The organism is Streptomyces sp. NPDC059371 (genome assembly GCF_042751995.1).
GTDB lineage: Bacteria > Actinomycetota > Actinomycetes > Streptomycetales > Streptomycetaceae > Streptomyces.
The window spans coordinates 1-55,320 of the sequence record NZ_JBHYXD010000021.1; the positions used below are offsets into that span (position 1 = coordinate 1).

The window sequence follows — 55,320 nt, forward strand, 5'->3', positions numbered from 1 at the left end:
CGGTCTCGCCCGGAAGCTCGAAACCACTCCCGACCGACGATGCGACCGAGCCCCGCCCCCCGGGCGCCCCCGGGTCCCCCAGCGCGCGGGCGCGCGCGGGGTGGGGCCCGGGCTGGGGCCCGCGGGCGGGCGCGGGGGGGGGGTTGGGCGGCCTACCACCAGGGCCCGCCCCCCCCACGGAGCCGGCGAGGGCGGTGACGGCCGCCCGTGGATCCTGGGTGTACGTCACCGGAGGTTCTCCCGCAGGTCCCAGAGCCTGCGCCACAGCGCGGAGCCGTCCTCGGCGCGGCGGCGCACCGGACCGTCCCAGTAGCCGAGCAGACGCGCGTGGTCGGCGGGGTCGTCCTTGCGGACGACGCCCAGCAGATGACCGGGGACCAGATCGAGGGAGTCGGCGCCGGGAAGGTACGCGGCGGCCACCCCGAGGGAGACCGCGACCTGCACCGCCTCGGCCGTCGACATGACCGTGCCGGGCCGCTCCACGTCCCAGCCCTCCGCCGACCGTCCGGCCCGGAGGTCGCGGAACACGGTGACCAGCACGTCCAGGACCGCGTCGTCGACGCCGAAGGCGGCGCCCGCCCGCTCGACGGCCGCGACGGCCTGACGGCGTACGAGCGCGGTCTCGGCGTCGACGTCGGCGATCGGGTGCACGGTCTCGAAGTTGAAGCGGCGCTTGAGCGCGGCGGACATCTCCGAGACACCGCGGTCGCGCAGGTTGGCGGTGGCGATGACGGTGAATCCGGGGGCGGCCGCGACCTGCGCGTCGTCGGTCCCGGCCAGTTCGGGCACGCTCATCCGTCGGTCGGACAGGATCGACACCAGCGCGTCCTGCACCTCCGGCAGACAGCGGGTGATCTCCTCGACGCGGGCCACCCGCCCGCCGCGCATGGCGGCCAGCACCGGCGAGTCGACCAGTGCCGTCGGCGTCGGGCCCTGGGCGAGCAGCAGCGCGTAGTTCCATCCGTAGCGCAGGGCGTCCTCGGTGGTGCCCGCGGTGCCCTGGACGGTCAGCGCGCTGGTGCCGGAGACGGCGGCGGACAGCAGCTCGGAGAGCATGGACTTGGCCGTGCCCGGCTCACCGACCAGCAGGAGGCCGCGTTCTCCGGCGAGGGTGACGACACACCGCTCCACCAGGGCGCGCTCGCCGACGAACTTGGGGGCGATGACGAGCTTGTCGGGCAGCGAGTCGTGGCGCTCGGGCAGGGCGAGGGGCTCGCCGCCGCTGCCGGACACGAAGGTGATGACGGCGCGCGGCGTCAGCCGCCAGCCGGGCGGGCGGGGGCCCGTGTCGTGGGCGGCGAGGAAGGCGAGTTCGGTGGCGTGGCGTTCCTCGGCGGGCAGGGTCTGCCGGTCCGGAAGGGCGGTCGCCGTGTCGGTCGGGGTCATGCGCGTTCCTTGTTCGATGGGTATGTGCACGGTGAGTTGCAGAAGGTGGCTGGAGCCTTCAGGGGCCGGCTGAGTCGTGAGGTGCAAAAGGAGGCCGGGACGTTCGATATGGCTGGGTGAGTGTCGGAAGGTGCCGGGGCCCGTGCCGGAGGTCGCCAGGGCCCCGGCGGTGTGTCAGCGGCGGCGGCCGGGTCGCATCGCGAACTCCTCGAACCGGGGCCCGCCGCCCTCCAGGACCTGCCGCCAGACCCTTCGGTAAAGGTCCGCGACCGGTTCCGTCGGCACGATCACGGCGAGCAGGGCTTCCTCGTTCCACAGCAGGTCGTCATACAGCGGCCGCTTCCACTGCTCCAGCGGAACGCGCGGAGCCTTCGGCACCACCCAGCCGCCGGGCAGGAACAGCGAACGCCCGGCCCTGGTTCGGCTGGCCTCCACCACCAGGTCGGTGGCCGCCAGTTCGGCACGGGCCGCCTTGAGACGGGCCGGCTTCCATCCCGTCCAGCGGGCCGTCATCCGGTCCGTCGGGTCGGGCATGGCGAGCAGCATGAGGTAGAGCGCGGCGGAGTCCTCACCGAGGCCGTACTCCTTAGCGGCCTCCGTCACCAGATCCGGAACCGAGCGGGTCGGGTCCTGCGGCCACCAGGTGCCGTCCTCGGCGCGCTCGCCCGCCTGCGGGTCGCCCGGATCGGCGAGCAGCGCCTCGAAGCGGGCGGAACGGGCCAGCCGCAGGGCCACCTCCACCTGGTAGGGACGCTGGCCGTCGACGCGCAGCGCGGGCAGGTACGGGTCCTGGCCCGCCTCGTCGAGCAGGGAGACCCGCAGCGCGGGGGAGGGCTGGTCGTCGTGCGTGGCGAGGACGACGGCACCGTAGCGTTCGAAACCCTTGCCGACCTCGGTCGGAGCGCCCGCCGTCTTCCGGAAGGCGGTGATGCTGACGTACTGGTTGAGGTCGAGCATCAGCCCGGGGTGGGACAGCCGGTCGCGGACGGCGCCGAGCGCGGCGGGCAGCGCGGCGCGGATCGGATCGCCCGCGGGCAGCCGGTGGGCGAGCCAGGCGGCGAGCCCGACGAAGCCCATCAGGACCGGCCCGCCGAATCCGGCCCCGTCCCCGTCGACGCACTTGACCCGGTCACCGTCGACCGCCCACTCCAGGTCACGGGTGAGCCGGGGCTCACCGGCCGGGTCCAGCAGTGCGGGCAGCGCCTGGCGGACGTTCCACTGCCCGTGCTTGAAGGCGCGGATCGCGTCGCTGAGCAACTCCTCGGGCACGGCGGCCCGTCGGCCCACCCTGCTGTTCCAGACCTCGGCGGCGCCGGCCCAGTCCGGACCCTCGGTCCACAGGCGGGCGGGCTCGGCGGGCAGCAGCGCGGCCACGACCGCGGCACGGATCGCCGGATCCACCTGGTGCAGCTCCTCCTTGGCGACGGCCGCCGCGGCGGCCTTCACCCCGATGACCGCGCACGCCTGCGCGGTCAGGAACGACCGTTCGTAGACGTCGACCTGGGGCAGACCGGCCACAATCAGCCGGGCCATGGTGTCGGTGACGCCCGTCAGGCGCGCGAACTCCTCCGCCGCTTGCGGGAACCAGGGAGCCGGGCCGCGTGCGGACAGCTCCGCGAGGAACGCGCCGAGGCGGCCCGCGTACGGGTCCCCGCCCAGCGGAGCCGATGTCCGGAGCTCATAGGGCTTCGGGGTCTCGAAGCGCCCGGCAGGATCGTGGAAGAAGCCGGTGAAGACGCAGCCGTCCTCGCCCTGCGACACGCGTCCCACCACGGCGATGAAGGAACCGCCGCCGAGAGGCAGCACCCCGTTCCATGCGCCCTCGCGCCACTCGCCCGACGGGGTGCGCAGCACGCCCGCCCCCAGGTGCAGTTCCACCGCGCGCCAGCGCGAGGACTCGGCGGCCGACGCCAGGTCCAGGGCGTCGCATTCGGTCAGCAGCGCCCGCAGGGCCGCACGGTGGTCGTCGGGGGTGGTGCAGGCCGCTGTCCGGAAGGCCAGGGCGGGCATGCGGTCGAGCAGCGTCTCCAGATGCGGCTGGCCGACGGGAATCCGCCGTCCGTCGAGGTGGAGGAGCGCCGCCGGTCCCTCGGTGGCGGGAGTGCCGGAGAGCCCGGCCGCCCGCCTCATCTCGCGGAGGGCACGGAAGACGGTGTCGGCCTCGTCGTCCCGGTTCCACCAGGAACGGGCCGTTCCGCACAGGCCGTTCGTGGCGTCGAGGAGAACGGTGTCCGGCGGTCCGGCCGGGCCCTCCTCCTGCGGGCCGCCGTCGAGGGCGCGGGTGAGCCGGGCCGCCACCGCGTCCAGGACGGCCTGCTGACCGCCCGCGTGCCGGACGACACCGGCGATCCCCGCGACCAGCGCGTCGTGGGTGACCGGGAGATGGGAACGGATCGCCTCGAGGAGGACGTCCTTGTCCTCTGCGCCCGCGGCGGACAGCAGGGCCGCCGCGGTGTCGCGCTCGATGTGCCGTAGTGCCGCGGAGCCCTCGGGATCGCGGGCTGTCAGACACTCCCAGTACTGCACCGGCGGCAACAGCAGCGAGCCCTCGCCGAAGGCTCCGGGCGCGCGGTCGGTCTTGGCCACCGAGGTGACGACGCCGTCCGCGTCCACGATGGCGAGGCTCCAGCTCTCGCGGACGATCGCCCTCGCCTCCTCCGCGCCGGGGAAGACCACCAGCGTCGAGGGACGGCCGGCGTCCGCGGGCAGGGTGACGGTGTGTCCGGCCAGATCCTGGGCGCGCACGGAGCCGTCCGGCAGCTTCACCATGCGCAGGCCGACCAGACCGCCCACGGGAGCGGAGGCGGGCGTGGCGCCGGCGGTCGGTGACGGGCTCAGCCGGCCCCCGCCGAACGTGCTGCCCTCGGGGGCGTCCCGGAGGGCGTCGGTGAAGAAGGCGGGCCGGCTCACGCGCCCGTGCTCACCCGTCGCCGGGTCGTACTCGTGCCAGTCGTGCGTGCCGCCGTCCGAGCACCACACCCAGTACGAGACGCCGTCGCAGAGCAGTTGCCGTTCCTCGGGCAGGGTGGTGTCCCCGGCGTGCAGGACGCCGCCGCCGGTCGTGCGGCCCCCGCCGGGCAGCGGGAGGGTGATCGGTCCGTGGCCCTGGTACCAGTCCATCCGGATGCCGCGGGTGTTCCGTGCGCCTTCCAGGGACACCGGGCGGTCGGGACGGGGGTGCCAGTAGCCGCGCAGGCCGTCGTTGCGGTCGTTCCAGTAGACGAGAAGCTCTCCGTCCACGTGGTGGAAGCCCGGATCGCCCCAGTTGCCGTTCCCCGGGAGCCGCAGGTCATGGGTGAGCAGCGTGCCTTCGGCACCGATCACCCGCGCCTGGGCGGCCCCGGCCACGATGAGGTGCGGCCAGGCGTCGGCGACGACCACGTCCTCGATGTCGGCCTTGGGGACGAGGGAGGCGATCGCGTCCTCCCAGGCGGGCCAGCCGAGTTCGTCGAAGAGCCCCGCCCGCAGGGTGCGCGCCAGGACCGGTGCGAGGTCGGTGCCGGCGGCGGCCCGCACCTCGTCCTCGGTTAGCGCCAGCGCCTCGGCGGGCAGCCACTTCAACCGGGCCAGCGCATCCGGCAGTTGAGGCAGGCCGACCGCGGTGAAGCGCCGTACGACCGTACGCACCCAGTCCGCGAGCAGCGGACTGCCGCCCGGGGACGACGCCAGGAGAGCGATCGCCCGCAGCGACTGGTCGTCGTTGCCGAACCGGTCCGCGCCCCGCCCGAAGGCGCCGTGGAAGCGGCTGTCGGCGGCCACCGACACCAGGTCGCGGCGCCCCTCTCCGAGGGCCCACTGCGTCAGCAGCAGCGCGTCGCCCTTCCGCGGAGCGGCCACCGGAACGTCCAGCGACAGCAGCAGATCGATCAGATCGAGATCGTGGACGACCTTCAACGCGGCACCGGAGGCGGCGAGTTCGGTCCGCAACTGGTCCGCCGCCCGTTCCACCAGCGGATACAGCTCGGCCATGCGACTGGGGTCACGCCAGGACCGGGCCCGCTCGCGGTAGTTCAGGAACCGCTCCAGCCAGCCCGCGGCACCGTCCTGCGGCCGCTGCTCCTCGGGCAGGGAGGCATCCCACAGACCGGCGGTGGCGCCGGAGGCCTCCAGCAGCTCCAGCCACATCGCGGGCATGTCGCTGTCGTGAGCGGCGGGCATCAGATCGAGCAAGGCGCCCCGCACACGCGGCTCGCGCGCGGCCAGGGCGACCAGCGCCGTGCGGTGTCCCTTCCACCAGCCGGCCGCCGCGCGCAGGGTGGCCGGCAGCGTGAGGAGCTCGGAGACGTACTCCTGCTCGGCGAGGTTCGCGTCCCGGCCGGCCGCGCGGGCCAGCTTGCGCAGGTCGTTCGCCATCTGCGCCGACGGCGGCAGCCCGCCGGCCGTCCGGCGCAGGCACAGCCGGGTGAAGCGCCGCAGCGCGTCCTCGGCCGGCACGCGCGCCGCCAACTCCCTGGCGTATGCCGACAGCACCTTGACCGGGAGGGCCCCGGCGAGCGCGAACTCCAGGAACACGGCGTCCAGCCGCTCCTCCTGCACCGCCAGACCGTGCTCCGCCTCGGCCTTGCGGGCCCGGGTGAAGAGCTGGGCCGCATAGGTCGCGTTCTCCTCCGCGAGGAACACACGTCCGGCCTGTTCGTAGAACGTCGGCAGGAAGTGCGGCACCGAGGCCGCCAGCCGCTCCCCGAGTTCCACGAAGGCGTCGAGGGCGGCCTTCGGACGGGACTTGGCCTGGCGCCCGGCCCGCTCCAGGTCCGGGACCACGCGCAGCGCGTGGTGGCCGTCCTTCGGGTGGTGCACCAGCACCCATTCGGGAAAGCCCAGCGACTGGCGCGGTCCGAACCCGACGACGACGGGTTCGGCGTCCGGCTCCAGGCCGAGGAACCCGGCGGCCAGGTCCTCCGCGGCCCCCAGCTCGCCCGCGACCAGCCGGACCACCACCCGGTCGTCCAGGCCCGGGTGACGGTACGTCCGCGCCGTCAGCGGCACCCCCAGTTCGCCGGCCCCCTCCGTTCCGGGCGGCAGCACCGCGCCCGCCGTCAGCAGTTCCTCGTACGACACCTGCGTCCCCCCGCTCATGCGTTCTTGCCCTCCTCGATGACGCGGCCCGCGTACAGCGCCGCGGCCATGCGCATCCCCTCCGACCAGGCGACCGGTCCCACCTCGCCGAGCGGCAGGGCACGGCCGTCCTGGTCCCGCCAGGTGAGCGATCCGGTCTCGACCTCGCTGTCCCAGTACGGCTCCCCGATCCACACCGAGGATTCGAGGGTGCGTCCGCCGTCCCGCACCCGGGCGGTCGCGTACCCCCCGGACACGCGGTAGCCGAGCGAACTGGCCCGCGCGGCGAGCGCGAAGCGGGAGCGGAACGAGCCCCCCGCAAAGTCCCTCACCTCGGTGGCCTTGGCGCGGAGGTCCTCGGGCTGCCGCCAGGTGGCCCGGTGGATCTGCTCGACGCGCTGGACGATGCCGAGTTCGGCCGCGAAGTCGCGCAGATCATCGAGGTCCGGGAGGAGAACGGGGTGCGGCAGCGTCACCGTGCGCGGGGCTATCCGGACCGTCTCGCCGTCCAGGTCCACCAGCATCAGTTCGCCGGCGTCGGTGGCGCCGCGCAGGAAGCCCACGTCGTCGGGGTCGTCGCCGACCACCACCAGATCGCGCAGCGCGGACTGCCAGGCCTCGTCCAGCCACACCCGGGCCAGCAGCCCGGTGGGCACCGGCAGCGACGACACCATCCACGCGTCGACCTGTGCCACACACGCCGTGGCATGCCGGTCCAGCCACTCGGCGAAGCGCCGCAGCCGGTCCACCTCCGGGTGGTCCTTCAGCGCGCGCGGGAGCGATTTGAGCTGCCGTCCCGCCGACCGGCCCGAGGTGGCACGCGCCGCCACCCGCCCCTCCACAAGGGCGACTTCATACCCGTCACCCGCCGACACCCACCCCACGAGCCACAGCCTTCCGCGTCAAGAACACCAGATGAGAGCACAGTTCACCCAGGTCAGTCCGTCCCGGGTGGAGTGCGACTATGCAGCGAACGCTAGCGGCGGCCACTGACAATCGGCCCCGCAGCCCCACAGATCCCGGCCGCCGCACCCGGCCCGCGCCGATATCGTGCCGGAGGTGAGCAACTCGTATGCGGGACTTGACGATGCCGCGGTCGCGACAGCCGCGGCCTGTGCCGGGGCTGACGTGGTGCGGGCCCTGTACGGGCGGCGCCTCGCGCGGATCGACAAGGGCGGCGGAGACTTCGCGACCACTGCCGATGTGGAGGTCGAGAAGACGATCCTCGGCATACTTCGCGAGGCCCGGCCCGACGACGCCGTGCTCGGCGAGGAGAGCGGGCCGGGGGGTGCGGCGGGGGCCGCGCGTCAGTGGCTGGTTGACCCCCTGTGCGGCACGCTGAACTACGCGGTCGGCACCATGCTGGTGGCCGTCAACGTGGCGCTGTGCGGCGGTGCCGCCGCGGTGGCCGACCCGTTCGGCGGCGAGGTCTTCTTCACCGACGGCGAGACCGCGTGGGTACGGCGCGACGGTGCCGATGCCCGGCTGGTGCCCTCGTCCGCCACCGGGCTCGTGGACGTCAACCTGGACCCGCCGTTCCCGGGCGCGCCCGGATTTCGCGCCGTGGACCTGCTGGCTCGGCCCGCCTTCGTGGAACGCTTCCGGCCCCGGGTCGGGTCCACCACGCTGGCCCTGAGCTGGGTCGCCGCCGGCAAGCGGGCCGCGTACGTGACGGACGGCGGCGACCTGTCCGGGAGCGTGCACTTCGCCGCCGGCATCGCGCTGTGCAAGGCGGCGGGCTGCGTCGTCACCGGGATCGACGGTGCCCCGATCGGGCCGACGGGCCGGGGACTCGTGGCGGCCGCCGACTCCGAGACCCACGACCTGCTGATGTCGATGATCGGGACGCCACGGCCGCGGGTGTGAACGACGCCGTGGAACGGGCCCAGGACGTTGACATGAAATACGAGGTGCCCATTCCTGGCTCGCCGCCCACTGTCGAGCCATGAACGCGTACTTCCGGCAATCGCTCAGCGGAACCTGACGTCCGCGCACGGGATTCGGCGGCTCGGCCACCGGCTTTCGCCCCGGGCGGTCCGGCCGTCCACCGGCCTTCGCTCGGGCGGTCCGGGATCGTTCGTGACGACTCCTGGACAGCCGGACTCCGCCGTGCTGTCATGTCCGCGGCGTCATTTCCAACGTTGTAGAAGTCGGACAACGTTGTCGCACTGCGAGCGGACCCCTTTCGGAAGGCAGGTCACCTGCATGTCAGTGAGCAGACGGAGAGTCCTCGCCCTGGGCTCCGGAGCGTTGGGCGCCGCGGCGCTCGGCAGCCCGTTCGCCGGGTCCGCGGTCGCGGCGCCCCAGCCGCGAGCGGAAACGGCGCCGGTGGACGTGTTCCAGAAGCTGCCGCCGGGAAGTGTGGTCGCCCGCGGGTGGCTCGCCGGCCAACTCCGGCTGCAGCTCGCCGGTTTGTGCGGCACGTACGAGAATCTCTCGCACTTCCTCGACTTCTCCTCGACCGGCTGGGTGCATCCCGAACACGACGCCTGGGAAGAGGTGCCGTACTGGCTGCGCGGCTACATCCCGCTGGCCATCGCCACCGGCGACCAGCACGCGCTCACGCGGTCGCGTGAGTGGGTGGACGGGATCCTCGCGACCCAGCAGAGCGACGGCTTCTTCGGGCCCCGCGGCTTACGCACGGCACTCAACGGCGGACCGGACTTCTGGCCCTTCCTGCCGCTCCTGCAAGCACTGCGGACGCACGAGGAGTACACCCACGACACGCGGATCGTGCCGTTCCTCGTCCGCTTCCTCCGCTACATGAACGTCCAGGGGCCGGGATCTTTCAACACAAGCTGGGTGTCCTACCGTTGGGGCGACGGCCTGGACATCGCCGTATGGCTCCACCGCCGGACCGGCGAGGCCTTCCTGCTCGATCTCGCCGCCAAGATGCACGGTTACGGCGCCGACTGGACCGGGGCCACCCCGAGCCGGCACAACGTGAATATCGCCCAGGGCTTCCGGGAGCCCGCCCAGTACGGGCACCTGACCGGCTCCGCCGATCTCGTGAGCGCCACGTACCGGGCCTATGACACCGTGATGGGCTCCTACGGGCGGTTCCCCGGCGGCGGGTTGGCCGGGGACGAGAACTACCGACCCGGATTCGCCGACCCACGGCAGGGGTTCGAGACCTGCGGCATCGTCGAATTCATGCCCAGCCACGAGCTGTTGACCAGGATCACCGGGGACCCGGTCTGGGCGGACCGCTGTGAGGACCTGGCCTTCAACATGCTTCCGGCCTCCCTCGATCCCGACGGCAAGTCCGTCCACTACATCACCAGCGCCAACAGCGTCGACCTCGACAACCGCCCCAAGACCCAAGGGCAGTTCCAGAACGGCTTCGCCATGCAGGCCTTCCAGGCCGGCGTCGACCAGTACCGCTGCTGCCCCCACAACTACGGCATGGGCTGGCCCTACTTCACCGAGGAACTCTGGCTCACCGGTGCCGACGGCGGCCTGGTCGCCGCGCTCTACGCCCCGAGCCGCGTCAAGGCCGTGGTCGCCGGGGGAACGACGGTCACCGTCACCGAGGAAACGGGCTACCCCTTCCAGGACACGATCACCCTCACCGTGTCCACACCCCGTCCGGTGCGCTTCCCCCTGCGACTGCGCGTGCCCGGCTGGTGCGCAGGTCCCCAACTGCAGGTCAACGGAACGGCGGTCACCGCCTCGGACGGCCCGTCCTGGGCACGGATCGACCGCACCTGGCGCGACGGCGACATCGTGCGCCTGCGGCTGCCTCAGAAGGCCCGACTGCGATCATGGCCCGGCCAGCACGGCGCGGTCAGCGTCGAACGAGGCCCCCTCACCTACTCGTTGAAGATCGGCGAACGCTACGACCGTTACGCGGGAGACGACGCGTTCCCCGCGTACGAGGTCCACGCGACCACGAGATGGAACTACGGCCTCCTGCCGGAAACCTCACTCACTCCGGCGCAGACCGGCACCGTTGTCCCGGACCAGCCCTTCACGCCCGGCACCACGCCCGTGTCCCTCTCGGCGCAGGCCCGGAAGATCCCGGAGTGGGTCACGGACGACGAACAGGTCGTGGCGCCGCTGCAGGACTCTCCGGCCCGCAGCGACGCGCCGGTCGAGACGGTCACCCTCATCCCGATGGGCGCGGCGCGACTTCGTGTCACGTCCTTTCCCACGGCGGCTCCGGACGGCCGGCCCTGGACCCCGGAACCACCTTTCCGCAGACTCGCCAACAAGAACAGCGGCAAGGTCCTGGCCGTCGACGGCATGTCGACGGAGAACAGCGCACGCGTCGTGCAGTTCGACAACACCGGGACGGGCGACCACGCCTGGCAGGTCATCGACCGGGGCGACGGATGGCGGCTGATCCGGAACGGCAACAGCGGCAAGGTGCTCGGCGTCGACCACATGTCGATGGACAACAGCGCGATCGTCGTCCAGTTCGAGGACAACGGAACGGACGACCATCTGTGGACGCTCATCGACAACGGCGACGGCTGGTACCGCATACGGAACAAGAACAGCGGAAAGGTCCTGGGCGTCGACCACATGTCCACCGCCAACAGCGCCCAGGTGGTCCAGTACGACGACAACGGCACGGCCGACCACCTGTGGCGCTTCCTGTGAGCAACTGAGCCCGGCCCGGGAGCGGATCGGCGACGCGGTGTCCAGCCCGCCGCCGATCCCGCCCCCGTGCCGCACACGTCGTACGGGTCCTCGGCCGGTGACTTCAGTCGAAGAGGGCCACCAGGCCGTTCACCCAGATCGCGAGGAACGCGACGACCGCCAGCAGACAACCGGCTCCCGCCAGGAAGCCGGTGACAGGGCTGTTCCCGCTGTCGGTCTTCGTGCCGTCCGGCACGGTGTCCCATGCGACCGGATGCCCCATGGAGTCCGAGCAGGCCACCCGTACCGCTTCCAACTGCCCTCTGGCGAAGGCTGTTCCGGCCAGTGACTCCGAGCCGCTCCAGGCGAGTGCGCGCATCCGCCGCTCAGGGGTGCCGTACCTGGCCTCGAAGGCCGAGGTCTCGGCCGCGTCCCGGTCCGATTCGAGATACATCCAGCGGCCCGCCTCCGCGGGCTCTCCGTACAGCCGGTAGGTCTCGGCGAGGCGGCGCCGGAGCGTCAGGTCGTTCGGAAACGACGATACGAGTCCGCGCAGGCGCTGACGCGCGACGGGGAGCTGGCCCGCGGCCAGGTCCGCGTCGACGCGCGTCAGGGTGTCTCTCAGTGGCATGTGCCGATGATCGACTGCCGCGGCGACCGGCGTCGACTCCTTTTGGCACCCGGTGCCGGGCGTCTGTCAGGATCGTCGTTCATGGGAATCGACATAACACCCGCTGACGTGGCCGACTTTCACCAGGTCCTGGCCGATCACTCCCGCTACTGGGGTGAACGGGACCTTCGCTCGCTGCATCTTCTGGCGTTGGTGCGGGAGTTCGGGGCCACCTGCCTGGTCGCGCGTGCCGAGGACGGGATCCGCGGCTACGTCTTCGGGTTCGTCACGCCGGACGGCACCGGTTACGTGCATCTCATCGCCACCCGGGACGACACCCGTGGCAGCGGTCTCGGGCGCCGCCTGTACGCGGCGTTCGCCGAAGCGGCCGAACTCCAGGGCGCGCGACGGTTGAAGGCGATCACGTCCGTGGAGAACACCGGCTCGATCGCCTTCCATCGCAGCGTCGGCTTCGACGTGAGGATCACCGACGACTACAACGGCCCGGGTCGCGCCATGGCCGTCTTCCGGCGCGATCTGCCACTGGCGTTCTAGGAAGCCCGCGTGACCCGGTTGAACAGCCGGCCCGCGATGTCGATGCCGGTGATCGCTCCGTGGGCGTCGCGGGAGAAGTAGCCGCGCTGGCCCTGGAGGCCGCCCTCGGTGATGACGTACTCGTCGCCGTCGCCGGGAAGGAAGCCGATGGCCGCGGCCGGGTGGTCCGGTGGCATCTCCTCATCGGATGCCTCGCGGATCTCCGGTTTGATCCCGACCCCCAGAGTGAGCCGGGCGCCGTCGACGGCGATGTCGAGGTTCATGGCGTCGATCTCGTAGCGGCCGACGACCTGCCGGGCCCTTCCCTCGTCGTACGGGAGCGGCCGCGCCGGCTTCTCGGTGACGTCGAGGTAGTGCTCGAGTGCCCACCGTACGACGGACTGGTTGAAGGGGTAGCCGTCCGGACCGAGGTTGGCCAGCGAGACCACCGCGAAATCGCGCTCGGGCACGATGAGCAGTTCGGCGAACTGACCGTTGCCCGAACCGCCGTGACCGATTCCGTGGAGGCCGTCGAAGTCGTGGAGGAACCAGCAGATGCCGAAGCCGTCGCCGAGGGTGCTGCCACGGAGTTCGACCGTCTGCTCGCGCATGCGGTGCAGTTCGGCGGCGGGCAGCACACCGGCACCGTCGCCCAGCTGGAACCGGGCCCAGCGCAGCAGGTCGCTCACCGAGGAGGCGAGCCCCCCGCCCGGGTTGTCGCCGCGGGCGCCCTCCTTGAACGCGTTCCAGGGCCGGGCGACGCGCAGTTCGCCGTCCTCGGCGCGGTTGTAGCCCACGGCGAACTTGCGGACCATCACCTCGGCCAGCCCGTACACCGTGTCCGTCAGACCCACCGGCTCCAGGACGAGCGAGGCCATGGCCTGCTCGAACGGCAGCCCCGTGACCTTCTCGACGATCCGGCCCGCCAGGTTGTAACCGGCCTGGCTGTACGAGGCACGGGTGCCGGGCGGCGCGATCAGCGGGAGGCCGGGCAGCTTCGCCACCAGGCCGGCCAGTGAGCGGTCACCCTTGCCGTCGTCGATCAGATTCCAGTCCAGGCCCACGGTGTGATTCAGCAGGTTGAGGACGGTGATCCGCGCCGCGGCCTGCTCGTCGGCGAGCCGCAGTTCGGGGACGTAGTGCCGTACCGGCGCGTCCAGGTCCACCTTTCCCTCGGCGACCAGGCGCATCAGCGCGGTAGCGGTGAAGGTCTTGGAGACCGAGGCCACGGGAAACAGCGTGTTCTCGTCCACCGGCGACGGGTTGGCGAGACTGGTCACACCGTGCGAGGCGTACAGCTCCCGGCCCTCCAGGAGCACCCCGACGGCGACACCGGGGACACCGAACTCCGTGGCCTGCGACGAGACGAACTCCGACAACCTGTCCTGCGACATCTCTCCCCCTCGGATTCCTTGAACTAAGTACAAGAAAGAGCGTAGGGACGACTTGAACAAAGTGCAAGGAGTCCCATGAACTAAGTTCAAGTAAGGTGACCGCCATGCCGCGAGACACGCTGACCGCTGACCGGATCGTTCGTGCCGCCATCGAGCTGCTCGACGACGAGGGGCTGGACGGCCTCAACATGCGCAGCCTCGCGCAACGGCTCGGCTCTGCCGCCACGGCCGTCTACTGGCACATCAAGAACAAGGACGACCTGGTCCGGCTCGCCGGTGACGCGGTCTGGGGCGAGGTCGAGGTGCCCGACCTGGACACCACGGACTGGCGTTCGGCCGCCGCCGCCCATGCCGCCGGCGTGTACGCGATGCTCGGTCGGCACCCCTGGCTCGTCCAGGCGTTCGGCAGTCATCTCCTCTACGGATCGGCCCAGGCCCGTCACAACGACTTCAGCCTGGCCGTCTACGAGAAGGCCGGCTTCGCCGCCGCGGACGTGGACCGGGCGGCCGCCGCGGCCCTCGCGTTCGTGCTCGGCAGTACGCTCGGGCCCGCCGCGCAGGTGTCGTTGAACCGCCGGCTGAACAAGAGCGGCGAGGACGCGGAGGAGTTGATGGCTGACACCATGCGGCGCGCCACCGAGACCGCCAGGCAATTCCCGCACCTGCGGAAACGCCTCGACACCGTGGCCGCCGCGGAGTACGCCGGAGCACCCGACAATTCCTTCGAGTTCGGGCTCCGGTCCCTGCTCGACGGTTTCGAGGCACGCTTGGCGGCTGATCGCAGGGACGAGGTTGGCTGACCCGCGTCCGGCCTGGTGCCGGATTCGTCCTCGACGACGCCCCTGAGGATCGTCGCCCTTGCATCATGACCAGGAGCTACTGCCACCCGCTCGCTCTGATCTGCGCGCACTCTGCCTTGTGCGCGATCCTTCAGTTCTCGATGAGGGCTTGCTCCTCATCGGTGAGTCGGTCGAAGCAGGCCACTTCCGTTGCCATGACCGTCATGTCGTTGAGCGCGGGTGCTGCGAGATGCCGGGCGTAGAGGACCCAGCCCTGCTTCTTGTACGAAGCCATGAAGTAGGTGCCGTTGCCGTCGACCGGTGCCTCCTGCGACGGCGTGCTCTCTTTCCAGCCCCGCGCCGAGAGGCCGGACAGCATGACCTTCAGGTTGCGCCGTGTGTCGGTCGGATCGGCAGCTTTCGGGGAGCGGTAGTGCTCCTCGGTGGGCGACCAGGAGACCACGCAGGGGGTGAGTCGGGTGGTGAGGGCGGTGGCCTTGCGTCCCTTTTCGGTGGTGCCGCGGGCATGTGGCCCCTTGGGTACGCCGAGCCCCGCCTCCACCTTGCCGCCCGTCAGCCCGGCTGCCGAGACGGCCGCTTGCAGATCCATCCGAACGGCCTTCTGACCGAAAGGCGCCGATGCCGAAGAAGATGAAAGGGCAGCGGCAGTGGTTGCAACCGAGGCTGCAGGTCCGACGCCCGCGCCGCATCCCGTGGCGAGAATCGCCCCCAGAGCGACGGCGGCCGTGTGTATGGCGTTGAACGTGTTGGTACGCATGTGCTCTTTCTCGGCGCGCCGACTGCTGGGCATCATTCGGTCGGCCCGGTCGGCGGCCCGGTCGACCCGGTCGGTCAGATCCTGGCGCCGAATCTTCGCACGACGGCTTCTGCCTGATGGAACGGGTCCCGGGACCGGCATCGCCACGATTGGCTCGTGACGCAAGGCGTCGATGCCCCTGGCAAACTTTCGAGAGCGTCATGCCGTGGGATTCACGTTCCAGGCCGCGGGCAGATCGCTGCCGCAGAAGACGCAGACAAAGTCGTCCTCGCGCACGATGTTGATCTCCTGGCAGTCGGGACATCGTCGGAACACCACCTCGTGGGTGAAGCCGGAGGGCCGCCCGAGTTCTACGTCGTCGAGAGCGCGGGCGACTGCCGACCAGGTGCTGATGTCCGGGCAGTACCCGGTGGACTGATTGCTGACCTCACTCACGGCCCACCGGTCTGCTTGGCGCACGAAGCCGATCTCGCCGGCACTGAGAACCGTGTCTCCGCCGGCACAGGCCACGTGCTCGCTTCGACGCGGCGCCAGTCGAAGCGCACCGTCCATGCCGACCACGAAGGTGAATGGTTCAGCCAGCTCCGTCGTCGATCGCTTAGCGATCCACCTGTCGAAGTCAGCCGCCGAGCTGATACGGAATCCGCTGCCGCCTGGCCGGACCGCAGCTTTCAGCTCGGCCGGTCCGACGTATCTGTAACGCCGCCCTCGCACATTCACGTCAGCCCCTTGGTGCTCGTAACTCGATTTTGTGGTCTCAGATAGAGAGCACTGAAATCTTCTCGGCAACGTGACGGTTGCGGTGTGTGACGGGTGGTGGGTGCCCGCTCGCGGCCTAGTTCTGCGGTGCCAGGGTGCGCAGGACGTCGAACTCGTTGCCCTCGGGGTCTGCCATGACCACCCAGTCTCGGGCTGAGCCCTGGCCTACATCCGTCGCGGTGGCACCGAGGCCGAGCAATCTGGTCACCTCGTCCTCGGTGCTGCCGTCGATCGGGCTGACGTCGAGGTGGAGCCGGTTCTTCACGGTCTTGCCCTCGGGCACCTGGATGAACTGCAGGGTGGGCGCCATCTGGCGGGCCCGAACATCCTCGACGGTCGGCACCCAGGAACCGATCTCTACCTTGCCCTCGCTCCGGTCGATCACCTTGAAGTCCAGGACCTCGCACCAGAAGGCCGCGAGCCTCTCCGGATCGTGGCAGTCAACGGTCAACTCGGTGAACCTACTTGTCATGACTCTCCCAGATAGTGCGGACGGGCTCAGGGTATGCCGCCCGTCCGACAGATTCGAGATCCTTTTGACTGGGACATCAGACGAGCTTGACCCGGCGTCAGGTACGCGAGAAGCCCCTGGTAGGAGCAGGTCTGTGAGGAACTGGTTCCGGATACCGAGAGGTGTCATGCGTTGACCAGTGTCACCTTCACCGGCGTGCTCGATGTCAGCCACCAGAACGGCGGGGCCGGCCTCCGCCACCCGGTAAAGAAGCCCAAGAGCGGCCCGCGCTGCCCTCGTCCTGCTCCAGATGGAGCACGGTCGCACCGGCTGACGAGGGTCACGAACCGTCACGAGACGTTACCGAGAAGGGCTCACCGGTGCTCATGCTCGGAGTCGGACCAAGTCGCCACGAAGGCCCGCCGATCTGGAAAGCGGGGACCCGGGACTATCGCTTGGGTGGATTCACCGTTGTGCCAACACACTTGCTCGGGGGCGCCGTCGCCGGTGTCGAACAGGCAGCACACTCCTCCGCTGTCGGCGGTGAGGTCGTTGAACACCTTCCTGATGTTGGCCGATCGCGCAAACACACGGCTCATCCCCGACGTTGCTGCCCAGCACTCCACTGACGTATAGCCAGGGTGCAGAAGGGACTCGAACCGGATCGTCGCGTAGATGTACCCGATCTGGATGCGCCCGTCCGTGTCGGGTTCAGGGCCGTTCGTCTGCGCGTACTCGCGAAGTGCGTCATCGACGTCGAACATGAGGGAAGTGTCGAGCTCGAGGGTGCTGCTCCGGGAGCAGTCGACCGGCTCGCTCTTGAATTGGGACGTGAACGGGAGCGCGAGCCGGTCACCGCCGGGCAGGGTTATCTCGAGTGGTGGTACGGATACGGCGCGGGCCGGTGGCGCCAGCTCGGCCAGATTGGCCAACGCCCTCGCGACATTCCGAGGACGCAGATAGATGTCGTAGCCGTAGACCAGCCCCACACTTCCCCCTGTCCCAGATCGAACCGCATCCTCGGGTCGTACGGCCGAGGGAAGTCTCAGCCGTCTCGACCCTGCCACGTGGTCACGCAGGCTTCGTTGCCCTCCAGGTCGGCAAGTACCCAGAAGGCGGGGGCGCGGGTCGCCGACACAAGCCGGCCTCCAGCCGCCAGCGCGGTCTCGATCCGCCGGGGTGCCTCGTCATGCGGAACACAGATGTCGAAGTGGATGCGATTACGTTGTGGGCGCGGCTGGTCCATCTGCTGGAACCAGATGGCCGGGCCCTGCCCGACCGGGTCGACGAGCGGAGCCTCCGGTCCCTCGGTACCCGCCTCATCCGTATAGCCCAGCACCGCCTTCCAAAACGGCCGGATCCCGGCGATGTCCAGTGCATCGATGGCGATCTCCAGAAGCTGGACGGACCGCGGTGCCCCCGTTCCGATTTCGGGCTCTGCCACAAGCCCGGACCTGTCAGCGGCGGCTGTGATCTCACGCGCGAGTTCGACATCCCGGGTGGTAACCGCTGCGCGGTCCAACGACTGCAGAGTGAAGACGACCCGATCGGGGCGGACGTCGACCCGAAGGTGCCGGTCGACGTCGTCGCCGCACACCGCGACAGTGTCCGCCGCCAAGCCCGTCGCCTGAGCCAACGATCCGACCCGGACCGACGTTCGCAAAGTGCCTAGCAAGAGGCGCCACCCGCAGTCCTGGACCGCCGCCGATGCTTCCTGCCGACTCAATATCTGCTCCATGGCCGCATCCTCGCAGCCCGCTGTCAGCCCCGCTTGCCGTGACGGTCGTCGTCGCTCTGCTCAGGACATTTGTATGGTTCCTTGTGTGACACCTGTACTGCGGTATGTGCGCCTCGTGACCCTGCAACAAGCCTGTCGGCCTCCGTAGGCTTGCGGCATGTTCAAATCTCACAAACCAGGACCAGACGATGCCTGGGAAGGCATCGTCGAGGACAAGTCGCGGGGCATGCTCGACGGCGCGAACATGTACCACTTCGTCAAGGTGAGGCACCCGGACGGCCAGTCCATCAAGGTGCGCATCGACCGTGGGCTGTGGAAGTCGATCGCGGTCGGCGACCGCATCGTGAAGGAGCCGGGAAGCGGCCCCGTCAAGGCGTGACCCCCAGGGTGCTGGACGAAGAACACCACGCATCGACCTCGGCCAGCACCCACAGGTCTACTAGCGCAAGAGATGCCGGTGACGCCCTGGTTGGGTCGGGAGGTGCTGCGGCGATGCGATCCGAAAACCTGACTCGATGAATTGGACAGTCGGAGGTGTCGACGTGGCGTGGTCCCCAGCCGGAACCGACGGCGTGGGCGACGAGTCGGTCATCGCGCCAAGTGGTAGGTCTGTCGCCGCACGGCGGATGCCGACAGGCGGGGACCCGCTGGAGGAGCAGATGCAAGGCGTGGGCCCTGCCCTGAGCGTCGACGGTCGAGTGCAACTCGTCAAGAAGCGCGACTAAGGGCTGTCCCGTAACTGCTGGTCGGGGCGAGCCGGGGTTGGGCGGTCTCGTTGCCTGTTCATGGCCAGCCACAATGGCAAGATGACGGCTCCGACCATCCTGAGAGGCCACCCTCGTGCCCACGCCTGCCGACTACCTCGCACTGGCGCGTGCCGAGAAGGACAGCTCTGTCCTACACCGCCTCGTTCAGTGTCCGTACCCCTTCGTCTGGCAGGCTCTGGCCGCCAACCCTCACACCCCGTCCGTGGCTCTCCTGGAGCTGAGCAAGGCTCGCGACAGTGTCTGGAACGACAACCGGCTCCTTTGCCTCCTGGCCGAACACCCGGGGGCAAACGGCATCGTTCTCCGAGCTGTGCTCGATGGCGTTGCAGCGAAGCTTGACGAGGGCGAAAGGCCCTACGCCGCCGTCCTTGCTCTCGCGGGCCGGCCAGAGCTTGAGACCGGCGAGGTGAGAAAGCTCGGGACTCTTCGAGGGGCCTCTGCTCGTCTACGCCGCCTGCTTGCACTGCGGCTGAGCTCCCGCATCTGAATGATCGTGCCTCTCCAGGTGCGACGATCACGGCGTGGCTGGTGTGATCAAGGCGTCGGAGCCTTCCTGGACAGCCCCGTTCACCGGGCTGAGCCCGCGTGTCTTCCGGAAGCTGGTGACGGTTCTGCGTCGCGAGGGTGTGGACGCCGTCCGCAAGGGCCGGCCATGGAGCCTTCCGCTGGAGGACCGGCTCCTGCTGGTCGCGGCGTACTGGCGAACCAACCTCACGATGCGGCAGCGCGCGCCGCTGTTCGGGGTGTCGAAGTCGGCAGCCGACCGGATCATCGACCACCTCGGACCGATGCTCGCCCTACAGCCCCGCAAGCGGTTCGCCAGAGACACCGTGCTCATCGTGGACGGCACCTTGGTTCCCACCCGCGACCACACCATCGCCGAGCGGTCGAAGAACTACTGGTACTCCACCAACCACCAGGTCGTCATCGACGCCGACACCCGCCTGGTCGTCGTGGTCGGCCGGCCCCTCGCTGGAAACCGCAACGACTGCAAGGCGTGGGAGGAATCCGGCGCCAAAGCCGCCGTCGGCAAGACCACCCGATCGCCGACGGCGGCTACCCGGGCACCGGACTCGTCATCCCGCACCGTCGGCAGCACGGCCAGACCGAACTTCAGGGCTGGATAGAGGAGAACAACAAGTCCCACAAGCAGGTCCGTGTCCGCGTCGAGCACGTCTTCGCCCGCATGAAGACCTGGAAGATCCTCCGCGACTGCCGCCTCAGAGGCGATGGCGTCCATCACGCCATGCGCGGCATCGCACGGATGCACAACCTCGCCCTCGCCGGATAAGCCGACGCGATATCGCCACCCGCCGCGCCCGAGGCGTCTCAAGGATCATTTGCGGGACAGTCCTTAGCGGGCCCGGCAGTTCTTGCCCCTTCACCCGCGTCAGATGGCTACCCCAGGCCCGGTGACCGCGTCCACGAGAGGGACCCGGTTTGCGCTCGTCGGTGGCTGGCTGCCTCCTTTGCGGGTCGTCCATGCGGCCTGCTCCGGACCACGGAAGCGAGAGCCCCGCGCTTCCCTGGATGGGAGACGCGGGGCCGCATTGCACGTCCGGGATCAGGCTTCGGGGTGCCGGTCGTAGGCGGTGAGCGTCGCCTTGTTCGTCGAGGCATCCTGGAAAACCAGTTCCCACGGGCCGGTGTTGACGTCGAACTCCTTGCCGAAGCCAACCCATTTGCCCGTCATGCGGCGGCCGGTCGGCTCGACGAGCAGTTGGATCGCTCCGTGGTAGCGGGCGCCTCGGTAGTAGCCCTCGGACGCCGTCTGCTCGGTCCATGTGCCGGTGGCGACGTGACCGTCCACCTCCAAGTCCATGGCCAGGGGCGAGTCTGAGGACCCGGGTAGCGAACGGGCCGTCAGCCGGTTGCCGTGCTGCAGGATCACGGCGTAGTGCAGCCCGGTGAAGGCTGACTCCCTCCCGCTGGAGAAGTACTCGTACCGCGACAGCCACACCCCCGAGTAGTTCCGTGACGTGGTCTGCGGCATCGTCTGCGGTCCGCTTGCCGTGGGGGCGACGCCGTCGGCGCCTGCTGCCATGTCGTGTCCTCCTTTGCCGTCGTCCGAGACGCGCGCCAGAGGCAGGCTCACGGTGAAGCCGAGGGACTCGATGGGCAGGCCGGTGACGTCTTCAAGGGCGCGGGCGTACACGGGGCGGGGTGCCGTGGTGGTGCCGGCTTCCCAGCGCTGCACCAGTCTCTTGTTCGCGTCATTGGGGACGCCTGCACGGGCGCCGGCTTCACGGACCGCGCGGGCGAAGTCGTCTTGGGACAGGAGCATGCCCATACGGACCGCTCGCAGGGCGCTGTTCGGTGTGGCCATACCGTCACGGTAGACCTCAACGCCCGGGAATGACACCGAAATGACGCCCCTAATGTCGCCGGTTTGACGCCTGCACTGACGCCGCGTAACCCACCACGACCGGGCCACCTTGAACTCGTGACCGACACAAGCAGCGACAGCCTGCACCCGGGTCTGACCATCACGGTCTACCGCGTCGACCCCGTGACGATGGAGCGCACACCCGTGCACTCCCGCTCGCTTCCACCGGCCGACGAACCATCGTTCAGCCTCGCGTTCCCGCCCTGCGAGTGCAGTCGCTGCAGGAAGAACGGATGAGCCGATGCCCCTGATGTGGGACGACGAATTCGAGCGCGATGCGGTCACATGCATCGCCCGTGGCCTGCACGCCGCCGACGCGTCGTCCGTTACCTACCTCGCGCCTCGACCCCGGACATCCGTTCGATCGTTCACGCCCGAGCGCAGGACTGCGCTTCAAGACTCCGCCGACCCGTACAGCCATGACGGCGGGTCGGTGTCCCGACCGGGGCACGTACCCACAACAGGAGGAACGACGTGACCATCGCGTTAGAACGTCCCGCGAGCACCACCAACCCGATGACCCTTCTCAGCGCCGAGGTCGCTGAGCGGATCACCCGCAGGATCACCGCCGACCATCCGGAGATCAGCGCCGACATCGCGCACCGGATCGTCAGCCAGGCAGTCGCCTTCATCGCGGCGTCCGGTCGGCAGCCGGGACAGACGCTGGCGCCGAGCGCTCTGGTCGACCTCGGCTGGCACGCGTTCATCCTGCACACCGTCGACTACGCGGCCTTCTGTGAGAAGGCCGCGGGCCGGCTCGTGCATCACGTCCCGACGGACGACGGCGACACCGCGACCGAAGAGGCGCAGCGGACCAGGGAACGCACCCTCGCAGCCATTTCGGCGGCCGGGTTCTCCGTCGACCGGGAGTTGTGGCCGGACGTGGCGGAGTGCACCCAATGCCACGCCGGTTGCACAGACAGCCCGAACAACTGACGAACCGGCACAACCTGTAAGAGACTCCAGCCGTCCGGTGACACTGCCGGGCGGCTGGCCCCATGAGCGGAGCAGGCAGTGACAGACGCGACGACGGCCTGGAACACGTATTCCTCCCAGCGGCCCGAGCGACGGCCGGTGAACGCGGCGGGCGAAGCAACCTGGTTCAACTGGACCCAGTACACCGACCACGGGCCCGACGCCGGCCTCCTCGACCTCCAGTCAGGCGACCGCGTCCTGGACCTCGGGTGCGGCAAGGGCGGCAACGCAGCGCACCTTGCTGTCCAAGGCATGACGGCCGTGGGCGTGGACATCTCTCCGGTACAACTGCGCGCCGCCGAGGAACGCTGGGGCAACACCCCCGGCCTCCAATTACGCCAGGCGGATGCCCTGTCCTACCTACGGGAGGGTGACGACCCTTTCGGCGCGGTGTACTCGGTGTACGGGGTGATGTGGTTCTCCGATCCCTCCGTCGTCCTGCCGGCGATTCGCGAGCGGCTTCGGTGTGGCGGGGTACTGGCGTTCTCGCAGCGGCCCGCTGTCGAGGGCTGCTACGGATGCCAGGCCTCGTACATCTCGCGGGGCGAGGATGAGGACCCCCTCATCGTGAAGCGCTGGGACTACGAGCCTGAGGACTGGGAGTGCCTGCTGAGGAAGCACGGCTACACCAATACACGGGCAGCAGTGCTTGGGGCGCCACCTGGCAGGCGGAAGATCGGCACACTGATCGTTCAGGCCCGCGCCTGACGTTCTGAACGCGGCCCGCCCGCCCCCAGCACCTCAGTAGTGCGAGGGCGGGCTCACTGTCCAGTGGAGAGGGGGTTCGGTTTCGCCGGTGAGGGTGACTTGGGCGGTCCAAGGCCGTGGTTCCTGAGTCGATCGCGGCACAGGGCGGAGACGCCCTGGCCGCGTGTGTGAGGAAGACGGTTCAAAGCCCAGCGGTGGCCGGGCAGGCGCTTCGGGGGGCTCCATGCGCGGCCCCTGCCGCCGTCCGCCCGCCTCGCGCATCCCGGCGGGGCGCCGACGTGACCGAGGCGACGGTCGTCACCACGGTCCGGGCGGTCCAGGGGGTGGGGCTGGTGTCGCTGAACGGGTGAGGGCCACGCATCGGAACAGTGCGCGAGCTGAATCGATTCGGCATGATCTATTCGGTAGATTTGCCTGAAAGTCGCACAAGTGCGGTGCCTAGACGGCAATATGGCCTGATCTTCCCTGAACCACGCATCAGAGGCCGAGTCATGCCCAGACCGCAGTCCCCGCCGGATCCCTACGCGAGGCCGCAGCGCCCGGTCCGTCAGTCCTCCGGTGACTCCCATCGGAGCGCGCTCGTCGTGGCCATGATCGGTGCCGCGGCCACGATCGTCGCGGCCCTGATCGGACTGTTCGTGCAGCTGAGCGGGGATGTGGAGCAACGCGCCTCCGGTCCGTCGCTCGGCGGTGCGTCGCCCGCCTCCGACGCCCCCGGCGCGCCCGAAACCTCCGTCGCTCCCCGCAGCTCGGTCCCGCCGAGCACGCCCGCGGGGTCCGAAACGTCCGGCGGTGCCGACGGGGCTCCGGGCGCCCCGACCCTCACCGTTCCGACGCCCGTCGGCCTGCCGGAGGCGTTCCTCGGACGCTGGCAGGGCTATGCCGAGGAGGTCGACGCCAGCAGTACCGACCACTACCGCGTCACCGTGGAGCTCGACCAGGGCACACTGCGAGGGCGGGTCGGCAGCGTGCACTACGCGATGGAGTCCTCCGACTGCTACGGCACCGTGAGCCTGACCGCGGTCGGCGGCACGGATCAGGTGATCCTCGGGGAGAGCATCCAGTCCGGCAATTGCGTAACGAACGGGCGCATCACCCTGACGCTGCGCCCCGGCGACACGGTGGATTTCGCCTACGAGTCGACCAAACGGGACGGCACCCGGCAGTCGGTGAGGGCGGGCCTGGAGCGCGTCGCCTGATTGGCGCGCCGGGGGCAGTACGACTCCCCGGGCCGCGGCGACCGCTCCATCCGCGCAGGGCGAGGGGGTCCGCGATCGCGTGCCGGCCGGGGACGGAGGAGAGGATCACGCGTGCCTCGGCCGCCAAGTCCTCGGCGGCTACGGGCAGTCGAAGCGGTGGGTGAAGGGGCGGCCGGGACAGGTGTGGCACTCGAAGAGATACACGCCGCCGAGGTCGCCGAGCACCAGGCCCGGCCCCTCGTAGGGCACGTCTTCGTCTTCGACCGGGGTCCAAGTGCGCCGGGACAGCGCGTCGCCCTCGGTGCTTTCCACGGTCAGGAGGTGTTCCATGCGCTCCCCGCACTCGGCGCAGTCCGGCCACCTCGGGTCCTGGCTCCAGCCGGGATATCCGACCAGCTTCGTGCCCGGTGCCGTGGAGAGGTGACTCTGGTGGTCCCAGCCCGACTCCTGGTCCAAGTCCATGAACCTGAACTCGAGTTCGTCCCAGAGATCGTCGTCCAGGTCCCAGTGGGGATACTCCGTCACCGCCTCCGGATGGACGACGCACGGACGCGGGACGTAGTTCTCCCAGATGTCGGCCGGACTCGGCGGTGCCGACAGCATGTCGCCGACCGCGCCCGCCTCGCGCCAGCGCACATCAGGAACGACCCAGCGACCGCCGCCGTGCTTCCGCGGGCACCACAGGACCTGGAGCAGATCGCACCCGTCGGGGAACGGAACGATGTCGGGAACCGAACCGCGGTAGATCTGGACGACCGGCACCATCGGTGAACCCTCGTGGTCGGGACACAGGGGCCACGCCTCCTCGGCCGGCCAGAGCAGAGGGCCGCCCACCGAGCTGTCCCGGCAGCTCGGTTCACCCACACGCGGATGCAGCCTCACGGTCTCTCTGTGGAGGGGCGCCAGCTCGGGAAACAGCTTCTCCACGTCCACGGGGCGGGGCGGTGTATGGCGGGCCACGCCGACAGACTACGGCCCTGTGGCGTACCGGCGGAGCGGCGCTGGAGAGCCGCTGTGCCCGGCACCGTGGACAGGGATGGCACCGCGGTCAGGATTGCGTGGGTGCCAGCGAGGGTGCTTCCCAGGTGAAGCCGTCCGGGTCGGTGAACGCCGTCGCGGTGCCGGTGAGCGCGAGCCCGTGCGAGCCGCTGCCGTCGTCGATGACGCCGAGGTCCTTGGCCAGACCGGCGCGCTTGTACAGCGCCAGCTTGAACCGGTCCGGCCCGTCCGCGGTGAACTCGGCGTACTTGCCGCCGAAGCTCTTCGCGACGGTGAGCCCCTGCTCGACGTAGAACCGCTTGCTCGCCTTCACGTCCGCGACGCCCAGCAGGAGCACACGCTCGTCGATGGTGCCCGTGACCGGACCCGTGTCCTTCTTCGCCGAGGTCGCGACCTTCCAGATCGTTCCGTCCGGGGCCTGGACAACGCCCCCGTAGCCCCACAGGGACTTCGACACGGGCTTCAGCGATGTGGCGCCGGCCGCGAGGGCGCCGTCGACGAGGCTCGCGACGTCGGCCGGCTGGGACACGGTGAGGGCCAGCGTGAATCCGCGGAAGCCGGCCGTGGGTGCCTCGGAGGTGCGCAGGCGCAGCCCGGCGCCGAGTCCGAAGGCGGTGGCGTAGAACTGCTCGGCGGCGGTCGGGTCGTCCACTTCGAGGGTGATGGCTGCGATGGAAGTCATACGGATCACGCTAGTCGCGGCCGGTCGGCGATGGCTTCTCCGATCCTGCTCGATGCGGTCCTGCGCGATGCCGTCCTTTTTTAAAGCGGTCCTGCTCGGCCCGCTTCAGGGCTGGGTCATCGCCTGGCTGGCGATGAGCTGTTGGTACGGGGCGCAGCGAGCCAGGAGCGCGGGGTGGTTGCCGGTGTCGGTGACGGTTCCCTGGTCGAGCATGATCACGTGCTCGGCGTGCTGCACGGTGGTGAGCCGGTGGGCGACGACGATGACCGCGCGGGTCGTCGCCAGCTTTTCGATGATGGTCCGGAAGCGTTGTTCGTTGAGGCCGTCGAGCTGGCTGGTGGGTTCGTCGAGCAGCACGATGTCGGCGTCGGACAACAGGGCACGGGCGAGCGCCATGCGTTGCCTCTGACCGCCGGAAAGGTCGGTCTCGCGGCCCAGCAGGGTGTCGATTCCCTGGGGAAGGCGGGTGATGTCGTCGGCGAGTCCGACGGCGTCGAGGGCGGTGGCGAGTTCGGCGTCGGTGGCGGGCGTGGTGCGGCCGAGCTGGAGGTTCTCGCGGGCGGTGGCCTCCAGCAGGGTGAAGGCCTGGTCGACGTACGTGATGCGGGTGCGGAGCGCGTCCAGGGGCCAGTGCCGCATGTCGTGACCGAGGACCGTGATGGTGCCCGAGGAAGGCCGGATGAACCGGTCGATCAGGGACAGCGTGGTGGTCTTCCCGGCCCCGGACGCGCCGACCACGGCGGTGAGCCCGGTGCGGGCGGTGCTGAACGAGATGCCGTGCAAAGTGGGATGGCCGGCTCCGGCGTGGGTGTAGGAGACGGCGTCGAAGGCGACGGCGGGTGCGTCGGGCAGTGGGGTGGGAGCCGCCTGGTCGTCCTCGGCCTGGTCGTCCTCCGGCGGCAGGAGCAGCAGGTCGTTGCAGCGGTCGCGGGCGGCGAGGCCGGACTGGAGCCGGCCGAGCCCGGTGGCCAGCGTGTTGACGGACGGGATCGCCTGCAGCAGATAGAGGAGGAACGCGGCGAACGCGGCCGCGGTGATGTCGCCCGCGGCGAGCCGGGCGCCACCGGTGAGGATCACGGCGATCATGGCGAGCTGGTTGCCCAGGGTGAGCACGGCGGGGATCAGCGTGCCCAGCCGGGCGCCCTCCAGGGAGATGGAGCGCAGCCGTTCCGCGTCCTCGGCGAGGGCACGGGTGGCCAGCGGTTCGGCCCGGTTGGCCTTGATCGTGGTGAGGGCCTCCAGGTTCGCGGTGAAGCGCTGGGCGATGTGTCCGACGGCGTCCTGCTGGCCGCTCACATTGGCCCGCAGGCGGCGCAGGACCAGCGTCACCATGAGGGTCAGGGCGGACAGGGCGACCAGGGTGACCACGGTGAGGACCCAGTCGATCCACACCATCACGCCCAGGGTCGCGGCGATGGTCACGGTGGCGAGGGGCAACTGGCTAGCCACGTCCACGATTTGGCGCAGCAACAGGGCGTCGGAGGTGATCCGGGCGGCGAGTTCGCCGGTGCCCTGGGTCCGGACGACGGGCAGCGGCAGCCGCAGCGCGTGCTCCATCAGCGTGATGCGCAGCCGGTACGCCATGCGTTCGCCGATGCGGGCGAGCAGGAAGCCGGAGCAGGCCTGGGTGAGGGCGCCGGCCACGGCGGCGGCGCACATCAGGGCGATGTGGTCGGCGAGCGGACGATGGCTGGAGAAGTCGGTGATGACGTCCTGGAGGAAGAGGGGGAGGGCGAGGGTGGCGGCGGTGGCGGCGAGGGCGAGGAACAGTGCGGCGGTCAACGGGCCGGGTTCGGCGGTCAGTTCACGGCGCAGCCGCAGCGGGCCCTTCGTGTGGTGAGCGCGGGGAGCGGGCTCGTCGGCCACGGGGAACCTCTCTGGTGAGCGTGGGGGCGTCGCGCGGGGGCACGCACCCGGCGGAGGGAGGGCTGCTGGGGCGAGCGGGCGACCGGCCGGGCCGCTGGTGGTGGCCCGGCCGGCTGTGCTGCGTGCGCCCCCTACGAGGCGGTGCCCGCTATGGGGCGGTGCCCGTTACACGCAGAGGATCGTGCTCACCGTGCTGGTGCCGCAGTTGAGCACGCTCAGGGAGCTGGTGCTCGCGAGGGTGTCGTCGATCGGGGTGGCCTCGGTCTCGGGCAGGTCCATCGTCTGCAGGTCGAGGATCATCATGGCTGTTCTCCTTCATTCACTGACGGGTGGATCACCCGGCCGGGCGGCCGGGAGTCTGGGGGCGCAACTCGGGTGATCCGGTTGCGACTTGTGGTGACGTGGTCAGGACCGGCCGACCGTGTGCCCGGCGGAGGGTCGGCGCTGGCCGACCGTGGCCGGAGGAAGGCTGGGGCCCGCTTGCGCCGGGCCGGGCCCGCCGGTCCAGGGGAGGAAGGGAGTGCCGGCCAGGGCGGTGCCCAGGGCCAGGAGCACTCCGGCGGAGCCGGTCGCCAGGTCCGCGGAGAGCCGCAGGAGCTGGTCGCCCGGGAAGGCGAGGTGTCCCTGGTACGAGATCTGGTGGAGGGCCAGGAGCCTGCGGTGGCGGTCCAGCGAGGTCTGGCGGTGGGCGGCCGCTTCCGCGTCGTCCGGGGTGCGCGGGCGCGGGGAGTGCCAAGGGCCCGGAGCGCCCGGCCGGGGCCGGGTGAGGGCGAGGTAGCCGAGGAGCCCCGCGCGGCCGTTGAACAGACCGGGCTGGATGATGAATTCGGGTTCGGCGGCGCGGCTGATCGGCGTCCGGTAGCGGGCTGTCGGACTGTCGGGGTGATGGCGGAGCAGGGCGTCCAGAGCGAGTCCGATGCCGGTGCTGCCGGTCTCGATGTAGGGGAGTACCCGGTATTCGTCGAGGACTTGGACCGTGCCGTCCGCCGCGGTCACACATCGCTCGAGGTCCAGTTCGAGCAGAGTCTGGGCCCGTTCGAGGAGAGCGTGATCGCCGGTGTGTTCGTAGAGGCGGACCAGGGCGAGGGCCGCGCCGGACGCCCCGTTCATCAGGCCGGCTTTGCGGCGCCCGCTCGACGGACCCTCCTTCTCCAGTTCGTCGGCCGCGGTCACCGCGTGCGTGAGGGCGCTGTCCAGCAGTCGGTGGTCGCCGGTGGCCGTCGCGAAGTGCGACAGAGTCAGGGCGATGCCGGCGCGGCCCGATGACAGGTCCGGGCCCGGCGGACTGTCAGGAGTGGTCTGGGTGAGCCGCTCCAGCAGGTCGAGTGCGGCGTCCCGTTCGCCGAGGAGGTCGAGGGTGTGCGCCACGCCGTGTCCGCCGGTGTAGAGACCCGGCTGCACCGGGCGGGTGCGGGCGGCCTCGATGAGCCACTGGACGTGTTCGGTCTCCGTGCCGGCGCCCGTGACGTGGAGGGCGTACAGGACGCCGGCCGCTCCGTGGGCCAGGCCCAGGCTGCCCTGGGTGAACTGGGCGATGTCGCCCGGGAAGAGCCGGTCGCCGCGGTGGGGGGTGGCCATGGCCAGGATGCCGGCCGCGAGGGAGTCGCGGATGGCCGGCCAGTCGGCCCGCGGCCCGCTGAGCAGGGCTTGGGTCTCGGCCCTGCGCAGGCCCAGTTCGGGCCTGGGGGTGCGGCCGTCCGCGGGGGAGGGGGCCAGCAGGCGGCGGATCTCGGCGGTGTATCCGGGCGGTACGGGGAACCGGCGCTCGATGACGTCGGCGAGCTCGGTGCCCTTGCCCGCGTCCAGAGTGGGCAGTTGGGCGAGCGGGAGGAACAACCACAGGCGGATCGCGGCCAGTCCGTACAGGTCGATCTCCGGGCCTGTGTATCCCCTGGGAGCGGTGAAGCCCGCGGCTCCTAGGGCCGGCCGCACGAACGCGTCGACGGGGCTGGCGAGTTCGAAGTCGATGAAGCAGATGTCACCGCCCGGCCGGATGATCAGGTTGCGGGGGTGGAGGTCTCCGAAGACGACCCCGCGGTCATGCATGCCCTTCAGGATGTGCCCGATTCGGTCCACGATCGCGATCGCCTCGCGGGTGTACTCGGCGACCGTCGTGTCGTCGGCGTCCGGATGGATGAGGGGGTACTTCGCGGTCAGCCACTCGCTCAGTGACTGCCCCTCGACGAACTCCTGGACCAGGAAGCGGTGTTCCCACACGGTCAGCAGTTCGTGCATGGCGGGGACTCCGGGCAGTCCCGCCAGCCGGGCCATCATGTCGTGTTCCTGCTGCAACCGGGTGACGGCGTCGACTCCGCGCTGGTCAAGACCCGCGTGCGGCCGGGCCTCCTTCAGCACCACTTGAGGGCTGTCCGCGTCTTTGCGGCCGAGGTAGACACCACCGGCGTTGGAGAAGTGCAGGACCCGCTCGACGGTGTAGGGCAAGGCGGGCGCCTGTGGGGCGTTGCGTTCGGTGATGGCCCCTTCTACGAAGTCTGGCACGGGTGCCCAGTCGGGCACCGAGAAGCCGGCGCCGCGGACATCGGGGACCAGCCGGCCGTCCGGGTCTTCGAGTGCCAGGACCCGCTGACCGGCGTCGTTGTGGCAGTGGCGCTCGGCGAATCCCCCGTAGCGCAGATACAGCGGTCCCTCGCCCCAGCGCAGATCGCTGAGGATGTACGGACCCCGGCGGCCGGCGAGCAACGGTCCGAGACCCTCCAGACACCGGCGCAACTCGGTGTCGCCCAGCGGGTAGAGCGTGCAGAACTTTCCGCTCGAACCGCGGGGTGAGTATTTGGAATTCTGCATCTGAAGGATGGGCAGCCCGCGCAGGAACTTGAACGTGATGTGCTCGCGCAGGCAGTAGTCGTAGACCAGTTCCAGTACCGCCTCGGCGTCCTCCGCGCACGAGGAGACGTGGAGCTTCCAGCCCTGCGACGGCAGTTGGACGTCCTGGGGGCGTACCACCGCCCAGATCTCCAGGTCGCCGCGCTCCCATCCGGCGGGCAGCGGCCGGGTGACGGCCGCGAACTCCTCCTGAGCACCCCAGCGGCGGGGCGAGTCGTAGAAGATCGGATCTGCGTAGGCGTACGCCTCGTACCGGTTGTCCATCGGACTTCTCCTCAGGGCGGGGACGTCTGCAGGCGGGACAGCCCAGGGGGAGCTGGGATCTGCCGGCCTGGAGAGCGGAGAGCAACAGCGGGGAGAGGGGAGTGGGGAGCGGGGAGGTGCGTCGGCCCGGGGAGCGGGGGCGGGCTGCGCGGCTTCGGTGCCGGCCGGATCCCTTGGGAGGTCTGCGGCCACTCGAAGTATTGGGAAAGCGATAGTTCGACCACAACGGCGCGAAAGAAGTCTTTTCAGAAGATATTCGCCACCGGCGTGATGATGAGACCGCCTATCGTCGACAGCGCCCAGGCGTACACCGGATCACCGGCCCGGCCCGGTGCGCCGCGCCGCCGCGGGCACGGCCAAGCCCGGCGCGGTCCCTCCGGGTTTGTGAACAGGGTGTTTCACGGGGGCGGCTCGTGTTGGCAGTGCCGCGTAATTGGGCCCTGGAGGCATGGTTAAAAAGGCATATGCCGGGTGCGGGGTGATGCGGTGTATGACCCGGGCGCGCCCGTGGCCTCTTGATGATGGATTTGTCGTACTGGCAAGAGAGGTGGACAACCGCCTCCTCGACCCGCTCCGGTCCTCCGCGATCCCGGGCATGGAGTCACCGGATGATGCGGAGGACATCGCCCGTACATCTGTGCGCTATTATTTGTTCAGAGCGGTCGGAGGAAGTCACTCTGACTGGCGATGCGTTGGTGGTCCAAGGAAAGACGCCCCGCTTCCTGCGGGGAAATGCAGGTGCAAGGCCTGCCCGGCGCTCTGACGAAACCCTGTCCCGTGATGTGCGGGACAGGGTTTCTTGTTGTCCGGGGCCGATCCCTGCGGCGGGCCCCGGACATCGGGGCCCGCCGTCCGGATGCTGTCAGTCGGCACCACCCGCCGCGGAGGTGGCGAACAGTGCGGCGCGTGCGGCGGCGCACAGCGCGTCGTCCTCCGGGACGGAACGCCACGTACCGTGCCTCACGGGCCGTTCGTCGGCGTCGAGGAACGGCCTCAGGACCGGCCGCGCGGGAGCGGCGTCCGCGCCCATCTCCGCCAGCAGCTTCACCGTTTCGATGACCGCCGGATAGGCGCCACCCCGCTCGGCGAACGGGGCGATCGCCCGGACGAGGGCCGGGACCACCTCGTCGGTCCGTCCGGTGATCCGCCACAGTGCCTCGCCGACGCGCAGTGGCAGCCAGCCGTGCGTATGACGGGGCAGCAGTTCGCGCAGCCGTCCGACGTGCGAGGCTGCCGCAGGCCCCAGTTCCGCCAGCAGCACGGCGGCGCTCTCCTGGCCGTAGCGCGCGTCCAGCTCGGGAACGAGCAGCGTCAGCGCGGGCTCGCGGTCGCCGGTCAGCCGTCCGTAGGCGAGGGCCAGACTGCGGGGTGCGAACGGCTGGTTCGCCGGCGGGGCGTCGAGCAGGGCGCGCAGCCGCTCACGGGGGACGGCCTGAGTCGCGGCCGGCCCGATCGCGGCGAGGGCGTCCAGTGCCCAGACCGCGGCATCGGTGTCCAGGAGAGCGAGCAGTTCCGGGATCGCGGGGGCGGAGGCGTCGCCCCACGCCGTCAGCACTTGGCAGAGCGCCCGGCGTTCGTCGAGGCCGGTGGCCGCCGTGAGGCGGGTCCGCAGCGGGGGCAGCAGCACGTCGGCGTGGGCGCCGAGATCCGCCGCGACATCGTTCAGGCTCAGCTTGTACGTCCACCAGCCGTCGGCGTGGGACGAGTGGTGGGCGAAGCCGGGGTCCGCGTCGGCCAGGCGCCGGGCCAGGGGCGGGACGCACCGCGCGTCACCGAGTCGCGACAGTGCCCAGAGCGCGTGGGTCCGGGCCTGCGGATGGGCTTCGCCCGCTTCCGTGCTCATGGCCGCCAGGGCGTCCGCCCAGGGGTGGGCCGCGCGCCCGCACATGCCGAGGATCCGGGTGGCGAAGAGCCGGTTGTCGGCTTCGGGATCGTCGAGCGAACGGGCCACTGCGGGCAACAGGTCGGCGACAGCGGACCGACGGCGGCTGAGCGCCTGGGCGGCGACCCGCAGTGCTCCCGCGCGGACCGTGGGGTCCCGGTGTCCGAGTAGTTCGCAGGTCGTGTCGGCCACGGCAGTGGGGTCGTCTCCGAGGAGGCCGACCGCCCAGACGACCGTCCCCGTGGTGGTGCCTTCCGGCCGCCACGTGTCCGGTTCGCTGCCGGACAGCACGTCGGACACGGCACGTCCGCAGTCGCCGACGTCCTGTCCCGGGAGCGCGTGGCGCAGGGCCTGCACGGCCGTCAGCCGTACGGAGGGCACGGTGCCGTTCATCTCGGCGCGCAGCCAGTCGAGGGAGGCGCCGCGTCGCTCACCCGCGTGGGCGGTCAGTGAGCCGACCGAGTCGATGAGCTGGAGCCGGGTCCGTGGTGCGGCCTCGACGTCCCAGCGTGCCCGCAGCGCGGCGATCACCTCGTCAGCCCGGCCGCGGGCCTCGGCCAGACAGTGCGCGACCGCCGTACGGTGCTCCGCCACCGGGTCGTCGAGCAGCGGCAGCAGGTCCGTGACCGCCAGGTCCCAGGCGCCGGCCCAGCCGGAGGTGACGAATCGGGGCTGCGCGGTGTTTCCCGAGTGGGCCAGGGACCGTACGAGGTAGAGGAGTTCACCTCGGACGTCCGTGGCGACGGCCGGATCCGCGGCGGCCGCGATGACGTGGGGCAGCGCGGCGGGCGCCGACGAATAGACTCCACCGCCCTGATGGTGGACGTGCGTCAGCAGATCGTCGGCCGCGGCGGCTGCCTTCTCCGGCTGCCGGAGGTTCCGCAGCATGGCGGGTACGTCGTCGGCGGTCCCATAAGCGTGCTTGAGAGCCGCCCAGTCCACGGCTTCGACCGGTGTGGGCGGATCGCTCAAGTCCCGCTCGTTCACGTCCCGCTCGTTCACGTCCCGCTCCTTCATATCCGGGCCGCCTCGACCTGATCCGAGACCGGGAAGACGTCAGCGCAGTCCGGGCAGGTGGCCCGGCCGAAGAGGTGGGTGAGTCCGCGTGCGATGTCCTCGTGTCCCGTCTGTGCGGCGGTGCGGTGCAGACGCGCGGGCAGCGGAGCGAGGTCGGCCGGGTCGGCCGGCAGCAAGGGAGTCTTGGCCGGGTCGGCCGTCACGTAGTCGCCGGCCGAGGCGAAGGTGCCGCGGTCACCGAAGGCGATGAACAGCTCCGAGGCGCACTCCGGGCACTCGATCTCGTACTCCTGCTGGTACAGGCCCTCCAGCAGCCCCGCGCTCCAGACGCGTTCCCCCTCGAAGGCCAGGACGCACTGGAGAAGGTCCACGAACACCACGGCGTCCTCGCGCGCCGCGTCGAGCAGGCGGCGGGCCACGGGGAGGAGGACGGCGAGCTCTCCGGCGTAGCGCGCGCTGTACTCGTCGTCGGCCGCCGACGCGATGAGGCCCGCCAGTTCGACGGCTTCGTGCGGTTCGCCGGGGGCGCGGCCGTCCGCGATGGCCGCCAGGTGGGGGAGGGCGAGGTAGCTGTCGCTGTAGACGCTGCCTTGATGGCACAAGTCGTCCCACAGCTCGATCCAGATCTGTCCGTCGTCCTCACCACCCAGACGGGCGAATGCGGTGGCCAGGTCGTCGGAAGGTCTCGCGGTCATGTCACCGGATCATTCCAGGGACGGGTCCGCGCGTGAGGACGGGGGCGAGGCCGTCGCGTGACTGACGAATCCATCCTTCGGCGGCCGACCCGCGTGGAAGCCGTTGCCACGCGTCACGTCGTGACAATCTGCCATCGATTGATCACCTTGTGTTCCGAAAGGGGCTGTCGTGCCAACCATTCCGAAGGATCTCAAGTACACGGACGACCACGAGTGGGCGCGCTTCGAAGCGGACGGGACGGTGACGGTCGGGATCACCGCCCACGCGCAGAAGCAGCTCGGGGATGTCGTATTCGTGGACGTGTTCCTGGTGGGCAAGAAGGCCGAGGCCGGGGACGCCTTCGGCACCATCGAGTCGGTCAAGGCCGTGACCGAAATCTTCGCCCCGGTGAGCGGCGAGATCACCGAAGCGAACCCCGCCCTCGCCGAAGAACCCGGGGAGGTGAACAACGATCCGTACGGGAGCTGGCTGTTCAAGGTCAAGCCGGAGGCGGGCGCCCCTTCCGATCACCTGCTGTCCGCCGGTGAGTACGCGAAGCTGATCGGCGACTGACGGTCTCGATCGCGTCGGCCGCGCCCGGGGCCCGGCAGGTGCCGGGCCCCGAGTGGCGCGCTGAGCCGCCGGTCACGCGCCCGCCTAGTAGTAGTGACGTCGTCCGCCGACCTCGCGGCCGACCGCTCCGAGGATCCACAGCAGAGCCCCGATCGCCACCAGGATGATCCCGATGGTCCAAAGAATTCCGATACCGGCGATGAGGCCGATGACAAGCAGGATGACTCCGAGGATGATCATGGCGTCCTCCGGTGGCGGGACGTAGTCTGCGGGCGTCCCCTACCCCTGCCGGGTTTCCCGCGACGTGCGACCCAAACACGGGATGCGCGCCCGTGACATGGGAGGGGCGCCCCGCGATACGGGATGCGCGCCCGCGACATGGGATGTGCCTCCGTCGCCCGCGCGTCCGGCCCGTCACCGGCGCGGCCGTCGGTCACACCGAGCGCGGCCGTCGGTCACACCGACAATGAAGGACGCGTCGCGTCCTGCGGAGCGAGGGAGGAAGCATGGCCGACAGCGGTCGCGGATACGTCAGGGACAGGCGGGGGTGCCGCCATTGGGGCCCGCACGGCGCGGCGGGACTGCTCCTGCGCAAGGACGGCCGGTTCCTGCTCCAGCGCCGTTCCTGGCGGGTCCATCACGGCCGCACCTGGAGCACTCCGGGCGGAGCGCTGCACACCGGTGAGAGCCCGTGGGACGGGGCGCGCCGCGAGTTCGCGGAGGAACTGGGCGGTGTTCCGGAACTCCGTCCGATCCACACCTTCGTCGACGATCACGGTGGATGGGCCTACCACACCGTCGTCGCGGAGGTCACCGAGCCGTTCTTCCCGCGCCGTGGGGACGGTGAAGGGTCCGCCTACCGGTGGTGCGCCCCCGCGGAGATCGACTCGCTTCGCCTGCACCCCGGATTCGCCGCCACATGGCCGCAGTTGCTCGCCGGAATGGACGCCATGGACGGCATGGACTGACTCACAATCTGTCGGCCGGGGTCCGAGTCCCACCCGCCCCGACACGGAGGTGTCTGACTCTGACCCCGAGGTGTGGGCGTGGACCTGCGGCCCTGTCACAGCGTGCGGGAAACTGCCCGCACTGGAAACGGCCCAGGAGGGCATCCCGGCGCGCGCCCGCGGAGCTGTCGGCGTCCGCCCTTGCGGATCTGTGCCGGGGAACCGGACTGGTCGACAGGCTTGAGTACGGCCGGATGCTGGACTCGCGGGCCTAACACCTGCTCCAGAGACGGATGGATCTGCGTCAGCGGGCCCCGCAGCCGGTTGATGATCGTCGTCGCTCCGCCGACCAGGTTGTCGTCGTAGCCGATGATCATCTCTGGTGCCGTATCAAGCAACGTTCGCCCTGTTGTCGTCCTGTGCCACGAACCGCAGCGGGAACGAGTCGCTGCTGTGCGGCTGTTAAAGTCCCGGACCGACGAAGGGGGCCGCTCGTGGCCAAGGTCAACATCAGTCTCGATGCCGAACTGGTGGTGGAAGTCATGGTCCTGGCCGGCGTCGGCTCGCCCCAGGACGCCGTCGAAGCGGTCGTGCGTGACTACATCGCCCGGGGACACCGCACCGAGGCACGCACCGAGCTCAAGGACCAGAGCCTGCGCGAGGTCGAGGTCAAACCGCAGGAGCCTCAAGGCTGACCACTGTGATCGTGTGACGTCGCTCCAGCTCCGTCGGCACGCGTCCAAGGCTCGGGGACAGGGCAGTTGTGGAGCGTGAGCGCCGCCCAGGACGCTGTCCTCGCCCGGCCCTTGCGCCGATCGGTACTCGCCGGTTGTCCCAGTCGAGGCGTAGGACGGCGTTCTCTGCGCGATCCACGATGAACGCCAGCCCACCCGAATGTCCTTCATGGTCGCGACCGGCAGAGAACAGAGACGGCGCGGTGCGGACAGTGCGGAGAGCGGCTCTGGACAGGGAGAGACGTAGCAGAAAGCGGGAGCTCGGTGCCGTGGCGGTCGAGTTTCAGACCTGGTGCATACGAGGACGTGGGCGTGGCCTGCTTGACCGGCCGGGCCACCCCCTGCAGGGTCGGGATGCGGCGCCACGAGTGCGCTGCCTGACTCGGCCGACCGGCCGCCCGGCCACAGGCGGTAGACGGTCCTGATCTTCAGGAGCGACTGATCCGATGGTCCTCGACCTGCTCGTGATCGGTACGGCCATCACCCTGGGGCCTTTGCACAACAGCGCCTTCATCCTGCTGCTCTCCTCGCGGCGCGGCGTTCGCCAGGGCCTGGCGTTCCTGCTGTCGTGGCTGGCCAACCTGATCGCGGTGATCGTCTGTGTGGTGCTGCTGACGGGCGGCCAGCCTCCGGCCCGTCACAGCGTGCCCTCGACCGCGACGATCGCCGCGAGACTCGCCATCGGCCTCGGGCTGGTGCTGTACGGCGCGCACCGGCACCGCCGACCGCCCCGCCCGCACGGCCCTCCACGCTGGACCGCCCGGATCGACGACGCCTCCCCGACCACGGCAGCCGGCCTGGCATGGCTGCTGCAGCCCTGGGCCATGGTCGGCGCCGGAGCCGCGACCGCCGTCGACGCGGACCTCTCCACCCTCACCGACTGGCTCGCGCTGACCGGCTACTGCCTGCTGGCCACGCTCAGCCTCATCATCATGGAGATGTACACGGTCTGGGCGCCCACGGCCGCCAACGCCCGGTTGAACGCCCTGCGCGGCTGGCTGGAGCAACACCAGGAGCAGTTGATCGTCACGCTCTCACTGCTCCTCGGTCTGTACCTGATGGCCCGGAGCATCTACCAACTGGTCGCCTGATGGTGAGTGAACAGGCGTCGGTGTCCGCCGAGCGTGCGGCCAGGCCGCACCGGCGAAGGGGGCCGGGGCTGCGGTTGCCGGGGCTGCGAGGAGTCCGGACCGGTGGCCGTAGTGCCGGTGCCCCAGCGGCCGGTGGCGGCAGAGGCCCGGAGCATGGTCCGAAGGCAGCTTTTGCCGCCGTGCACCTCACATACCGATGATCAGTCGGCTGGCCTGTCTCGGGACAGCCGTCGTGATCTGCGAGGCGCCGCCCTCGGACTCCCATGCCGTCTCGGCGTTCCGCACCTGGTTGGGCACGGAGACGTCGTACAGGGCCCGGTCGGCGGTGATGAGCGCGCTCGCGGTCAATGGCGGGCCGCCGTATTCGGATGCCGCCGCGATCAGACGTCCGGCTGCTTCCGGGCCGGTCTCGGGCGGGATCACCAGCAGGTCCCAGCGGCCGGTGCCGTAGGACAAGAGCAGAAGCTTGTGCGGGTCGATCTCCGGAGTGAACCAGCCGACCGTCACGACATGACCGTTGACGGGCACCTTGCGAGGGATGACCGGCCAGTGCTCGGGGTTGACGGCGATATGGGTGATGCGGCCCCACAGGGGGTCCAATACATCCGTGAGTGCCGGAAGTTCACGCAGCAGGTCGCGGGACCGCGGCCACCAGGCGCCGTCCAGGAGTCCGTGGGAGGGGGCGTCGGCCTTCAGTGCGAGACGGGCGGGGGGAGCTGCGACGGGTGCGAGCCGCGGCAGGGTTGCTTCGAAGGTCGCGGTCATGATGAGGACCCGTCTCCGGGCCGCCCGTGAAGTCGCGGCCCGGGTTTCGCCTTTCGCCGGGAACGACCCGGCGTGGAAACCGGTGTGCGAAATGCCCTCGGTGCCTTCACCGTACTCCTTCTCCTGCCGCGGCTGTCGTACGGGCAGGAGTACGGTGAGGACGTCGAGGGCACGTCGTACGCCGGTGATCGCACGGGCCTCGTCCTCGTCGCAAGAGAGATGGGGGCCGCACAGGTCCGGGCAGGTTCCGCCCCGTGACGTCCGAAGCCGCGCACCGCCCACCCCGTTCCGAGGCCACACACAAGCGCGCAGGGCCGGGTGGAGGTCCGCGTGGTCGCCGCGAACTGTGAGGCGGTTCGGCGCGTCGCGGACGCGCTCCGGTGCCTTTTCGCCGGCGCCGAGCAGCGTCGCGGCCCCCTCGCGAACGGGGGGCTCGACCGCACCTCACAGCGGACGCCTCGCACGCCGCGGGTCCGCTCCGCTCCTGGCCCGACTTCGGCGGACCGTCCGCCGATCGTACCCACCTACCCGCCGTCGAAGAGGCGCAGCCCAAGACCCCGGCCGCACTGTCGTCACCGAGGTCAAGGACCGCCCATGTCTTTCCAGTCTCTCCGTCCCCCGTCCGCCGCTCAGCCGGAAAGTGCCCCGCCGCTCCTGGAGTACGACGGGAGGGCACCCTTCCCGCGCGGCGGAACGACGTGCGAGCGCACCGGCAACGAGCGGCTGTCTCTCGCGATCACGGCGTTGATCGTCTTCCTGCCGTTCCTGGCACTCGGCCTGGCCGGATGGTTGTTGTGGGGGCGCCTGATCCATCCAGTCGATGTCCTGCTCGCCGCGGTGCTCTACACGGTCACGGGCCTCGGCGTCACAGTCGGCTTCCATCGGGGCCTGACCCATGGCGGCTACCGGGCCGTACGGCCCCTGCGCATAGCGCTCGCGACTGCCGGGTCGATGAGCTTCCAGGGTGACGTGATCGGCTGGGTCGCCATCCACCGTCGCCACCACGCCTTCACCGACCGGCCGGGCGATCCGCATTCTCCGTACCGCTACGGCACGTCTGCGCGCGGCCAGTTGCGGGGCCTGGTGGACGCCCACGTCGGATGGCTGTTCCGCAACGACCCCACGTCCGCGGTGCGTTACGCTCCCGACCTCGTCGCCGACCGAGACATCCGGGCTGTGTCCCGGGCCTTCCCGGCCCTGTGCGTGCTCACCCTCGTCCTCCCGTTCGCTGCGGGCAGGCTGATCGGCGGCACCTGGGTGTCCGCTCTGACCGCCCTGCTGTGGGCGGGACTTGTCCGCATCGCCCTGCTCCACCACGTCACCTGGAGCGTGAACTCCCTCTGCCATGTGATCGGCGAGCGTCCGTTTCGCACCCGTCTCCACGACCGCGCCACCAACCTGTGGCCTCTGGCCCTGATCTCTTTCGGAGAGAGCTGGCACAACCTCCACCACGCCGACCCCACCAGTGCCCGGCACGGCGTCGACCGCGGCCAGCTCGACCCCTCCGCCGCCGTCATCCGCCTTTTCGAACGCCTCGGCTGGGTCAGGGACGTGCGCTGGCCCACCCCGGACCGTATCGCCGCCCGCCGCGCGTGAACCCGATGGACCGTGTCCCCTTCAGGAGTTCTCATGACACTCGCTCCCCCGCCCCCGCTCTCCTCGTCGTCCGGCGTCCGCCTGCGCCTGTCGGCCCAACCGGCACAGGGCCACATGCCCCGGCGCATCGACGGCGCGTGGTGGCCCCGCTCGACCGATCTGACGTCCGAACTGCCCCGGCTGCTGGGCGGACTGCCGCCCGCCTGGGGGCACGTCAGCAGCGTCCTGGTGGACGAGGCCGTTTGGGAGCCGTTCCCTGGTCGGCTGCTCGTCGCCGATCAAGTGGTACGTCTGCGCCGGACGACCAGTCGGCACGCCCCGTCCACCGTCTGTCTGTTGGCGCCCGGCCGCGGCCGATGGGACCTGCTGGTCGTACCGCCCGAGGTCACGGAGGCGGAGGCCGGGTGGCTCATGGACAGCATGGACACCGCCGCGAAGGACAGCCTGGGGTCGGGAACCGCTGTCCGTTGACGGTGTCTCTGTAGGACCGGCCGTGGGCTCGTGGCACCCCGGGGCACGTCTGCCGGGTGGTGCCGGAGCCGCCACCGTGCGTCGTGAAGTGGCCGACTCCAGCTGGGCCCACGGCGGTGCCGTCACGGATCGGTTGAAGGACGTCAGTGTCTTCGGTCCGGCACCGAGCGGCGCAGCCCGGAGCGGTGGAGGCCGGAGGCGCCGCGGTGACCACGACCGGGTGGGGCGGGGTGCTCGTTCCCCGTCCTGCGGCAGCCATGTTGGCCGGAGGCGGATTCCGTCCGGACCCTCGGCGGAGTAAGAGGGCTGCTCAGGAACTTCGGGAACTGAGGCCGGGGAGGAATTCGGATTCGTCGATGAAGGCGCGGGCGACATCCGAGAGACGGCGGTTGTGGGAGCGGGCGTAGGCCCTCAGGGTGGTGAAGGCCTGTTCCATGTCCGTGCGGCGGCGTTCGGCGAGTTTTCCCTTGGCCTGTTCGATCAGGACGCGGCTGCTGAGGGCTGTCTGCAACTGCTCGTTGAGGAGCGTGTTGCGCTCGGTGGTGCGTTGTTGCAGCAGGCTGATGGTGGCGACGTCTGCGAGCGCCTGGGCGAAGGGTGCGGAGGCGGGGCTGATGGGTGCCGGGGTGGCGTGGAAGAGGTTGAGGGCGCCGACGACCTCGTCGCGCAGGCGCATGGGCAGCGCCTGGACGGCGGTGAAACCGCTGCGCCGTGCCTGGGCGGTGAACAGGGGCCAGCGGGCCTCCTCGTCGCGCAGGTCGTGGACGGAGACCGCGATTCCGGTGTGGAAGCAGTCGAGACAGGGCCCTTCGTGGTTCTGGAGCTGGAAGAGTTCCAGAAGCCGCACCCGTTCGTCGGAAGCGGCCATGACGCGCAGTACACCGTCACGGTCGGCGAGCAGGACGCCCGCCGCGCTCGCGTCGAGCAGGTCGACGCAGCGGTCGGTGAGCAGGCGCAGGAAGTCCATGAGGTCGAAGTCGGCGACGAGACTGTCGGCGAGCTCGACGAACGTCCGGGCCATCAGCTGTTCCTTCATCGTGCACACCTCTGTGGATGGGGCGTGAGCATCAAGACTCCTCGTCGGGGGGTCGCGCCTCCGGCGGTCGGATGTCGGACGGAGCCGTGTCCGGGGGGAGGCGGAGCCGGTGGGCGATCACGTCGGCGGCGACCGCTGAGATCCGTGTCCCTCGGGCGTACGCGTGGGCGCGCAGCCGGATGAAGGCTTCCTCGAAGCCGACGTCGAGCTGGACCATGAGGATGCCGGTGGCCTGGTCGATCTCGGCGCGGTATCCGCCCAGGTCGTCGAAGGGGGCGGTGTCCGGCTGGTCGGTGCCGGGCGTGTGGGTGTCGAACGGGACACCCGTCTCACTGATCCGGGCATCGAGCAGAATCAACGTGGCGGCGTCGGCGAAGGCCATCGCATCGGCCACCTCCTCCGCGTCCAGTTCGACCGAGCTGCTGGAGTACAGGTCGAGTACACCGGGGCTGACGGCCCCGATCTGCAGGGGGAAGGCGAAGACCGCTCTGGCACCGGCTTCCAGGGCCGCGTCGGCGAACACCGTCCAATGCCGCTGGAGTTGACCGGCCAGGAGGTCGGGGCAGAGGACCGTCGAGCCGAGGACGTAGGCGTCCACGCTTGGTCCCTCGCCGAGGGTGAGCTGGAGTTCTTCCAGATGCTGACTGACAGAGTCCGTGCTGCACAGCGGATGACTCGCCCGGTCGCGAGACATCGCGGACATCCCGGCCCCGCCGACCGGAAGTGCCGCCACCGCCGCCGTACACACGTCGAGGACGCCGACTCGGGCGCCGCGCAGGGCCGCCTGCTCGGCCACGAGAGCCTGGATCCGCGCCGACCGGCTGCCGGGGGTCATGGCGACCACCGGGTCCAGGGACGGTGATCAAGTCCCACCGGCTTCAAAGCCGTTCGCACCCCCAAGGGGAGAACCAGCGTCAGGAGCACGGCCCCGTCGGCCGCCCTGCGCCCGTCTCCGACGTCCGTCCGATCCCAGCGGCGGGGAGCGGCCAGGACCGGCTGGTCAGGCCGGTCCGCCAAGACATCGACATCGATGGTGCGGCCGCCGTCGTGCGGGTATCGTTCCGCCGGCGTGTGCACCAAGGGCACCGATCGCAGGTCGATCTCGCCAGTCAGGGTGACCGGCGCCCGGTTGTCCTTGTCGTGCCGGCAGACGTTCAGGATCGGTGGAATACCCATGGGGCAGGGTGCCTCGGTTCACGAGACCGTACCGGGTACGCGGTACGGTCGTACGGTCGTGCAGGCAGGTGAATGACCGATCCAGCAGCCGATGTTCCGGAGCGTAGGACCCAGCCGGTTACCTCGGGATGCGCGGGGCGGGCGGACGGGTGATCCGCTCTCCGCAGGCATGTGGGCCAAGCAGTGGTGGCCCGCCAGGGTCTGGGACGTCCGTACGCAGCATAGTCCCGAGGCCGGTCTCTTGGTTGGTCCGGAGAGGGGCACCACGATGTTCACACCGCGGTGATCGGGTGGCTCCCATGCCGTGCCGGAGCGCTGATCGCAGGTGAAAGACCGTCAGCCCGGCAGTCGTCCCGCCGTACGGTCCGCTCCGCCGAAGAAGCCTCACCTGCCCCCGCGTTCAGCGGGGGAGATCTCCCGGTACCGCCTGAACACGAGCCGTGGTTCCTCGGTCTGCGCGTTGATGTCCAGGTTGCCGGCCGGTGAATGTCCACACGATCGATGCCGGTGCTCCGGATCGCGGGAAACTCCTGATTTCCGCGGGGTTCGGGCGAAACGGAGGGCGGAGGGCGCCACCCGGATGATCCGGAGTGGCATGGCCTACGCCGCAGGTCGACGCCCGGCTGTCTCCCTTGTCAACGCGGGCTCGGCATGCGGGAGTTCCGCGAGCCGGACAGGGGCCACTGGGGCGAACGGAGTCTCGGCGGGAGCGTTCACCGGCTCGGCCGGTGGCGTCGGCAGGATGCGGTCCTCCCACCAGGACAGGCCCATCACGGCGGCGAGCAGGACGAAGGGGGTCGAAGCGGGAACGATCAGCGCGTACATGTGTACCGCCTGCGGTGGTATGGGTGCGACGCGGCGGACAGCGCAAGGGTGCCCGTCTGAGGCGCATCGATGCCGCGTCAGGGTCCAGTGGCGACGGCGGGTGCGAGAGCGGCCCGTTGGAGACGGGACGGAGTCCGGCACTGATGCGTGAGGTGCGCCCCCGAAGGAGCGCGAGAGGTGATCGACGCTGCCGGGGACTCGGGCCGTACCACGCACGTTAGCCCCCGCCGCACTCCCCGGACAGGCGTCAAGTGGCCATCCGCTTCCGACCGCTTCCGTCGGACGCCGCGGACGTGGGGCGCTATCCGCAACCTCTTGAAAGGGCTACGCTGTGCGAACAGGCCCTGGCCCCCGGCAGTGATGGTTCGTTCCGCTCCGGGAAGGCCCGCCGTGTTCGTTCTGCTTCTCCTTCTGATCGTCGTCCTGTTCGGCCTCGGCTTTCTCAATCCCCTCTGGTGGGTGGCCGCGGTCGTGTTGATCTTCGGCGCCACCCGCTACGGCCGCGATCGCGGGGGAGGCTGGATCCGTGGCGACGGTTCCGATCTCAAGGGCTACCGGGACTACCAGCAGCGCCGGGACCGTCAGGACCGCTGGGACCGCCGCTACAGCCGTCAGAACCGGGCGCGCTGGAGGCGCGATGACCGTCGGGGCCACGAACGCCGCGGGTGATCGATGAACCGGCTTGGCGTCCAGAGGTTTCCGGAAGGTCGCGGCCCGGCCGGGACCGCCGGTGGGCTGTAACAACGACTCCGGCGCAAACACGCCGGAGTCGCCCTTCCGGGCGGCTGCACGTGAGAGTGAGCCAACCCACCATCCATGTTACTGCGGGTAGCGGTGTTGCGGTTCCTTCGGGGCCCAGGTGCCCTGGGCGCCAGGGCCCCTCGACGCGTTCCAAGGAGAGGCGCGACTGACAGCAGACGACTCGTTCGGCCCTCTCGATGACGACGACTGCCCCGCCTGCACCATGGGCCGGGCCGCCGACATGCTCGGCACCACCCAGGGCTTCCTCCGTGCCATCGGTGAAGCCCGCGGCAGCACCCCGCTGCGCTCCGAAGGCGGACATCGCCGCTACTCCCGCTGCAAGATGCGAATCGCCGCGCGCCCGGGAACTCGTCGACCACGGCACCCCGATCAAGGCCGCCTGCACCGCGGGGCCGGCCATCGACGGGAGCGCGGCCATGGTCGCAAACGTGTGCGTGGTCCTCACCTCCCCATCGGCTGTTACGGCAGCGTGGCGGTGACGAGCGGGATCCGTGGACGCGCGGGAGGTGCGACCGGACCGCGGGCCTCATGTCCTCCTTCGGAGTCCCAGACCGCCTCCACGGCCCGGTCGCTCTCGGACACGGTCCGCAGGCGCGCCGCCTCCTCCATCAGCCGGCTCGCGGTCGACGTGCCCAGGGGGTCGCTCGCGGCGGCCATCAGCCAGGCGGCTGAGACGGGGTCCGTCCGCGGCGGGATCACCAGGAGGTTCCAGCGGCCCATGTGGTAGGAGAACAGCAGTAGTTCATGTGGGTCCTGCTCGGCCAGGAAGCAACCCACGTTCACCACATGCCCGGCGACGGGCACCTTGCGTGGGACGACCGGCCAGTGTGTGGGATTCACGGTCACCCGGGTGATCCGCCCCCACAGCGGATCCAGTACGGCTGTCAGGGCGGGGAGTTCCGTCCCGAGATCGCGGACGCGGGGCCACCATGCGCCGTCCAGCAGGGCCGGAGCAGGACCGATGGGAGCGAGCGAGAGACGGAGAGAGGACGAGGAGGACCGGTCTTCGACTTCGAGTGTCGGCGGGAGGGAAACGGCCCCAGTCATGACGCGAACCCTGCCCCGGGCTGGTTGTCGACCGGCCCGGCATATTGAATCGCCGAAAACGACACGAGCGTGGAAGCCGGTGCGCGAGAAATCCTCGGTCATTTCACCGTACTCCTCGGATCAGCCGAACGGACCGTACGCTCAACCCGTCCCGTGCCGAAGCGTCTTGTCCACGGCGTGCGTCTTGTCCACGGCGTGCATCGCAGGGCGGCGAATCGGGCGGGCCGCCGCAAGTGACCACGACCGAGGCGCTGACGGAGGAACGGATCTCCGAACCGGCCCGTCCATCGGTCGGTGCAAAGCGTGGCGTGGGCTGTCCACCGGCGCCGTCATGATCGATTCCGCCGCCGTTGTGTGCACTTCGGAGGGACGACTGCCCGATCCCAGCGGCCCCTGCCGGGTGTGAGCGGGACGGCCGTGTGCATACGTCCACCACACCGATCCGGGTACCGCACAGGGCCGCCGGCTCGGCGACCAGCACCTGGATGCGGGCCGACCGGCTGTGGGGCCTCACCCAGGCCACCGCGTCCAGGCATCGTGCGCAAATCCCCCCGGTCTCGAGGAGGTTGGTCTGCCGACGGGAAGGATCAGCACCCGGAGCCGCGTGGCGCCGGTCGGCTTCCAGAACGCTCCCACGTCCAGCCATCCCCAGGAACGGAGCGTGTTGAGGGTGGGGTGATCGGCCCGGTCCACCAGGGTGGCGCCGAGTGACGCCCGGTGGTCGGCAAGCAGCCGCTCCTGCAACCGGAGAGCCACGTGCGCGTCCTGCGGGTGCGGGGGGATCAGGATGTCGGTGATCACGAAGATGCCGCCGGCCGCTGCGAGTTGTTCGACGCGGCGCGGTAGGGCTCGGTCGAACACGATCCACCCGAATGTGTCGCTGAGCATCGGGAATCCGAAAGCACATCCCACCAGTCCGTCCGTCTCCGCGACCACCATCGCGAAGCCCGGCCGCCGGATGTCGGCTGCGAGACGGTTCAGAAACTGCCGGCGGCTGGGACGGCAGTACGCATCAGGACGCGATGATGTCTCGTGGGAGTCCACATAAAGATCCGTCAGCTTCCCGCTCAGATCCTGTGCCAGCCCGCGGTTCACCCGACGTAACCGGACCGCTTCCCCAGTGGACGGTTCGCAGCCACGGGGCTTTCGTGGCTGCCCCCGCCCCGCCCATGCCGTCACGGCGCATCACCCGAGAGCACAGAGGCAAGCGGAACAGCCCGGCGCCGCGGGGTCTGGGCGGTCGGGGCCGGGACATCCCCGAGCGGAGGTGACGGATGCCCGAGCGGATCGTCGAAGAGCAGGAACCCGGAGCCGGTGAGGTCGAGGATCAGATCCAGTGTCGGTGGCGGGTGGTGCAGTCGCATGGTCCCGCCGGCCTCGGTGGTCTGCTGCGCGGCGTGGAGGAAGACGTTGAGGCCGGTGCAGTCGCAGAAGGTGACGGGGGTGAGGTCGATGTCGATGGTGCGGATGCCGTCGCTCAGACATCGCGCCAGTGCCGTGCGTACCAGCGGGGCCGATTCCAGGTCGATCTCACCGGCCAGGGTGATCAGTACCCGCTTCCCTCGGTCATGGCGGTAGACGGCGAGCTGCGGTCGGGGCATGATGCCTCGATTCGGTGGACCGTCCGGTAGCGGACGCGGTGAGGCCGGGGACCCCGGCCCCCATGGCGCGCTGCCGGCAGGGCGTGCGTTCGGCGGAGGCGGAGCAACGGCCGGTCCGACAGCACACCGGACCCGCCCAGTTCCTCCAGGGATGCGCCGGGTCACAGACGAAGAGTCCGCTCCCTGCAGCCATCTGTGTCGAGTAACGACAAGCCGCCAGGGTCTGGGACGCCCGAACAGCAGCATAGTCCTCGACCCGGTGCGGCGGACGGCCGACAGCCGTCCGTTCCTCGCACCCGGGCGACTCTTGGAGATGATGCCGTGCGAGTAAATCCGTGCCCTGCGTGATCCTTGGGCAGACAGCGCGAAGCACGGTGACCACCGCGGTCCGGCGTGGTCGACCGTGCACCGCACAAGCAGTCGGCTTCGCATGACGGAGCCGAACCGTTCGACTCTGCAGGCCGCACGGCCCCGAGCCGGGGAACCGAAGGTGACCCGCGGCCGGACAACCATCGCGGACGGAGCGGTCGAGAAGATCGCCGGGATTGCCGCACAGGAAGTCCCGGAGCCGACGCATTGGTCGGCGGATTCAAACGGCGTCGGCGCCGGAGTGCTGTCTGTCGAGACCTGGGTACGGATGCTCATCGATGCCGGATACCCCATCGGCGACGCGCAGGTTGAGATCGGGCGCATCCAATCGCGGGCCTTCGAGGCCGTAGTCCGGCGCTCCGATGCGACCGGAGACAGCGATGCGGTTCGCACGTACCTCGGGCTGCCGAAGCCGGACTCTGGAATTCCGTCCATTCCGGCGGCGCCGCTCGGCACGGATCACCGATAAGTAGGGTCAGGGTATGACCCATACAACCCCCGCTCCCCAGGCTCCTATTGACCCCGTAGGACTCGCCCGCGATCCGTACACCGTGTACGCACAGCTCCGCCAAGCCGGGCCCGTTCACCGGATCACTGGGACAGACGGGCTGCCTGCCTGCCTGGCTGGTGACCCGCTATGACGACGTACGCGAGGCTCTCGCCGACCCGCGGCTCTCCCTGGACAAGCGCAACGCTGCCCCCGGCGGCTACCGAGGCATGGCCTTACCGCCGGCGCTGGACGCGAACCTGCTCAACATGGATCCTCCGGACCACACTCGCATCAGGCGCCTGGTGAACCGGGCTTTCACTCCGCGTCAAATCGAACGGCTGCGAGAGCCGATCCGGCGCACCGCTGACCAGTTGCTGGACGCCGTTGCCGCCGCTGAACGCGTAGACCTGATCGCCTCGTACGCTGCGCCGCTGCCGATCACCGTGATCTGCGACTTGCTCGGCATAGGCCCGGCCGACCGGCTCGACTTCCGTTCATGGACCGACACGCTCGTTGCTCCCGATCCGACGCGGCCGTCCCTCGCCAAGGAAGCGGTCGGCAGCATGCTGTCGTTCCTCACCCGGCTCATCGCCGGCAAGCGAACCGCTCCGACCGATGACCTGCTCTCCGCGCTGATCGCCGTGCGCGACGAGGAAGACCGGCTGAGCGAGGACGAGTTGATGTCCTTGGCCTTCCTCATCCTGTTCGCCGGGTATGAGAACACCGTTCACCTCATCGGAAACGCGGTCCTGGCCCTGCTTCGCCACCCCGATCAGTTGACCGAGCTGCGGGCCGATCCCACGCGCATGAGCGCGGCGGTGGAGGAGCTGGCCCGATACGACGGCCCGGTGCCTCTGGCCATCCGCCGGTTTCCGACCGAGGACGTCACCATCAGTGGTGTGACCATCCCCGAGGGCGAGACGGTCCTGCTGTCCCTTGCCGCTGCCCACCGGGACCCGAACCGCTTCACCGACCCCGACCGCTTCGACATCGACCGCGACGCCACCGGTCACCTCGCCCTTGGCCACGGCATCCACTACTGCCTCGGCGCTCCTCTGGCCCGCATGGAAACCGAGATCGCGCTGGCCGCGCTCCTTGACCGCTTCCCCGACGTGGCCTTGGACGTGTCGCCAAGCGAACTGCAATGGCGGCCTTCGATGCGATCCCGCGGTCTGCTTCGCCTTCCGGTCCGCACCGGCACGATCAAGGAAGCCACTACGGCTCGATGACAGGGAGCGCGGCGGAGAGCAGGACGGTGAGCCGGGAAGGCCGCCGGGCCGATCGACCGTCAGGCCGGCGGCCGGGTCAGACCGTGCGCGTGCTCATGCTCGGGCCCAGGCCAGTCCCCGTACGGGCGCCGATGCCGTCCGCGGACTCGGTGGACGTCAGACGTTCTCGCGCCGCGGCCCGTACCTCGGGCGTCTCCATCGGGTCGTCGCGCAGGGCAGCGATCCGCTCCAGCGTCTCCGGAACGGCCGGCGCCGACGCGATCGCGGTCAGTCGTGCCGTCTCCTCGCAGTCCCAGAGGGACTCGGACCAGGCGTGGTCCAGGCCGCCCCGGTCGATGGCGGCCAGGGCCTTCAGATACGCGGTCCGCTCGTACGAGTGCGGGGTGTGGAGCCAGAAGCGCCGCAGGTAGGGCAGCGCTTCGGCGGCGTCGGGACCGAGAAGGGCCAGGCGCCGGGCCGTCCGGTCGGGGCCGCACCAAGCGGGCGCCGACCACTGCCCGGCCAGTTCTCGTACGAGCTTCGGCAGGTCCTCGGGGGAAGGATGGTCGGCCAGGACGTCCGCTCCGAGCTCGGCCAGCCACGGACGGCGGTCCTTCGCCCAGCCACGCGCTGCCGGTACGGCGAGGGTGTCGAGGCGTTCGACCGCGCGCCTGAGCAACGGCAGGGGCCGACGGCCGTCCGTGGTGCCCAGTGAGGGAACCAGCGGGAGCAGTCTCTCGTCGGGCTCCCTGCGGTTCAGCGCGCGCAGCGCGTCGAACTTGGCCTCGTCCGCGGTGCGTTCGTCGCGGAGCAGGGTGAGCAGTTCGCCGGTGCCGAGTCCGTCCAGGGTCGGCCGGGAAACGGGCGGGCGGTTCCGTACCTCGATCCCGAACCGGGTCCACGGTTCGAAAAACCACGGCAGTTCCGGTTCCTCGCCGATCCGGGCGCGGGCGATGTCACCGAGGTCGTCCCACCACTCGGTCGGCCAGCCGATCGAGACCGACTCCAGGACGCGGGCCCAGTGCGCGCCTTCGCGGATGTACGTACGCAGCGCTTCCCTGGCCGCTTCCGAACCCGAGAGGGCCAGCAGTTCGAGGACGTCACAGGCCCGTAGACAGGTCTCCTCGTCTCCCGCGAGCTGGCGCACGACCGGGGTGAGGGACAGGCCCAGATCGCGGACGAGCCGGGCCAGATACAGGCAGCGGTCGTCGACGTCGTCCCAGCGCCAGTCACGGCGGATGCCGTCGTACACGAACGCGGCGGCTTCCTGCGGGTCCCGGAGCGCCCGCACCGCGCCGAGGCCGCGCCCCCGTTGCAGCAGACCTTCCAGGGACTCGATGCGGGCGTACACCATCTCGTGCTCATCACTCATCATCTCGACCCTGCCCGATCGCCTGACGGATCGCCAGGCGTTTTCGCCGCCGACGGAATCACTCCGGGCCATGGTCCGGCGGCGAGCGCTCGCGGATTCCGCCAAGGTGGCCTGCCGTACATTCGGTCCATGACGTCCCTGGCGCACGCCACCGCACCCCGCCCCGAGCCCCGATGAGCGGCTGGTGGCCCTACCTGGAGGAACGGACCCGCCAGGACGTCGACGCGAACGTGCTGCGCGATCGCCGGATCGCGGCGGTGAAGGACGTGTGGGTGGCGCTGCGCCCGCTGGGGCTGGGCCTGCCCGAGGCGGAACAGGTGGTGCACGCGCGGTACGAGGCCCTCGGTGACCGCGTACGGTACCGACCGCCCGACCCCCTCGACCTCCCCTCGCTCGCGGCCCGTGCCGCGGCCTTTCCGGGCAGGATCGCCGCGGTCGAGGCACTGTGGGACGGCGACACCGTGCACGACTGGTTCGTGGTGCTCGTCGCGGTCCTGGACGACCCGGCCGGGGACGGACACCTGGCGATCGTCCATCAACGGCGCGGCGGGCCCCGGCCGGGCACGGCCGCCACGGAGGCGGGCCGGGCACTGGCGGACTTCCTGGGGGTGCCGTTCCACTTCGCTTCCCCGGACGTTCCCGACGACGAGGCACCGCGCTGGCGAACCTTCGGGAGCTCACCGGGTCCCCGGACCTAGACTGGGGCGGCGCACGAGTGAGGCCGTGAAGTGAGCGGGTGAAGGCTGTGACCGGGAACGCCGGTGGTGTCGAGGATCCTTCCGCCGAGGTTCTCGCCGACGCGGCCGCCGCGTTCGGGCTGCTCGCCTCCTCGGCCCGGCTGCACCTGATGTGGGCGCTGTCGCAGGGCGAATGTGACGTCACGCGTCTCGCCGACCGGGTCGGCGGCGCGCTTCCGGCGGTCAGCCAGCATCTGGCCAAGCTGAAGCTGGCCGGTCTCGTGCGGTCCCGCCGCGAGGGCCGACGGCAGGTCTACTACGTCGACGACCCCGACATCGTCACCGTGGTGCGGGTGATGATCCGGCAGCTCACCGCGCGCTCGCGATGAGTGCGGCCACCGTCCGGTTGCGGAAGGAGCACGCTTCCGCGGCTGCTCGCCGGCCCCCGCGTGGCCGGATCCCTGGGCAGCCGCGGAACGGAAAGGCCCGATCCGACGTCTCCCTTCAGGAGAAGGTTCCATCAGGCGTCCCACCGGTGACATGAGATGCCTCACGCGTGAAACGCCGGAGGTTTCCTGCCGACCGGGCCGTCACTTTGTTAGATTGCGCAACTACGCAACCCGGATAGAAGCCCGCTTCATCCGCCCGTAGACCGCAGTACCGGCCGCCGTACCTCTGAGGGACGGGGCTGACGGGCCCGACTGTTCATGGGAGTGGGAGATGAGCGACCCGCGGGACGGCTCGGGCGGCCAGGCGACACGCAACCGGACGTCCCAGGTGCCAGGACAGCGCACCACGCGGACTGACGGGACCGGACTCCCGGGCGACCGGTTCACGTCCAGAGGCACCACCCGCTCACACGGCGGCAAGCGGGCGCACCGGGGGCGCGGCAGGCGGGTGCTGAGGACCGCCGGGATATGTGTCGCGCTTCTCGTGCTGGGCACGGCGGGCGTCGGCTGGTGGTTCTACGAGCACCTGAACGGCAATATCGACACCCTCCCCCTGGACGGCAAGGGCGGCACGGAGAAGGCGGACGCCTTCGGCCGTACCCCGATCGACATCCTGGTGATGGGCTCGGACGGCCGGACGAGCAAGGCGGACTGCAAGCTCGGCGGCGGCTGCGCCCGGACCGGGGTGCAGACCGGCAGCAACGCCGATGTGCAGATGGTGGTGCACGTGTCCGCCGACCGCTCCAACGCGACCGTGATGAGCATCCCGCGCGACACCATGACCCGTGTCCCGGCCTGCAAGGACAGCGAGACCGGAAAGTCGACGGCCGGCTACTACGGCCAGATCAACAGCGCGCTGCAGTACGGCCCGGCCTGCCAGGTGGCCACGGTCCACCAGCTCACCGGCATCCCGATCAGCCACTTCGTCAAACTCGACTTCTCCGGTGTGGTCAAGATGTCCGACGCCGTCGGCGGCGTCTCCGTGTGCGTCAGCGACAACGTGTACGACACCTACTCGCATCTGAAACTGTCCAAGGGCAGCCACACGCTCCAGGGCGTCGCGGCGCTCCAGTTCGTCCGTTCCCGGCACGGCTTCGGCGACGGCAGCGACCTGGGCCGTACCGTCTCCCAGCACATCTTCCTCAGCGCGATGATCCGCAACTTCAAGAGCGCGGGCACCCTCACCGACCCCAGCGCCGTGTACCACCTCGCCGACGCCGCCACCAAGGCGCTGACCGTGGACGAAGGCCTGGGCACCGTGAAGAAGCTGATCGGGCTCGCCTCGGACCTGGACAAGGTCCCGACGAAGCGGATGACGTTCACGACGATGCAGACGGCCCCCGACCCGCTCGACAAGAACCGTGTCGTGGTGGGGGCGGGCGCGAAGAGCCTTTTCGCGACGATCGCCGACGACAAGTCGCTGACCACCGCGTCGGGCAAGAAGTCCGCGGCGGCCTCCGCGACCAAGAAGCCCGGCGCCTCGGCCGTGCCCGCCTCGCAGGTCGCCGTGACCGTGGAGAACGGCACGGGGATCACCGGCCGAGCCTCCGTCGTCGCGGCCGCGCTCACGGGGAAGGGCTTCAGCCCGGAGACGACCACCACCAACGCCCCGGTCTCGGCCACCACCACGACCCTCACCTACGGCACCGGTCAGAAGGGCGAGGCCCAGACGGCCGCCAAGGCCCTCGGGCTGTCCGCCTCGCATCTGAAGCAGGGCACGAGCCCGGGCCTGGTCCTGGTGGTCGGCGGCGACTGGCCCAGCGGAACCACCTACCCCGGCGGATCGTCGTCGTCCGCCTCGGACGACGGCAAGAACGCGGTCGCCGACGCCCACGCCTCCACCGCCGACGAGGCCAAGACCTGTGCGACGGTCAGCCCCTTCAAGACGGTCAGCCTCAATGGAGTCCCCATGACTCCGGCGCAGGCCTACGCGGCGGCCCGTGACAAACCGGACTCCGACGAATGAGGGGGCCCGTCGCTCAGGAGTCGGCCACTCAGGAGTCGGGGGAGTTCCCGTCGCCGAGGGGCCACGATTCGATGTCGCGGTAGTGGATCGGTCCGCTGCTGCGGCCGACGTTGCTGCCGACCAGGTGCAGACGTTCGGCACGCCACTCGCGGCCGGTGAACCCGGCGAGTGTCTGGGCGATCTCGCCCGTCGAGGACCGGTCTCCTCTGCGGGCGCGGGCCAGCGTCAGATGGGGGCGGAAGGGCCGTTCCTCGAAGACGACCCCGCAGTCCTTCACGGTCGTCCGCACATCCGTGGCGAGCACGTGCAGTTCGTCGAGGTCTCCGTCGATTCCGCTCCACAGCACACGGTCGTCGAAGTGGCCGCTCCCGCGCAGTGCCAGGGACGGGGGCCGGCGGGCCGCCGCGAGGCCGGCGAGAGGCGGCCGCAGGAGAGGAATCGTCCCGACCGGCAGCTCCCCCAGGAACGCCAGGGTGATGTGCCAGTCCTCGATGCGGTTCCACCGCATGTGAGGGTGGGTGCCGTAGGCGGGGAGCAGCTCCCGGGCCAGCTCTTCCTTCGCGTGGTCGGGCGGGGCGAGGGCGATGAACACGCGGACGGTCGCGGGTGGAGTCTGATCATGCACAGCAGACTTCATACCGCACCTTCCGGCGGTGCCGACGCCCTCGCCGTGTGCCGTGGACCACGCCCGGAACCTCAGCCCTCCTCGCGCAGGCCCCACGGCGAGCCGTACTCGTTGAGCAGGTCGAGGAAGGGGCGGGGCGGCAGGGCCTCCGGGCCGAGGACGCCACTGGCCGACCAGGCTCCGCCCGCGATGAGTTCGAGGGCGATGACAGGGTTGATCGCGGTCTGCCACACCACCGCCTGGGATCCGTACTCGCGCATGGACCACTGGTTGTCGACGACGTGGTACAGGTAGACCTCGCGGGCCGAGCCGTCCTTGGTCCCCTTGACCCAGGTCCCCGCACAGGTCTTGCCGGTCATGCGGTCGCCCAGCGTGGCCGGGTCGGGCAGACAGGCGGCGACCACATCGCGCGGAGAGACCTCCACAGGTCCGTTCTCCGAGGGGACGGTGACCTTCTTGGTGGAGTCCAGACCGAGCTCGTGGAGGGTCTTCAGCTTGGCGATGAAGTCGTCGCCGAGGCCGTACTTGAACGTCACCCGGCGGGCGTCGACCCAGCGGGGGATGAGCAGGACCTCCTCGTGCTCGACGTTGACGCACTCCACCGGACCGATGCCCTCGGGGAAGTCGAAGACCTCCGGCTCACTGAAGGGGGCCGTGGTGAACCAGCCGCGGTCCTTCTCGTAGACCACCGGGGGATTGAGGCACTCCTCGATGGTGGTCCAGATGCTGAAGGACGGGGCGAAGTCATAGCCCTCGACCGTGAGGTCGGCGCCGTCGCGGACACCGATCTCCTCGATCTCGTCGAAGAGTTCGTCGGCCGCGTACCGGGCGAAGACGTCCGACAGGCCCGGCTCCACGCCCATGCCGACCAGAGCCAGCCGTCCGGAGCGCTCCCAGGCGTCGGCCTGTTCGAACTGGGCGTCGCCGAGCTTGACACCGCACTGCTCGTGCGGGTCAGTGGCGTGCGGCGCGGACAGGGACATCGCCATGTCGAGGTAGTGCGTTCCCGCGGCGCGGGCCGCGTTGAACAGAGGCATCACGAACCGCGGATCGGTCGCGTTGAGGAGCGCGTCGCACCTCTCCTCGGTGAGCGCACGGCGTACCGCGTCCTCGTCGGTGGCGTCCAGGCGCAGTGCGCTGAACCGGCCCCCGTGCTCCTTGAGCGCCGCCACGGCCGCCTCGGCGCGGGCGAGGTCGTAGTCAGCGAC

General features: G+C 70.1%; 52 protein-coding genes and 3 pseudogenes (1 of these 55 only partly in view). 25 read left to right on the forward strand and 30 right to left on the reverse strand.

The window, feature by feature from the left end:
- Positions 1-225 precede the first annotated feature (225 nt).
- From ACFXGX_RS14825 to ACFXGX_RS14835, 3 genes are all read right to left on the reverse strand, one after another.
- Positions 226-1,386: an AAA family ATPase gene (locus ACFXGX_RS14825; RefSeq protein WP_384789962.1), complete on the reverse strand. Its 1,161-nt coding sequence runs from the start codon at positions 1,384-1,386 to the stop codon at positions 226-228.
- A 174-nt stretch (positions 1,387-1,560) separates the two neighbouring features.
- Complete coding sequence (locus ACFXGX_RS14830; protein ID WP_384789965.1) at positions 1,561-6,462, reverse strand: DNA-binding protein; 4,902 nt, start codon at positions 6,460-6,462, stop codon at positions 1,561-1,563.
- On the reverse strand, positions 6,459-7,325 hold the full coding sequence (locus tag ACFXGX_RS14835) for a DUF4132 domain-containing protein (RefSeq protein WP_384789968.1): 867 nt from the start codon (positions 7,323-7,325) through the stop codon (positions 6,459-6,461). Before ACFXGX_RS14835 ends, ACFXGX_RS14830 begins: the two co-directional genes overlap by 4 nt.
- 175 nt (positions 7,326-7,500) lie before the next feature.
- Between ACFXGX_RS14835 and ACFXGX_RS14840 the strand changes: the two genes are divergently transcribed.
- Together ACFXGX_RS14840 and ACFXGX_RS14845 are read left to right on the forward strand one after the other, a co-directional pair.
- Positions 7,501-8,307 (forward strand): inositol monophosphatase family protein, encoded by an 807-nt coding sequence (locus tag ACFXGX_RS14840; RefSeq protein ID WP_384789970.1) that lies wholly within the window; start codon positions 7,501-7,503, stop codon positions 8,305-8,307.
- Positions 8,308-8,646: 339 nt separating this feature from the next.
- Positions 8,647-11,046, forward strand: a complete 2,400-nt coding sequence (locus ACFXGX_RS14845) for a beta-L-arabinofuranosidase domain-containing protein (RefSeq protein ID WP_384789973.1) — start codon at positions 8,647-8,649, stop codon at positions 11,044-11,046.
- A gap of 103 nt (positions 11,047-11,149) precedes the next feature.
- Here ACFXGX_RS14845 and ACFXGX_RS14850 read toward each other — a convergent pair whose 3' ends face one another.
- Complete coding sequence (locus ACFXGX_RS14850; protein WP_384789976.1) at positions 11,150-11,656, reverse strand: DUF6584 family protein; 507 nt, start codon at positions 11,654-11,656, stop codon at positions 11,150-11,152.
- An 81-nt stretch (positions 11,657-11,737) separates the two neighbouring features.
- Here ACFXGX_RS14850 and ACFXGX_RS14855 point away from each other — a divergent pair, with 81 nt between their 5' ends.
- Entirely contained in the window at positions 11,738-12,190 is a 453-nt protein-coding gene (locus ACFXGX_RS14855; RefSeq protein WP_384789979.1) for a GNAT family N-acetyltransferase, read from the forward strand.
- Here the strand turns inward: ACFXGX_RS14855 and ACFXGX_RS14860 are convergent.
- The gene (locus ACFXGX_RS14860) at positions 12,187-13,563 is read right to left on the reverse strand and encodes a serine hydrolase domain-containing protein (protein ID WP_384789982.1); all 1,377 of its coding nucleotides are present in this window, start codon (positions 13,561-13,563) and stop codon (positions 12,187-12,189) included. The two genes, ACFXGX_RS14855 and ACFXGX_RS14860, sit on opposite strands and share 4 nt — an antisense overlap.
- A 104-nt stretch (positions 13,564-13,667) precedes the next feature.
- On the opposite strand from ACFXGX_RS14860, the gene ACFXGX_RS14865 reads away from it, so the two are divergent.
- Positions 13,668-14,363 carry a TetR/AcrR family transcriptional regulator gene (locus ACFXGX_RS14865; RefSeq protein WP_384789986.1) on the forward strand — a complete coding sequence of 232 codons (696 nt, stop codon included), beginning with the start codon at positions 13,668-13,670 and terminating at the stop codon, positions 14,361-14,363.
- 130 nt (positions 14,364-14,493) lie between these two features.
- Here the strand turns inward: ACFXGX_RS14865 and ACFXGX_RS14870 are convergent, their stop codons facing one another.
- From ACFXGX_RS14870 to ACFXGX_RS14890, 5 genes are all read right to left on the reverse strand, one after another.
- Positions 14,494-15,120 (reverse strand): hypothetical protein, encoded by a 627-nt coding sequence (locus ACFXGX_RS14870; RefSeq protein WP_384789989.1) that lies wholly within the window; start codon positions 15,118-15,120, stop codon positions 14,494-14,496.
- Positions 15,121-15,318: 198 nt separating this feature from the next.
- Complete coding sequence (locus ACFXGX_RS14875; protein WP_384789991.1) at positions 15,319-15,840, reverse strand: hypothetical protein; 522 nt, start codon at positions 15,838-15,840, stop codon at positions 15,319-15,321.
- Between the two features lie 115 nt (positions 15,841-15,955).
- Positions 15,956-16,351 (reverse strand): VOC family protein, encoded by a 396-nt coding sequence (locus ACFXGX_RS14880; RefSeq protein WP_384789994.1) that lies wholly within the window; start codon positions 16,349-16,351, stop codon positions 15,956-15,958.
- Positions 16,352-16,704: 353 nt separating this feature from the next.
- Complete coding sequence (locus tag ACFXGX_RS14885; RefSeq protein ID WP_384789997.1) at positions 16,705-17,319, reverse strand: hypothetical protein; 615 nt, start codon at positions 17,317-17,319, stop codon at positions 16,705-16,707.
- Positions 17,320-17,375: 56 nt separating this feature from the next.
- Positions 17,376-18,068: a VOC family protein gene (locus tag ACFXGX_RS14890; RefSeq protein WP_384790000.1), complete on the reverse strand. Its 693-nt coding sequence runs from the start codon at positions 18,066-18,068 to the stop codon at positions 17,376-17,378.
- A 157-nt stretch (positions 18,069-18,225) separates the two neighbouring features.
- Between ACFXGX_RS14890 and ACFXGX_RS14895 the strand changes: the two genes are divergently transcribed.
- The 3 genes and pseudogenes from ACFXGX_RS14895 to ACFXGX_RS14905 all read left to right on the forward strand — a co-directional run bounded on the left by ACFXGX_RS14895 (position 18,226) and on the right by ACFXGX_RS14905 (position 20,126).
- Positions 18,226-18,447, forward strand: a complete 222-nt coding sequence (locus ACFXGX_RS14895) for a hypothetical protein (RefSeq protein WP_384790003.1) — start codon at positions 18,226-18,228, stop codon at positions 18,445-18,447.
- A 590-nt stretch (positions 18,448-19,037) separates the two neighbouring features.
- Positions 19,038-19,322, forward strand: coding sequence for a hypothetical protein (locus tag ACFXGX_RS14900; protein WP_384790006.1), 285 nt, complete (start codon positions 19,038-19,040; stop codon positions 19,320-19,322).
- Positions 19,323-19,356: 34 nt separating this feature from the next.
- Positions 19,357-20,126 (forward strand): annotated as a pseudogene (locus ACFXGX_RS14905) (transposase).
- Between the two features lie 273 nt (positions 20,127-20,399).
- On the opposite strand, the gene ACFXGX_RS14910 reads toward ACFXGX_RS14905, so the two are convergent.
- On the reverse strand, positions 20,400-21,161 hold the full coding sequence (locus tag ACFXGX_RS14910; protein ID WP_384790009.1) for an XRE family transcriptional regulator: 762 nt from the start codon (positions 21,159-21,161) through the stop codon (positions 20,400-20,402).
- A 117-nt stretch (positions 21,162-21,278) separates the two neighbouring features.
- On the opposite strand from ACFXGX_RS14910, the gene ACFXGX_RS14915 reads away from it, so the two are divergent.
- From ACFXGX_RS14915 to ACFXGX_RS14930, 4 genes are all read left to right on the forward strand, one after another.
- A complete protein-coding gene (locus ACFXGX_RS14915) occupies positions 21,279-21,458 on the forward strand; it encodes a hypothetical protein (RefSeq protein ID WP_384790012.1) in 180 nt (59 codons plus the stop codon).
- Positions 21,459-21,695: 237 nt separating this feature from the next.
- Complete coding sequence (locus tag ACFXGX_RS14920) at positions 21,696-22,157, forward strand: glycine-rich domain-containing protein (RefSeq protein WP_384790015.1); 462 nt, start codon at positions 21,696-21,698, stop codon at positions 22,155-22,157.
- Positions 22,158-22,235: 78 nt separating this feature from the next.
- The gene (locus ACFXGX_RS14925) at positions 22,236-22,904 is read left to right on the forward strand and encodes a class I SAM-dependent methyltransferase (protein WP_384790018.1); all 669 of its coding nucleotides are present in this window, start codon (positions 22,236-22,238) and stop codon (positions 22,902-22,904) included.
- 491 nt (positions 22,905-23,395) lie between these two features.
- Positions 23,396-24,103: a hypothetical protein gene (locus ACFXGX_RS14930; RefSeq protein ID WP_384790021.1), complete on the forward strand. Its 708-nt coding sequence runs from the start codon at positions 23,396-23,398 to the stop codon at positions 24,101-24,103.
- A 138-nt stretch (positions 24,104-24,241) separates the two neighbouring features.
- Here the strand turns inward: ACFXGX_RS14930 and ACFXGX_RS14935 are convergent, their stop codons facing one another.
- The 7 genes from ACFXGX_RS14935 to ACFXGX_RS14965 form a co-directional block, all read right to left on the reverse strand.
- Positions 24,242-24,967 (reverse strand): DUF1963 domain-containing protein, encoded by a 726-nt coding sequence (locus ACFXGX_RS14935; RefSeq protein ID WP_384790024.1) that lies wholly within the window; start codon positions 24,965-24,967, stop codon positions 24,242-24,244.
- 184 nt (positions 24,968-25,151) lie between these two features.
- Positions 25,152-25,784, reverse strand: coding sequence for a glyoxalase (locus ACFXGX_RS14940; RefSeq protein WP_384790027.1), 633 nt, complete (start codon positions 25,782-25,784; stop codon positions 25,152-25,154).
- Positions 25,785-25,889: 105 nt separating this feature from the next.
- Positions 25,890-27,650 (reverse strand): ABC transporter ATP-binding protein, encoded by a 1,761-nt coding sequence (locus ACFXGX_RS14945; RefSeq protein ID WP_384790030.1) that lies wholly within the window; start codon positions 27,648-27,650, stop codon positions 25,890-25,892.
- Positions 27,651-27,815: 165 nt separating this feature from the next.
- Positions 27,816-27,953, reverse strand: a complete 138-nt coding sequence (locus tag ACFXGX_RS14950; protein ID WP_107065889.1) for a SapB/AmfS family lanthipeptide — start codon at positions 27,951-27,953, stop codon at positions 27,816-27,818.
- Between the two features lie 102 nt (positions 27,954-28,055).
- Positions 28,056-30,758 carry a class III lanthionine synthetase LanKC gene (lanKC, locus tag ACFXGX_RS14955; RefSeq protein ID WP_384790033.1) on the reverse strand — a complete coding sequence of 901 codons (2,703 nt, stop codon included), beginning with the start codon at positions 30,756-30,758 and terminating at the stop codon, positions 28,056-28,058.
- Positions 30,759-31,620: 862 nt separating this feature from the next.
- A complete protein-coding gene (locus ACFXGX_RS14960; protein WP_384790036.1) occupies positions 31,621-33,642 on the reverse strand; it encodes a hypothetical protein in 2,022 nt (673 codons plus the stop codon).
- 11 nt (positions 33,643-33,653) lie between these two features.
- Positions 33,654-34,352, reverse strand: a complete 699-nt coding sequence (locus tag ACFXGX_RS14965; RefSeq protein ID WP_384790039.1) for a hypothetical protein — start codon at positions 34,350-34,352, stop codon at positions 33,654-33,656.
- A gap of 169 nt (positions 34,353-34,521) precedes the next feature.
- On the opposite strand from ACFXGX_RS14965, the gene gcvH reads away from it, so the two are divergent.
- Positions 34,522-34,905, forward strand: coding sequence for a glycine cleavage system protein GcvH (gcvH, locus tag ACFXGX_RS14970; RefSeq protein WP_384790042.1), 384 nt, complete (start codon positions 34,522-34,524; stop codon positions 34,903-34,905).
- Between the two features lie 84 nt (positions 34,906-34,989).
- On the opposite strand, the gene ACFXGX_RS14975 is transcribed toward gcvH, so the two are convergent.
- The gene (locus ACFXGX_RS14975; protein ID WP_355770470.1) at positions 34,990-35,145 is read right to left on the reverse strand and encodes a DUF6131 family protein; all 156 of its coding nucleotides are present in this window, start codon (positions 35,143-35,145) and stop codon (positions 34,990-34,992) included.
- A 266-nt stretch (positions 35,146-35,411) separates the two neighbouring features.
- Between ACFXGX_RS14975 and ACFXGX_RS14980 the strand changes: the two genes are divergently transcribed.
- Positions 35,412-35,873: an NUDIX domain-containing protein gene (locus ACFXGX_RS14980; protein WP_384790046.1), complete on the forward strand. Its 462-nt coding sequence runs from the start codon at positions 35,412-35,414 to the stop codon at positions 35,871-35,873.
- A 95-nt stretch (positions 35,874-35,968) separates the two neighbouring features.
- Here the strand turns inward: ACFXGX_RS14980 and ACFXGX_RS14985 are convergent, their stop codons facing one another.
- Positions 35,969-36,229 (reverse strand): hypothetical protein, encoded by a 261-nt coding sequence (locus ACFXGX_RS14985; protein ID WP_384790049.1) that lies wholly within the window; start codon positions 36,227-36,229, stop codon positions 35,969-35,971.
- A 117-nt stretch (positions 36,230-36,346) separates the two neighbouring features.
- Here ACFXGX_RS14985 and ACFXGX_RS14990 point away from each other — a divergent pair, with 117 nt between their 5' ends.
- Together ACFXGX_RS14990 and ACFXGX_RS14995 are read left to right on the forward strand one after the other, a co-directional pair.
- Complete coding sequence (locus tag ACFXGX_RS14990; protein ID WP_086800714.1) at positions 36,347-36,547, forward strand: type II toxin-antitoxin system VapB family antitoxin; 201 nt, start codon at positions 36,347-36,349, stop codon at positions 36,545-36,547.
- A 485-nt stretch (positions 36,548-37,032) separates the two neighbouring features.
- Positions 37,033-37,677, forward strand: a complete 645-nt coding sequence (locus ACFXGX_RS14995) for a GAP family protein (protein ID WP_384790052.1) — start codon at positions 37,033-37,035, stop codon at positions 37,675-37,677.
- Between the two features lie 186 nt (positions 37,678-37,863).
- On the opposite strand, the gene ACFXGX_RS15000 is transcribed toward ACFXGX_RS14995, so the two are convergent.
- Entirely contained in the window at positions 37,864-38,442 is a 579-nt protein-coding gene (locus ACFXGX_RS15000) for a DUF5994 family protein (RefSeq protein ID WP_384790055.1), read from the reverse strand.
- An 84-nt stretch (positions 38,443-38,526) separates the two neighbouring features.
- Between ACFXGX_RS15000 and ACFXGX_RS15005 the strand changes: the two genes are divergently transcribed.
- From ACFXGX_RS15005 to ACFXGX_RS15015, 3 genes are all read left to right on the forward strand, one after another.
- Positions 38,527-38,700, forward strand: coding sequence for a hypothetical protein (locus ACFXGX_RS15005; protein ID WP_384790058.1), 174 nt, complete (start codon positions 38,527-38,529; stop codon positions 38,698-38,700).
- 336 nt (positions 38,701-39,036) lie between these two features.
- Positions 39,037-40,038, forward strand: a complete 1,002-nt coding sequence (locus ACFXGX_RS15010; RefSeq protein ID WP_384790061.1) for an acyl-CoA desaturase — start codon at positions 39,037-39,039, stop codon at positions 40,036-40,038.
- Positions 40,039-40,071: 33 nt separating this feature from the next.
- Positions 40,072-40,509, forward strand: a complete 438-nt coding sequence (locus ACFXGX_RS15015) for a DUF5994 family protein (RefSeq protein ID WP_384790064.1) — start codon at positions 40,072-40,074, stop codon at positions 40,507-40,509.
- 310 nt (positions 40,510-40,819) lie between these two features.
- Here ACFXGX_RS15015 and ACFXGX_RS15020 read toward each other — a convergent pair whose 3' ends face one another.
- The 3 genes from ACFXGX_RS15020 to ACFXGX_RS15030 all read right to left on the reverse strand — a co-directional run bounded on the left by ACFXGX_RS15020 (position 40,820) and on the right by ACFXGX_RS15030 (position 43,546).
- Complete coding sequence (locus ACFXGX_RS15020) at positions 40,820-41,545, reverse strand: ANTAR domain-containing protein (RefSeq protein ID WP_384790067.1); 726 nt, start codon at positions 41,543-41,545, stop codon at positions 40,820-40,822.
- A gap of 31 nt (positions 41,546-41,576) precedes the next feature.
- On the reverse strand, positions 41,577-42,380 hold the full coding sequence (locus tag ACFXGX_RS15025) for a GAF and ANTAR domain-containing protein (RefSeq protein ID WP_384790070.1): 804 nt from the start codon (positions 42,378-42,380) through the stop codon (positions 41,577-41,579).
- Between the two features lie 941 nt (positions 42,381-43,321).
- On the reverse strand, positions 43,322-43,546 hold the full coding sequence (locus ACFXGX_RS15030) for a hypothetical protein (protein WP_384790073.1): 225 nt from the start codon (positions 43,544-43,546) through the stop codon (positions 43,322-43,324).
- A 390-nt stretch (positions 43,547-43,936) separates the two neighbouring features.
- Between ACFXGX_RS15030 and ACFXGX_RS15035 the strand changes: the two genes are divergently transcribed.
- Positions 43,937-44,215, forward strand: coding sequence for a hypothetical protein (locus ACFXGX_RS15035; protein WP_384790076.1), 279 nt, complete (start codon positions 43,937-43,939; stop codon positions 44,213-44,215).
- A 238-nt stretch (positions 44,216-44,453) separates the two neighbouring features.
- Positions 44,454-44,691 (forward strand): annotated as a pseudogene (locus ACFXGX_RS15040) (MerR family transcriptional regulator); the annotation flags it as partial.
- A gap of 76 nt (positions 44,692-44,767) precedes the next feature.
- Here the strand turns inward: ACFXGX_RS15040 and ACFXGX_RS15045 are convergent.
- The 3 genes from ACFXGX_RS15045 to ACFXGX_RS15055 all read right to left on the reverse strand — a co-directional run bounded on the left by ACFXGX_RS15045 (position 44,768) and on the right by ACFXGX_RS15055 (position 46,956).
- Positions 44,768-45,355, reverse strand: a complete 588-nt coding sequence (locus tag ACFXGX_RS15045; RefSeq protein ID WP_384790079.1) for a DUF5994 family protein — start codon at positions 45,353-45,355, stop codon at positions 44,768-44,770.
- Positions 45,356-45,865: 510 nt separating this feature from the next.
- Positions 45,866-46,450: a hypothetical protein gene (locus ACFXGX_RS15050; protein ID WP_384790082.1), complete on the reverse strand. Its 585-nt coding sequence runs from the start codon at positions 46,448-46,450 to the stop codon at positions 45,866-45,868.
- Between the two features lie 80 nt (positions 46,451-46,530).
- Positions 46,531-46,956, reverse strand: a complete 426-nt coding sequence (locus ACFXGX_RS15055) for an STAS domain-containing protein (protein WP_384790085.1) — start codon at positions 46,954-46,956, stop codon at positions 46,531-46,533.
- Between the two features lie 430 nt (positions 46,957-47,386).
- Between ACFXGX_RS15055 and ACFXGX_RS15060 the strand changes: the two genes are divergently transcribed.
- Positions 47,387-47,794, forward strand: coding sequence for a hypothetical protein (locus ACFXGX_RS15060; RefSeq protein ID WP_384790088.1), 408 nt, complete (start codon positions 47,387-47,389; stop codon positions 47,792-47,794).
- Between the two features lie 13 nt (positions 47,795-47,807).
- Positions 47,808-49,044 (forward strand): annotated as a pseudogene (locus tag ACFXGX_RS15065) (cytochrome P450).
- 76 nt (positions 49,045-49,120) lie between these two features.
- Here the strand turns inward: ACFXGX_RS15065 and ACFXGX_RS15070 are convergent.
- Complete coding sequence (locus ACFXGX_RS15070; protein ID WP_384790091.1) at positions 49,121-50,395, reverse strand: hypothetical protein; 1,275 nt, start codon at positions 50,393-50,395, stop codon at positions 49,121-49,123.
- 173 nt (positions 50,396-50,568) lie between these two features.
- Between ACFXGX_RS15070 and ACFXGX_RS15075 the strand changes: the two genes are divergently transcribed.
- The 3 genes from ACFXGX_RS15075 to ACFXGX_RS15085 all read left to right on the forward strand — a co-directional run bounded on the left by ACFXGX_RS15075 (position 50,569) and on the right by ACFXGX_RS15085 (position 53,487).
- A complete protein-coding gene (locus ACFXGX_RS15075; RefSeq protein ID WP_384790093.1) occupies positions 50,569-51,093 on the forward strand; it encodes a hypothetical protein in 525 nt (174 codons plus the stop codon).
- A 47-nt stretch (positions 51,094-51,140) separates the two neighbouring features.
- The gene (locus ACFXGX_RS15080; protein ID WP_384790095.1) at positions 51,141-51,461 is read left to right on the forward strand and encodes an ArsR/SmtB family transcription factor; all 321 of its coding nucleotides are present in this window, start codon (positions 51,141-51,143) and stop codon (positions 51,459-51,461) included.
- A gap of 331 nt (positions 51,462-51,792) precedes the next feature.
- Positions 51,793-53,487 (forward strand): LCP family protein, encoded by a 1,695-nt coding sequence (locus tag ACFXGX_RS15085; protein ID WP_384790097.1) that lies wholly within the window; start codon positions 51,793-51,795, stop codon positions 53,485-53,487.
- A gap of 28 nt (positions 53,488-53,515) precedes the next feature.
- On the opposite strand, the gene thpR is transcribed toward ACFXGX_RS15085, so the two are convergent.
- Entirely contained in the window at positions 53,516-54,112 is a 597-nt protein-coding gene (thpR, locus tag ACFXGX_RS15090; RefSeq protein ID WP_384790100.1) for an RNA 2',3'-cyclic phosphodiesterase, read from the reverse strand.
- Positions 54,113-54,183: 71 nt separating this feature from the next.
- Positions 54,184-55,320: the 3' portion of a saccharopine dehydrogenase family protein gene (locus ACFXGX_RS15095; RefSeq protein WP_384790103.1), read on the reverse strand. The gene runs 87 nt beyond the window's last position; the window shows 1,137 of its 1,224 coding nt (coding positions 88-1,224); the start codon falls outside the window, past its right edge; its stop codon occupies positions 54,184-54,186.

What these genes read in the sequence shown, in the direction of transcription:
- ACFXGX_RS14995 (WP_384790052.1), top strand. Translation starts at nt 37,033, where the DNA reads ATGGTCCTCGACCTGCTCGTGATCGGTACGGCCATCACCCTGGGGCCT.
- ACFXGX_RS14985 (WP_384790049.1), bottom strand. Translation starts at nt 36,229, where the DNA reads ATGATCATCGGCTACGACGACAACCTGGTCGGCGGAGCGACGACGATC.
- ACFXGX_RS14930 (WP_384790021.1), top strand. Translation starts at nt 23,396, where the DNA reads ATGCCCAGACCGCAGTCCCCGCCGGATCCCTACGCGAGGCCGCAGCGC.
- ACFXGX_RS14845 (WP_384789973.1), top strand. Translation starts at nt 8,647, where the DNA reads ATGTCAGTGAGCAGACGGAGAGTCCTCGCCCTGGGCTCCGGAGCGTTG.
- ACFXGX_RS15000 (WP_384790055.1), bottom strand. Translation starts at nt 38,442, where the DNA reads ATGACCGCGACCTTCGAAGCAACCCTGCCGCGGCTCGCACCCGTCGCA.
- ACFXGX_RS14825 (WP_384789962.1), bottom strand. Translation starts at nt 1,386, where the DNA reads ATGACCCCGACCGACACGGCGACCGCCCTTCCGGACCGGCAGACCCTG.
- ACFXGX_RS14890 (WP_384790000.1), bottom strand. Translation starts at nt 18,068, where the DNA reads ATGGAGCAGATATTGAGTCGGCAGGAAGCATCGGCGGCGGTCCAGGAC.
- ACFXGX_RS14910 (WP_384790009.1), bottom strand. Translation starts at nt 21,161, where the DNA reads ATGGCCACACCGAACAGCGCCCTGCGAGCGGTCCGTATGGGCATGCTC.
- ACFXGX_RS15085 (WP_384790097.1), top strand. Translation starts at nt 51,793, where the DNA reads ATGAGCGACCCGCGGGACGGCTCGGGCGGCCAGGCGACACGCAACCGG.
- ACFXGX_RS15030 (WP_384790073.1), bottom strand. Translation starts at nt 43,546, where the DNA reads ATGTACGCGCTGATCGTTCCCGCTTCGACCCCCTTCGTCCTGCTCGCC.
- ACFXGX_RS14980 (WP_384790046.1), top strand. Translation starts at nt 35,412, where the DNA reads ATGGCCGACAGCGGTCGCGGATACGTCAGGGACAGGCGGGGGTGCCGC.
- ACFXGX_RS15015 (WP_384790064.1), top strand. Translation starts at nt 40,072, where the DNA reads ATGACACTCGCTCCCCCGCCCCCGCTCTCCTCGTCGTCCGGCGTCCGC.
- lanKC (WP_384790033.1), bottom strand. Translation starts at nt 30,758, where the DNA reads ATGGACAACCGGTACGAGGCGTACGCCTACGCAGATCCGATCTTCTAC.
- ACFXGX_RS14830 (WP_384789965.1), bottom strand. Translation starts at nt 6,462, where the DNA reads ATGAGCGGGGGGACGCAGGTGTCGTACGAGGAACTGCTGACGGCGGGC.
- ACFXGX_RS15020 (WP_384790067.1), bottom strand. Translation starts at nt 41,545, where the DNA reads ATGAAGGAACAGCTGATGGCCCGGACGTTCGTCGAGCTCGCCGACAGT.
- ACFXGX_RS14860 (WP_384789982.1), bottom strand. Translation starts at nt 13,563, where the DNA reads ATGTCGCAGGACAGGTTGTCGGAGTTCGTCTCGTCGCAGGCCACGGAG.
- ACFXGX_RS14965 (WP_384790039.1), bottom strand. Translation starts at nt 34,352, where the DNA reads ATGACCGCGAGACCTTCCGACGACCTGGCCACCGCATTCGCCCGTCTG.
- ACFXGX_RS14855 (WP_384789979.1), top strand. Translation starts at nt 11,738, where the DNA reads ATGGGAATCGACATAACACCCGCTGACGTGGCCGACTTTCACCAGGTC.
- ACFXGX_RS14870 (WP_384789989.1), bottom strand. Translation starts at nt 15,120, where the DNA reads ATGCGTACCAACACGTTCAACGCCATACACACGGCCGCCGTCGCTCTG.
- ACFXGX_RS15075 (WP_384790093.1), top strand. Translation starts at nt 50,569, where the DNA reads ATGAGCGGCTGGTGGCCCTACCTGGAGGAACGGACCCGCCAGGACGTC.
- ACFXGX_RS14940 (WP_384790027.1), bottom strand. Translation starts at nt 25,784, where the DNA reads ATGACTTCCATCGCAGCCATCACCCTCGAAGTGGACGACCCGACCGCC.
- ACFXGX_RS15010 (WP_384790061.1), top strand. Translation starts at nt 39,037, where the DNA reads ATGTCTTTCCAGTCTCTCCGTCCCCCGTCCGCCGCTCAGCCGGAAAGT.
- ACFXGX_RS15045 (WP_384790079.1), bottom strand. Translation starts at nt 45,355, where the DNA reads ATGACTGGGGCCGTTTCCCTCCCGCCGACACTCGAAGTCGAAGACCGG.
- ACFXGX_RS14850 (WP_384789976.1), bottom strand. Translation starts at nt 11,656, where the DNA reads ATGCCACTGAGAGACACCCTGACGCGCGTCGACGCGGACCTGGCCGCG.
- ACFXGX_RS14865 (WP_384789986.1), top strand. Translation starts at nt 13,668, where the DNA reads ATGCCGCGAGACACGCTGACCGCTGACCGGATCGTTCGTGCCGCCATC.
- ACFXGX_RS15025 (WP_384790070.1), bottom strand. Translation starts at nt 42,380, where the DNA reads ATGACCCCCGGCAGCCGGTCGGCGCGGATCCAGGCTCTCGTGGCCGAG.
- ACFXGX_RS15055 (WP_384790085.1), bottom strand. Translation starts at nt 46,956, where the DNA reads ATGCCCCGACCGCAGCTCGCCGTCTACCGCCATGACCGAGGGAAGCGG.
- ACFXGX_RS15070 (WP_384790091.1), bottom strand. Translation starts at nt 50,395, where the DNA reads ATGAGTGATGAGCACGAGATGGTGTACGCCCGCATCGAGTCCCTGGAA.
- ACFXGX_RS14880 (WP_384789994.1), bottom strand. Translation starts at nt 16,351, where the DNA reads ATGACAAGTAGGTTCACCGAGTTGACCGTTGACTGCCACGATCCGGAG.
- ACFXGX_RS14895 (WP_384790003.1), top strand. Translation starts at nt 18,226, where the DNA reads ATGTTCAAATCTCACAAACCAGGACCAGACGATGCCTGGGAAGGCATC.
- ACFXGX_RS15060 (WP_384790088.1), top strand. Translation starts at nt 47,387, where the DNA reads ATGACGGAGCCGAACCGTTCGACTCTGCAGGCCGCACGGCCCCGAGCC.
- ACFXGX_RS14975 (WP_355770470.1), bottom strand. Translation starts at nt 35,145, where the DNA reads ATGATCATCCTCGGAGTCATCCTGCTTGTCATCGGCCTCATCGCCGGT.
- ACFXGX_RS14950 (WP_107065889.1), bottom strand. Translation starts at nt 27,953, where the DNA reads ATGATGATCCTCGACCTGCAGACGATGGACCTGCCCGAGACCGAGGCC.